The sequence below is a fragment of the Rhizorhabdus antheiae genome, assembly GCF_049889055.1.
Lineage (GTDB): Bacteria > Pseudomonadota > Alphaproteobacteria > Sphingomonadales > Sphingomonadaceae > Rhizorhabdus.
This window is the reverse complement of record NZ_JBLTWO010000002.1, coordinates 1-55,402: the sequence shown is the minus strand read 5'-3', so window position 1 is coordinate 55,402 and position 55,402 is coordinate 1. Positions and strand designations below refer to the sequence as shown.

54 protein-coding genes, 1 tRNA gene and 1 pseudogene are annotated in these 55,402 nt (G+C 64.9%); 22 read left to right on the top strand and 34 right to left on the bottom strand.

Going from position 1 to position 55,402, the window contains the following annotated elements; genetic code table 11:
* Nucleotides 1-63 precede the first annotated feature (63 nt).
* The gene (locus ACNI3R_RS04595; protein ID WP_426180350.1) at nt 64-867 is read left to right on the top strand and encodes a DUF1295 domain-containing protein; all 804 of its coding nucleotides are present in this window, start codon (nt 64-66) and stop codon (nt 865-867) included.
* Nucleotides 867-1,895 (top strand): SAM-dependent methyltransferase, encoded by a 1,029-nt coding sequence (locus tag ACNI3R_RS04590; protein WP_426180349.1) that lies wholly within the window; start codon nt 867-869, stop codon nt 1,893-1,895. The genes ACNI3R_RS04595 and ACNI3R_RS04590 overlap by 1 nt, the downstream gene beginning before the upstream one ends.
* Before the next feature lie 3 nt (nt 1,896-1,898).
* Here ACNI3R_RS04590 and ACNI3R_RS04585 read toward each other — a convergent pair whose 3' ends face one another.
* Complete coding sequence (locus ACNI3R_RS04585) at nt 1,899-2,246, bottom strand: GFA family protein (protein ID WP_426180348.1); 348 nt, start codon at nt 2,244-2,246, stop codon at nt 1,899-1,901.
* A gap of 4 nt (nt 2,247-2,250) precedes the next feature.
* Nucleotides 2,251-2,658 (bottom strand): DUF2177 family protein, encoded by a 408-nt coding sequence (locus ACNI3R_RS04580; protein WP_426180346.1) that lies wholly within the window; start codon nt 2,656-2,658, stop codon nt 2,251-2,253.
* Between the two features lie 204 nt (nt 2,659-2,862).
* Between ACNI3R_RS04580 and ACNI3R_RS04575 the strand changes: the two genes are divergently transcribed.
* Nucleotides 2,863-4,104 (top strand): TCR/Tet family MFS transporter, encoded by a 1,242-nt coding sequence (locus ACNI3R_RS04575; protein WP_426180345.1) that lies wholly within the window; start codon nt 2,863-2,865, stop codon nt 4,102-4,104.
* Between the two features lie 6 nt (nt 4,105-4,110).
* Here the strand turns inward: ACNI3R_RS04575 and ACNI3R_RS04570 are convergent, their stop codons facing one another.
* Complete coding sequence (locus ACNI3R_RS04570; protein ID WP_426180344.1) at nt 4,111-4,887, bottom strand: competence/damage-inducible protein A; 777 nt, start codon at nt 4,885-4,887, stop codon at nt 4,111-4,113.
* A 119-nt stretch (nt 4,888-5,006) separates the two neighbouring features.
* Here ACNI3R_RS04570 and map point away from each other — a divergent pair, with 119 nt between their 5' ends.
* The 4 genes from map to ACNI3R_RS04550 all read left to right on the top strand — a co-directional run bounded on the left by map (nt 5,007) and on the right by ACNI3R_RS04550 (nt 9,261).
* Complete coding sequence (gene map, locus ACNI3R_RS04565; RefSeq protein WP_426181440.1) at nt 5,007-5,846, top strand: type I methionyl aminopeptidase; 840 nt, start codon at nt 5,007-5,009, stop codon at nt 5,844-5,846.
* Nucleotides 5,847-6,049: 203 nt separating this feature from the next.
* Nucleotides 6,050-6,388 (top strand): P-II family nitrogen regulator, encoded by a 339-nt coding sequence (locus tag ACNI3R_RS04560; RefSeq protein WP_296626014.1) that lies wholly within the window; start codon nt 6,050-6,052, stop codon nt 6,386-6,388.
* 79 nt (nt 6,389-6,467) lie between these two features.
* Nucleotides 6,468-7,880, top strand: a complete 1,413-nt coding sequence (glnA, locus tag ACNI3R_RS04555; RefSeq protein WP_426180342.1) for a type I glutamate--ammonia ligase — start codon at nt 6,468-6,470, stop codon at nt 7,878-7,880.
* A 124-nt stretch (nt 7,881-8,004) separates the two neighbouring features.
* A complete protein-coding gene (locus tag ACNI3R_RS04550) occupies nt 8,005-9,261 on the top strand; it encodes a multidrug effflux MFS transporter (protein WP_426180341.1) in 1,257 nt (418 codons plus the stop codon).
* A gap of 31 nt (nt 9,262-9,292) precedes the next feature.
* Here the strand turns inward: ACNI3R_RS04550 and ACNI3R_RS04545 are convergent, their stop codons facing one another.
* The 3 genes from ACNI3R_RS04545 to ACNI3R_RS04535 all read right to left on the bottom strand — a co-directional run bounded on the left by ACNI3R_RS04545 (nt 9,293) and on the right by ACNI3R_RS04535 (nt 15,849).
* Nucleotides 9,293-10,534, bottom strand: coding sequence for a translocation/assembly module TamB domain-containing protein (locus tag ACNI3R_RS04545; RefSeq protein WP_426181437.1), 1,242 nt, complete (start codon nt 10,532-10,534; stop codon nt 9,293-9,295).
* A 2,945-nt stretch (nt 10,535-13,479) separates the two neighbouring features.
* Nucleotides 13,480-15,513: an autotransporter assembly complex protein TamA gene (locus ACNI3R_RS04540; RefSeq protein WP_426180339.1), complete on the bottom strand. Its 2,034-nt coding sequence runs from the start codon at nt 15,511-15,513 to the stop codon at nt 13,480-13,482.
* 102 nt (nt 15,514-15,615) lie between these two features.
* Complete coding sequence (locus tag ACNI3R_RS04535) at nt 15,616-15,849, bottom strand: hypothetical protein (RefSeq protein ID WP_426180337.1); 234 nt, start codon at nt 15,847-15,849, stop codon at nt 15,616-15,618.
* 179 nt (nt 15,850-16,028) lie between these two features.
* Between ACNI3R_RS04535 and ACNI3R_RS04530 the strand changes: the two genes are divergently transcribed.
* Nucleotides 16,029-16,220, top strand: a complete 192-nt coding sequence (locus ACNI3R_RS04530) for a hypothetical protein (protein WP_426180335.1) — start codon at nt 16,029-16,031, stop codon at nt 16,218-16,220.
* 24 nt (nt 16,221-16,244) lie between these two features.
* Here ACNI3R_RS04530 and ACNI3R_RS04525 read toward each other — a convergent pair whose 3' ends face one another.
* Nucleotides 16,245-16,898: a S24 family peptidase gene (locus ACNI3R_RS04525; RefSeq protein WP_426180333.1), complete on the bottom strand. Its 654-nt coding sequence runs from the start codon at nt 16,896-16,898 to the stop codon at nt 16,245-16,247.
* 284 nt (nt 16,899-17,182) lie between these two features.
* Between ACNI3R_RS04525 and ACNI3R_RS04520 the strand changes: the two genes are divergently transcribed.
* On the top strand, nt 17,183-17,509 hold the full coding sequence (locus ACNI3R_RS04520) for a hypothetical protein (protein WP_426180331.1): 327 nt from the start codon (nt 17,183-17,185) through the stop codon (nt 17,507-17,509).
* Here the strand turns inward: ACNI3R_RS04520 and ACNI3R_RS04515 are convergent.
* Together ACNI3R_RS04515 and ACNI3R_RS04510 are read right to left on the bottom strand one after the other, a co-directional pair.
* Nucleotides 17,499-19,190, bottom strand: coding sequence for a hypothetical protein (locus tag ACNI3R_RS04515; protein WP_426180329.1), 1,692 nt, complete (start codon nt 19,188-19,190; stop codon nt 17,499-17,501). The two genes, ACNI3R_RS04520 and ACNI3R_RS04515, sit on opposite strands and share 11 nt — an antisense overlap.
* An 88-nt stretch (nt 19,191-19,278) precedes the next feature.
* On the bottom strand, nt 19,279-20,490 hold the full coding sequence (locus ACNI3R_RS04510) for a TIGR04063 family PEP-CTERM/XrtA system glycosyltransferase (RefSeq protein WP_426180327.1): 1,212 nt from the start codon (nt 20,488-20,490) through the stop codon (nt 19,279-19,281).
* Between the two features lie 59 nt (nt 20,491-20,549).
* Between ACNI3R_RS04510 and ACNI3R_RS04505 the strand changes: the two genes are divergently transcribed.
* Genes ACNI3R_RS04505 through ACNI3R_RS04495 form a run of 3 tightly spaced genes read left to right on the top strand, consistent with a single transcriptional unit; the run spans nt 20,550 to nt 23,416 of the window.
* On the top strand, nt 20,550-20,747 hold the full coding sequence (locus ACNI3R_RS04505) for a hypothetical protein (RefSeq protein ID WP_426180326.1): 198 nt from the start codon (nt 20,550-20,552) through the stop codon (nt 20,745-20,747).
* Entirely contained in the window at nt 20,740-22,212 is a 1,473-nt protein-coding gene (locus ACNI3R_RS04500; protein ID WP_426180324.1) for a putative O-glycosylation ligase, exosortase A system-associated, read from the top strand. The genes ACNI3R_RS04505 and ACNI3R_RS04500 overlap by 8 nt, the downstream gene beginning before the upstream one ends.
* Before the next feature lie 19 nt (nt 22,213-22,231).
* A complete protein-coding gene (locus ACNI3R_RS04495; protein WP_426180322.1) occupies nt 22,232-23,416 on the top strand; it encodes a mechanosensitive ion channel family protein in 1,185 nt (394 codons plus the stop codon).
* Between the two features lie 17 nt (nt 23,417-23,433).
* Here the strand turns inward: ACNI3R_RS04495 and ACNI3R_RS04490 are convergent, their stop codons facing one another.
* From ACNI3R_RS04490 to ACNI3R_RS04445, 10 genes and pseudogenes are all read right to left on the bottom strand, one after another.
* Nucleotides 23,434-24,618: a dipeptidase gene (locus tag ACNI3R_RS04490; RefSeq protein WP_426181435.1), complete on the bottom strand. Its 1,185-nt coding sequence runs from the start codon at nt 24,616-24,618 to the stop codon at nt 23,434-23,436.
* Nucleotides 24,619-24,853: 235 nt separating this feature from the next.
* Nucleotides 24,854-24,964, bottom strand: a pseudogene (locus tag ACNI3R_RS04485) (extensin family protein); the annotation flags it as partial.
* A gap of 58 nt (nt 24,965-25,022) precedes the next feature.
* Nucleotides 25,023-25,289, bottom strand: a complete 267-nt coding sequence (locus ACNI3R_RS04480; protein ID WP_426180320.1) for a hypothetical protein — start codon at nt 25,287-25,289, stop codon at nt 25,023-25,025.
* A 189-nt stretch (nt 25,290-25,478) separates the two neighbouring features.
* Nucleotides 25,479-25,685: a DUF5818 domain-containing protein gene (locus tag ACNI3R_RS04475; RefSeq protein WP_296625864.1), complete on the bottom strand. Its 207-nt coding sequence runs from the start codon at nt 25,683-25,685 to the stop codon at nt 25,479-25,481.
* Between the two features lie 169 nt (nt 25,686-25,854).
* The gene (locus tag ACNI3R_RS04470; RefSeq protein ID WP_426180319.1) at nt 25,855-27,306 is read right to left on the bottom strand and encodes a class I SAM-dependent DNA methyltransferase; all 1,452 of its coding nucleotides are present in this window, start codon (nt 27,304-27,306) and stop codon (nt 25,855-25,857) included.
* Nucleotides 27,307-27,309: 3 nt separating this feature from the next.
* Nucleotides 27,310-28,350, bottom strand: a complete 1,041-nt coding sequence (gene darG, locus ACNI3R_RS04465) for a type II toxin-antitoxin system antitoxin DNA ADP-ribosyl glycohydrolase DarG (RefSeq protein WP_426180318.1) — start codon at nt 28,348-28,350, stop codon at nt 27,310-27,312.
* Between the two features lie 20 nt (nt 28,351-28,370).
* Complete coding sequence (gene darT, locus ACNI3R_RS04460; RefSeq protein WP_426180317.1) at nt 28,371-29,015, bottom strand: type II toxin-antitoxin system toxin DNA ADP-ribosyl transferase DarT; 645 nt, start codon at nt 29,013-29,015, stop codon at nt 28,371-28,373.
* Nucleotides 29,012-30,364 (bottom strand): restriction endonuclease subunit S, encoded by a 1,353-nt coding sequence (locus ACNI3R_RS04455; RefSeq protein WP_426180315.1) that lies wholly within the window; start codon nt 30,362-30,364, stop codon nt 29,012-29,014. Before ACNI3R_RS04455 ends, darT begins: the two co-directional genes overlap by 4 nt.
* Before the next feature lie 66 nt (nt 30,365-30,430).
* Nucleotides 30,431-33,151, bottom strand: a complete 2,721-nt coding sequence (locus ACNI3R_RS04450) for a type I restriction endonuclease subunit R (protein ID WP_426180313.1) — start codon at nt 33,149-33,151, stop codon at nt 30,431-30,433.
* A gap of 100 nt (nt 33,152-33,251) precedes the next feature.
* Nucleotides 33,252-33,325 (bottom strand) — tRNA-Gln (locus ACNI3R_RS04445).
* 149 nt (nt 33,326-33,474) lie between these two features.
* On the opposite strand from ACNI3R_RS04445, the gene ACNI3R_RS04440 reads away from it, so the two are divergent.
* Both ACNI3R_RS04440 and ACNI3R_RS04435 read left to right on the top strand, forming a co-directional pair.
* Complete coding sequence (locus ACNI3R_RS04440; RefSeq protein ID WP_426180311.1) at nt 33,475-34,527, top strand: Ppx/GppA phosphatase family protein; 1,053 nt, start codon at nt 33,475-33,477, stop codon at nt 34,525-34,527.
* Nucleotides 34,524-35,225, top strand: a complete 702-nt coding sequence (locus ACNI3R_RS04435) for an RlmE family RNA methyltransferase (RefSeq protein ID WP_426180309.1) — start codon at nt 34,524-34,526, stop codon at nt 35,223-35,225. The genes ACNI3R_RS04440 and ACNI3R_RS04435 overlap by 4 nt, the downstream gene beginning before the upstream one ends.
* Before the next feature lie 20 nt (nt 35,226-35,245).
* On the opposite strand, the gene ACNI3R_RS04430 is transcribed toward ACNI3R_RS04435, so the two are convergent.
* From ACNI3R_RS04430 to ACNI3R_RS04370, 13 genes are all read right to left on the bottom strand, one after another.
* Nucleotides 35,246-35,944: a ribonuclease T2 family protein gene (locus ACNI3R_RS04430; RefSeq protein WP_426180307.1), complete on the bottom strand. Its 699-nt coding sequence runs from the start codon at nt 35,942-35,944 to the stop codon at nt 35,246-35,248.
* 1 nt (nt 35,945) lies between these two features.
* A complete protein-coding gene (nadC, locus tag ACNI3R_RS04425; RefSeq protein ID WP_426180305.1) occupies nt 35,946-36,791 on the bottom strand; it encodes a carboxylating nicotinate-nucleotide diphosphorylase in 846 nt (281 codons plus the stop codon).
* A gap of 124 nt (nt 36,792-36,915) precedes the next feature.
* Nucleotides 36,916-37,905 (bottom strand): quinolinate synthase NadA, encoded by a 990-nt coding sequence (nadA, locus tag ACNI3R_RS04420; protein WP_426180304.1) that lies wholly within the window; start codon nt 37,903-37,905, stop codon nt 36,916-36,918.
* Between the two features lie 21 nt (nt 37,906-37,926).
* On the bottom strand, nt 37,927-38,796 hold the full coding sequence (locus ACNI3R_RS04415) for an MBL fold metallo-hydrolase (RefSeq protein WP_426180303.1): 870 nt from the start codon (nt 38,794-38,796) through the stop codon (nt 37,927-37,929).
* 61 nt (nt 38,797-38,857) lie between these two features.
* Nucleotides 38,858-39,397, bottom strand: a complete 540-nt coding sequence (locus ACNI3R_RS04410) for a type 1 glutamine amidotransferase domain-containing protein (RefSeq protein WP_426180302.1) — start codon at nt 39,395-39,397, stop codon at nt 38,858-38,860.
* Nucleotides 39,398-39,492: 95 nt separating this feature from the next.
* Nucleotides 39,493-40,533 (bottom strand): glycerophosphodiester phosphodiesterase, encoded by a 1,041-nt coding sequence (locus ACNI3R_RS04405; RefSeq protein ID WP_426180300.1) that lies wholly within the window; start codon nt 40,531-40,533, stop codon nt 39,493-39,495.
* Nucleotides 40,534-40,542: 9 nt separating this feature from the next.
* Nucleotides 40,543-40,872 (bottom strand): Grx4 family monothiol glutaredoxin, encoded by a 330-nt coding sequence (gene grxD / locus ACNI3R_RS04400; protein ID WP_426180298.1) that lies wholly within the window; start codon nt 40,870-40,872, stop codon nt 40,543-40,545.
* Nucleotides 40,873-40,938: 66 nt separating this feature from the next.
* Nucleotides 40,939-41,172, bottom strand: a complete 234-nt coding sequence (locus ACNI3R_RS04395) for a BolA family protein (protein ID WP_426180296.1) — start codon at nt 41,170-41,172, stop codon at nt 40,939-40,941.
* A 3-nt stretch (nt 41,173-41,175) separates the two neighbouring features.
* On the bottom strand, nt 41,176-41,499 hold the full coding sequence (locus ACNI3R_RS04390; RefSeq protein WP_426180294.1) for a DUF1476 domain-containing protein: 324 nt from the start codon (nt 41,497-41,499) through the stop codon (nt 41,176-41,178).
* 85 nt (nt 41,500-41,584) lie between these two features.
* On the bottom strand, nt 41,585-42,163 hold the full coding sequence (leuD, locus tag ACNI3R_RS04385) for a 3-isopropylmalate dehydratase small subunit (protein ID WP_426181432.1): 579 nt from the start codon (nt 42,161-42,163) through the stop codon (nt 41,585-41,587).
* Nucleotides 42,163-42,990: an N-acyl homoserine lactonase family protein gene (locus ACNI3R_RS04380; protein ID WP_426180293.1), complete on the bottom strand. Its 828-nt coding sequence runs from the start codon at nt 42,988-42,990 to the stop codon at nt 42,163-42,165. Before ACNI3R_RS04380 ends, leuD begins: the two co-directional genes overlap by 1 nt.
* Nucleotides 42,987-44,426 carry a 3-isopropylmalate dehydratase large subunit gene (gene leuC / locus ACNI3R_RS04375; protein ID WP_426180291.1) on the bottom strand — a complete coding sequence of 480 codons (1,440 nt, stop codon included), beginning with the start codon at nt 44,424-44,426 and terminating at the stop codon, nt 42,987-42,989. The genes ACNI3R_RS04380 and leuC overlap by 4 nt, the downstream gene beginning before the upstream one ends.
* 163 nt (nt 44,427-44,589) lie before the next feature.
* On the bottom strand, nt 44,590-45,900 hold the full coding sequence (locus tag ACNI3R_RS04370) for a serine hydrolase domain-containing protein (RefSeq protein WP_426180289.1): 1,311 nt from the start codon (nt 45,898-45,900) through the stop codon (nt 44,590-44,592).
* A 265-nt stretch (nt 45,901-46,165) separates the two neighbouring features.
* Between ACNI3R_RS04370 and ACNI3R_RS04365 the strand changes: the two genes are divergently transcribed.
* The 3 genes from ACNI3R_RS04365 (at nt 46,166) to ACNI3R_RS04355 (ending at nt 50,375) form a co-directional block, all read left to right on the top strand.
* Nucleotides 46,166-46,501 (top strand): antibiotic biosynthesis monooxygenase family protein, encoded by a 336-nt coding sequence (locus ACNI3R_RS04365; protein ID WP_426180287.1) that lies wholly within the window; start codon nt 46,166-46,168, stop codon nt 46,499-46,501.
* Between the two features lie 144 nt (nt 46,502-46,645).
* Nucleotides 46,646-48,046 carry a sensor domain-containing diguanylate cyclase gene (locus tag ACNI3R_RS04360; RefSeq protein ID WP_426180285.1) on the top strand — a complete coding sequence of 467 codons (1,401 nt, stop codon included), beginning with the start codon at nt 46,646-46,648 and terminating at the stop codon, nt 48,044-48,046.
* A 466-nt stretch (nt 48,047-48,512) separates the two neighbouring features.
* Nucleotides 48,513-50,375: a calcium-binding protein gene (locus ACNI3R_RS04355; RefSeq protein ID WP_426180283.1), complete on the top strand. Its 1,863-nt coding sequence runs from the start codon at nt 48,513-48,515 to the stop codon at nt 50,373-50,375.
* Between the two features lie 51 nt (nt 50,376-50,426).
* On the opposite strand, the gene ACNI3R_RS04350 is transcribed toward ACNI3R_RS04355, so the two are convergent.
* Both ACNI3R_RS04350 and thiS read right to left on the bottom strand, forming a co-directional pair.
* A complete protein-coding gene (locus ACNI3R_RS04350; RefSeq protein WP_426180281.1) occupies nt 50,427-51,074 on the bottom strand; it encodes an energy transducer TonB in 648 nt (215 codons plus the stop codon).
* A gap of 4 nt (nt 51,075-51,078) precedes the next feature.
* Nucleotides 51,079-52,086: a sulfur carrier protein ThiS gene (thiS, locus tag ACNI3R_RS04345; RefSeq protein ID WP_426180279.1), complete on the bottom strand. Its 1,008-nt coding sequence runs from the start codon at nt 52,084-52,086 to the stop codon at nt 51,079-51,081.
* Nucleotides 52,087-52,170: 84 nt separating this feature from the next.
* Here thiS and aroQ point away from each other — a divergent pair, with 84 nt between their 5' ends.
* The 5 genes from aroQ (at nt 52,171) to arsC (ending at nt 55,194) form a co-directional block, all read left to right on the top strand.
* Nucleotides 52,171-52,611, top strand: a complete 441-nt coding sequence (gene aroQ, locus ACNI3R_RS04340) for a type II 3-dehydroquinate dehydratase (RefSeq protein WP_426180277.1) — start codon at nt 52,171-52,173, stop codon at nt 52,609-52,611.
* A 72-nt stretch (nt 52,612-52,683) separates the two neighbouring features.
* Nucleotides 52,684-53,136 (top strand): acetyl-CoA carboxylase biotin carboxyl carrier protein, encoded by a 453-nt coding sequence (gene accB / locus ACNI3R_RS04335; RefSeq protein ID WP_426180275.1) that lies wholly within the window; start codon nt 52,684-52,686, stop codon nt 53,134-53,136.
* A gap of 5 nt (nt 53,137-53,141) precedes the next feature.
* On the top strand, nt 53,142-54,494 hold the full coding sequence (gene accC / locus ACNI3R_RS04330; protein ID WP_426180274.1) for an acetyl-CoA carboxylase biotin carboxylase subunit: 1,353 nt from the start codon (nt 53,142-53,144) through the stop codon (nt 54,492-54,494).
* Nucleotides 54,467-54,859, top strand: a complete 393-nt coding sequence (locus ACNI3R_RS04325; RefSeq protein ID WP_426180272.1) for an ACT domain-containing protein — start codon at nt 54,467-54,469, stop codon at nt 54,857-54,859. Before accC ends, ACNI3R_RS04325 begins: the two co-directional genes overlap by 28 nt.
* Nucleotides 54,856-55,194, top strand: a complete 339-nt coding sequence (arsC, locus tag ACNI3R_RS04320) for an arsenate reductase (glutaredoxin) (protein ID WP_426180271.1) — start codon at nt 54,856-54,858, stop codon at nt 55,192-55,194. Before ACNI3R_RS04325 ends, arsC begins: the two co-directional genes overlap by 4 nt.
* Nucleotides 55,195-55,402: the final 208 nt, after the last annotated feature.

The window sequence follows — 55,402 nt, the reverse complement described above, 5'->3', positions numbered from 1 at the left end:
TGCAACGGCTTGGCGGCTTTCCCCGTATGGGACTAGGAAAGCGCGACCTGGAGGGACAATTTCTTGAATCCGATCGTCAGCATTCTGGTCGCGTCGGCCGTATTATCCGTGATGATGGCCTCGGCCTGGGCCGTGCAGAAGGCGACCCACCAGTCGGGCTGGGCCGACGTCTTCTGGTCCTTCGCGATCGGGATCGGCGGACTGATCGTCGCGCTGATGACCAGCAGCGACGCCCCCCTGGCGCGCATCTGGCTCGTCGCCGGTCTCGTCGGCTTCTGGTCGCTCCGGCTGGGCTTCCACATCCTCGCCCGCACCGCCGAAGCGAAGAGCGAGGACCCCCGCTATGCCGAGTTCCGCCGCGAATGGGGCGACAGCTTCCAGCGGCGGCTGTTCCTGTTCCTTCAGATCCAGGCGCTGTGCGGCGTCGGCCTCGTGGTTACGGTGTTCGCGGCGGCGCATCGGCCCGGCCCCGCTCTGTCGATCACCGACTGGATCGGCCTTGGGTTGCTGCTCGTCTCGGTGGTCGGCGAAGGCATTGCCGATCGCCAGCTGCGCGCCTTCGCCAAGGACCCTGCGAACAAGGGCAAGGTCTGCGACAAGGGGCTCTGGACCTGGTCGCGCCATCCCAATTATTTCTTCGAATGGCTCGGCTGGGTCGCCTATCCGGTGATCGCCATCGACATCGGCGGAAGCTGGTGGCCCGGCTATCTGACGCTCATCGGCCCGCTTCTGATGTACTGGCTGCTCGTCCATGTCTCCGGCATCCCCCTGCTCGAGCAGCACATGCTCAAGAGCCGGGGCGATGCCTTCCGATCCTATATGGCGCGCACCAGCGCCTTCTTCCCCCTACCGCCCAGGAAAAACTGATGGACATTATCGCCACCGCCACCGCAGCCGTCGAACGGCTGCCGCTTCCCGATGCCGTGACGCTGGCGGGTGTTCGCTTCCTCGTCGGCCGCACCGCGCGCAAGCTGGCGGTCCAGGCCGACGCCGAAGCGGCCTTCGCGCGCGACATGGACAGCTTCCCGATCGCGATCCACACCGACGACGCCAATGCCCAGCATTATGAGGTGCCGGCCTCCTTCTTCGACCTGTGCCTCGGCCCGCGCCGCAAATATAGCTGCTGCTATTATGGAGATCCGAAGGACTCTATCGGCGATGCCGAAGAGCTAGCCTTGGCTCAGACGGTCGCTCATGCCGGCTTGGCGGACGGCCAGGAGATATTGGAGCTGGGCTGCGGCTGGGGCTCGCTCAGCCTCTACATGGCCGCGCGCTATCCGGGCGCGCGCATTACCGCCGTGTCCAATTCCCATTCGCAGCGCGAGCATATCGAGAAGCTGGCCCGAGCGCAGGGCTCGACCAACCTGACCGTCATCACCTGCGACATGAACGACTTTCAGGCGGATCATGCCTTCGACCGGGTCGTATCGGTCGAGATGTTCGAGCATATGTCGAACTGGCGCGCGCTGCTGACCAAGGTGAAGGGCTGGCTGAAGCCCGACGGCTATCTGTTCATCCATATCTTCACCCATGACCGGGCGAGCTACCGCTTCGACCATGCCGACAAGGCCGACTGGATCGCGCAGCATTTCTTCACCGGCGGAATCATGCCCAGCCATGGCCTGATCCGGCATTTCCCCGACCTTTTCACGGTCGAGGAGGAGTGGCGCTGGAACGGCGAACATTATGCGCGCACCGCCTTTGACTGGCTGGCGCGGTTCGACGCCAACCAGCCGGCCATCGCGGAGATTTTCCGCCAGACCTATGGTGCGGACGCCAAATTGTGGGAGCGGCGCTGGCGCCTGTTCTTCCTGGCCACCGCAGGCCTGTTCGGATTCGACGGCGGGCGGCCCTGGGCGGTTAGCCACTACCGGCTGAAACCATCGGCCCGATAGCGGCTACACACTGCGCCCGTCGAAGGGGCGGATCTCGACGGGCAGGTCCTGCCAGTCGTCGATGCAGCGCAGATTGAGGCTGATCCCATCCGGGTGCGAGCGCGGGCGATAGAAGCTCTTGATCCCGCATTGGGAACAGAAGATGTGGCGCGCCTTGCCCGACCCGAAGCGATAGGTGTTGGTGTCCTGCTTGCCGTCGAGCAGCCGGAAGCGGCTTTCGGGGATGATCAGGTGGAGGTAGCCGCTCATCGAACAGATCGAGCAGTTGCAATCGAGAATCCCGAACGGCCCTTCGCCGATCTCGGCCTCATACCGCAAGAGGCCGCAATGGCAGCCGCCCTCCACCTTCATCCCGTCACCCCTTCAAAATCGCTTTCGTGACCAGATAGCCGCCGGTCGAGCCGACCGCCGAGACGAACGAGCCCCAGATCATGTCGGCGATCGTGATCTTCGACGACCAGACGACCAGCGTCGCCTGATTGGTCAGGTCGTAGGTCGCATAGGCGAAGAAGCCGAACAACGCACCCTGGATCGCGGCGGTCTGCCACTGGCCGGCGTTCAGCGCCGGAGTCACCGCAAAATAGACGAGGCCGGCGATATAGAGAGCGTAGAAGATGATCGCAGGTGCCATGCGCGGCTCGGGCGCCAGAATCGATCCGATCACCGGGCGATACAATATGTCGACCGAGTATTTGAGCCAGACGAAATCGACGATCGCGAACACGATGAGCGTCGCGACATAGGACAGGGCGATACGGGTCATGCGGCTCTCCTTGCTGGAGGGATGATGGGCGAGAAGCGCGGTCCCGTCATCCTTGTGTTTCGGCTATGGAACGGCAATGTGGGCGCCAAGGCAATAGCCGGTGGTCGGACGTCCTTGCATTGCCGCTGTTCATGGTCCCCCGCGGTGAGATCATGATGCTCGATGAAGAGCCGGCTCGCGAGGCCGGCGGAAAATAGGAATGGCATGTCTGTAACGTCGCGCGGCAGAGGCAATGCCACGATCTTCATCATCGTTACCATCCTGATCGACGCGATCGGCTTCGGTATCGTCATTCCGGTCCTTCCGCGCCTCGTGATGGAGGTCGGCCACCTGACCCTCGACGAAGCGACGCGGATGGGCGGCTGGCTGGCAACGGTCTATGCCTTCATGCAGTTCCTCTGCGGCCCGCTCGCCGGCAATCTGGGGGATCGTTTCGGACGCCGGCCGATTCTGTTGCTCGCTCTGGCCGGGCTGTCGGTCGACTATATTCTGATGGGCTTCGCGCCCAATCTTGCCTGGCTGTTCGTGGGCCGGCTGCTGGCCGGCGTGTTCGGCGCGTCGTTCAGCCCCGCGACTGCCGCGCTGGCCGACATCACCGAGCCGGAGGACCGCGCGCGCCGCTTCGGCCTCGTCGGCGCGGCTTTCGGCCTCGGCTTCATCATCGGTCCTGCGATTGGCGGCCTGCTCGGCGAGTTCGGTCACAGCGTGCCCTTCTACGCGGCGGCCGCCTGCTCGGCTGCCAATCTGCTGTTCGGTACCTTCTTCTTCCCGGAAACGCTGGCGCGGGAGAATCGCCGCCCCTTCAGCATCGCGCGTGCCAACCCCATCGGTGCGCTGCTCGCCGCGCGCAGCCTGCCCGGCGTGTTGAGCCTCGCCGGCATATTGCTGCTCTGGAACATCGCCTCAATGGTCTATCCCGCGACCTGGGCCTATTTCGCCATCGCCCAATATGGCTGGTCTGACGGGATGGTCGGCGCTTCGCTGGCGCTGGCCGGCCTTTCGATGATAACGGTCCAGAAGGGGATATTGGGTCGCGCGGTCAAGCGTTTCGGCGAGCGACGTACCGCGATGCTCGGCGCCGTCGTCGCCGGAAGCTGCTATTTCGGCTATGCGCTGGTACCGCTGGCGTGGTTCGCGCTCGTCATGATCATCGTCTCCGCGCTCCAGGCGCTGGTGCAGCCGTCGATCACCGCCTTGATGTCGCGCCAGACCACCGCCGACCGGCAGGGCGAGATGCAAGGTTTCATCGGCAGCCTCAACGCGCTCGGTTCGATCGCCGGGCCCCTGCTGCTCAACCCCGCACTGGCCTGGTTCACCGGCCCGACCGCACCGTTCCATTTTCCCGGCGCGGCCTTCGTCATCGCGGCCAGCTTCGCCTTCGCGGCCTTCTTCGCCCTGGCCTTGTTCGAACGGTCGGATCGCAAGGCGGCGCCCGTTGCGGGCTGAGCGCGGTCAGATACCGTCGAGCATGGGGGCGTGGCCCATCTCGTTCAGTCCGCGCACCACCTCGGCCAGGCAGGCGTCGAGGATCGCCGCGTCGGTCGACCGGATCACGAAATTGGCGCCGACCCTCCCTTCGCGGAAAAAGGGATAGCTGCCGATCTGCGCGCCGGGGTGTGCTTTCTCGGCAGCGCCCAGAAAATCGGCGATCTCGCTTTCGGCGACCCAGCAGCCGACCGTTTTCGACAGCATGGGCTTGCCGCCTTCGAGCGTGTTGGACAGGGCTTCCAGCATCATGCCTGCAATGTGCGGCACGCCGGCCAGGATGAAGATGTTGCCGATCCTGATGCCGGGAGCACCCGACATGCGATTCTCGATCAGGTCGGCGCCTTCGGGCACACGGGCCATGCGCAGGCGGGCCTCGTTCAGGCCGCCGCGCGTCGAATAATAGTCGTCGAGGACGGCGCGGGCGCGCGGATGCACGACCACCGATACGCCCAGCGCCGCCGCGATGGCGTCGACCGTGATGTCATCATGGGTGGGCCCGATCCCCCCGGTCGTGAACAGATAGTCGTTCCGCGCCTTGAGCTGGGTGACCGCTTCGCCGATCAGATCCATGTCGTCAGCGACCACGCGCACCTCGGCAAGGCGGATGCCCTGCAGATTGAGCCAGAGCGCGACCTGCGCGATGTTACGGTCCTGCGTGCGGCCCGAGAGGATCTCGTCACCGATGACGAGCAGGGCGGCCGTCCAGACTCGGTCGGCGGAAGCGGAGGATATCTCGGTCATGGCGCGTCCATAGAGCGACGTGCGGCGGCGTGGAAGCTGCCTGAGGGGGCATCGCAGACTTTCTTGCCCGATCGACCGCGTGGCGGTCGAGGCTCGTAAACCGCGCAACTTTGGCCTATATGTGCCCGATGACCACCTACATTCTTGCCGACGATACGAGCACCAGCCATCCGCGCACCGGCGCGATCCGCCTGCACGGCCCAGAAGGGTTCGCCGGCATGCGCGCTGCCGGGCGCCTGGCCGCCGAGATATTGGACGCCCTGGTGCCGCACGTCGTGCCCGGCGTCAGCACGCTGGAACTCGACCGGATCGTCCACGACATGACGATCGCCGCCGGCGCCGTTCCCGCGACGATGCACTATCGCGGCTACACCCACAGCTGCTGCATCAGCATCAACCATGTCGTGTGTCACGGCATTCCCGGCGAACGCACGCTGAAGGACGGGGACATCGTCAATATCGACGTCACTCCCCTGCTCGACGGCTGGCATGGCGACAGCAGCCGGATGTTTCTGGTCGGCGACGTGGGGATCAAGGCGCGCCGGCTGGTCGAGGTGACCTATGAATGCCTTATGCTGGGCATCGAACAGGCGCGGCCGGGCAACCATCTGGGCGACATCGGCCACGCGATCCAGCGGCATGCCGAAAAGCACCGCTATGGCGTGGTACGGGACTTTTGCGGGCACGGCCTGGGCCGCGTCTTCCATGACGCCCCCGAAGTCGTCCATGTCGGCCGCCCCGGCACCGGACCCGAGCTGCGGCCGGGGATGCTGTTCACGATCGAACCGATGATCAATATCGGCCGCCCCGACGTGAAGCTGCTCGACGACGGCTGGACGGCGGTCACCCGCGACCGTTCACTGTCGGCCCAGTTCGAACATTCGATCGGCATCACCGACGATGGCTGCGAGATATTCACGGCCAGTCCCAAGGGCCTGCACCAGCCGCCCTATATCTGAGGGAATCGCGCAAGCTTGATTCGCTGATGGCACCATCGCTGAAATTTCATGCAACGCCTGCCTGAGTTTTAGGCAATATCCTCATATTTGCCCCGTTTCGCGGCAGCGCGGCAGAATATCTGAGCCTAGCGACCCTGCATCCTTGCGACTCGTGCGACCGCACGCTTATGGAGGGCACGTAAGTGCTGTCCGGGGAGGCATGGGTGAAGAAGATCGAAGCCATCATCAAGCCTTTCAAGCTCGATGAAGTTAAGGAAGCCCTCCACGAAGTGGGCGTCTCCGGTATCACTGTGACCGAAGCCAAGGGCTTCGGCCGGCAGAAGGGCCACACCGAACTCTATCGCGGTGCCGAATATGTCGTCGACTTCCTGCCCAAGGTGAAGCTGGAGGTCGTTGTCGACGACAGCCTGGCCGAGCGGGTGGTCGAAGCGATCGCATCTGCCGCGCAGACGGGTCGCATCGGCGACGGCAAGATCTTCATCCTGCCGGTCGAGGGCGCGGTCCGCATCCGGACTGGAGAGAGGGACGCCGACGCGATCTGATCGCCGCGGCGCCAATTTAGAGCAGGGGCGGCACACCGCCCGACACATTCACGGATTTTCTCACGGGGAAGGCAAGGATATGGCGAACAAGCCCGCTGACATTCTCAAGATGATCAAGGACCAGGAGATCGAGTGGGTCGATCTTCGCTTCACCGATCCGAAGGGCAAGTGGCAGCACCTCACCATGTGCGCCGGCGTCGTCGGCGAGGACGAGCTGACCGACGGCTTCATGTTCGACGGTTCGTCGATCGAAGGCTGGAAGACGATCAACGAATCCGACATGATCCTGAAGCCGGACCTCGACGCTGTCTGGACGGACCCCTTCTCCGCCACGCCGATGCTGATCCTGGTGTGCGACATCGTCGAGCCGTCGACCGGCGAGCTCTACACCCGCGACCCGCGCTCGACCGCCAAGCGCGCCGAGGCCTATGTGAAGTCGATCGGAATCGGCGACACCGTCTATGTCGGACCGGAAGCCGAGTTCTTCATGTTCGACGACGTCCAGTTCGATACGACCTACAACTCCAGCTACTACAAGCTGGATGACGTCGAGCTGCCGACCAACACCGGCAAGGCGCTCGAAGGCGGCAATCTGGGCCACCGCCCGCGCGCCAAGGGCGGCTATTTCCCGGTCGCTCCGGTCGACAGCGCCGTCGACATCCGCGCCGAGATGGTTTCGACGATGCTCGAAATGGGCCTGCCCTGCGACAAGCACCACCATGAGGTCGCCGCTGCTCAGCATGAGCTCGGTCTGACCTTCGGCACGCTCGTCCAGACCGCCGACCGCATGCAGATCTACAAATATGTCTGCTGGCAGGTCGCGCAGGCCTATGGCAAGACCGTCACCTTCATGCCGAAGCCGATCAAGGAAGATAACGGCTCGGGCATGCACACCCACATCTCGATCTGGGACAAGGGTCAGCCGCTCTTCGCGGGCAACGGCTATGCCGGTCTGTCGGACACCTGCCTCTATTTCATCGGCGGCGTGATCAAGCATGCCAAGGCGCTCAACGCCTTCACCAACCCGACGACCAACAGCTACAAGCGCCTGGTCCCGGGCTATGAAGCGCCGGTTCTGCTCGCCTATTCGGCGCGCAACCGCTCGGCCTCTTGCCGCATCCCCTATGGCACCGGTGCCAAGGCGAAGCGCGTCGAGTTCCGTTTCCCGGACGCGATGGCGAACCCCTATCTCTGCTATGCGGCGCTGCTGATGGCTGGTCTCGACGGCATCGAGAACAAGATTCATCCGGGCGAGGCGATGGACAAGAATCTGTACGATCTTCCGCCGGAAGAGCTCGCCCTGGTTCCGACCGTTTGCGGTTCGCTGCGCGAAGCGCTGAACTCGCTGCAGGCCGACCACGCCTTCCTCACCAAGGGCGGCGTGTTCACCGAGGACCAGATCGAAGCCTATATCGAACTGAAGTGGCCGGAAGTCGCCCGTTGGGAGATGACCCCGAGCCCGGTCGAGTTCGACATGTACTTCTCGAACTGATCTTCGCCTTCACCGGCACAGGAAAGGGCTCCGGGGCTTCGGCTCCGGGGCCCTTTCTCTTTTGGCATGCCCCGGCGGGTTGCCAGCGTCCGCCCGCAAGCCTAAGGCGCGACTGGATTTTTCGATGAACGCTCCCCAGACCTTTCAGGACGAAAACATGTCCCACGGCTTGCCCTTCGGCGAGTTCGTGGCGTTGATGGCGTCGCTGATGGCGGTCAACGCGCTGGGGATCGACATCATGTTGCCCGCGCTCGGCCGGATCGGATCGGAGCTCGGCGTGACGATCGAGAACCACCAGCAGCTGGTGGTGGCGGTCTATATCGGCTGCTTCGGCTTCGGTCAGCTGATCTTCGGTCCCCTCGCCGACCGCTTCGGCCGCAGGCCCGTCCTGTTCTCGACGCTCGGCATCTATGCGGTCACCAGCTTCGTCGCAGCCCATGCCGGCAGCTTCGATTTGCTGCTGATTTCTCGCGGCCTGCAGGGTTTCGTGGCGGCTTCCACCCGCATCCTGTCGATCTCGATCGTCCGGGACTGCTATGCCGGACGGCGCATGGCGCGGGTGACCTCGCTCTGCTTCATGGTGTTCCTGGCGGTACCGATCGCGGCGCCGACGCTGGGCGAACTGATCCTGCTCGTGGCGCCATGGCACTGGATTTTCTATCTGCTCGGCGGCTTCAGTCTGATGGTCTGCACCTGGGCCGCGATCCGCCTGCCGGAAACGCTGACGCCCGCCAACCGCCGCTCGATCGGTGTCGGGTCGATCGTAGAAGCGACGCGGATGACGCTCGGCGACCGCTGCTCGCTTGGCTATGCGCTGGCGTCAGCCGTGATCTATGGCGGGCTGGTCGGCTTTCTCAACAGCGTGCAGCAGATCTTCGCCCACAGCTTCAATGCGCCACAATATTTCGCGCCCGGCTTCGGCCTGATCGCGGGCATGATGGCGATCGCCGCACTGATCAACTCCCGGATCGTCGAGCGGCTCGGCACCCGGCTGGTGTCGCACAGCGCGCTGGTCGCGATGATCCTGCTGTGCCTCGTCCGCCTGGCGATCGTTGTCAGCGGTCACGAGACGATCTGGACCTTCTCCATCCTGCAGGGGATGACGATGTTCCTGTTCGGCCTGACCGGATCCAACTTCGGGTCGATGGCCATGGAGCGCATGGGCACGATCGCCGGCACGGCCGCCTCGATCCAGGGCTTCATGCAGAGTGTCGTTGGCACGCTGATCGGGCTTGCCATCGGCCAGTCTTTCCAGGGAACCACCCTGCCCCTCACCCTCGGCTTTCTGCTGGGCTCCTCGGCCGCCTTGGTGATCGTCGTGCTGGCCGAGCGGGGCAAGCTGTTCCAGGCACACAACCCGCAGCCGGTCGGATGCAGCTGACCGACGCCCTGGCGGGGACCGCCGCCCCCGCTCAATAATCCTTGGAGACCCGGACGCTCGCGCTCTGGCGACCGATGGTCGAGATGCTCGACAGCAGCGACAGCCAGCGAGTCAGCTGGAACTCGATCCGCGTCGCCGAATAGCCCTGCCCGTCGCTGATCACTTCGACGAAGGTGCGTCGGCCGATATATTTGCCGGCTGCAATCGAGGTGCCGATGCCGATCGTCGGATCGGCCGGCAGGATGCGCAGCCGATCGAGGCCCGCCGCCTTGCGCACGACATTGATCGGATTGAGCCCGCCGCGATTGCCGCGCAGCGAGCCGACGGCGGCGGCAAGCTGCAGTGCCTCGGGTGCGGACAAATTGGTGATCGAGGTGCCGAACAGCAGCCTCGACAGCAGCTCGTCCTCGGGCAGCGCCGGAATGCTGGTGAAGCTGATCTCAGGCTTCTGTCCGGTCCCGGCGACGCCGATCGTCGCGCTGACGCCATTGAGATTGGCTTTGGCGGTGATGTCGAGCAGCGGATCGGGTGGCGTCTCTCCCAGGAAGCGGATCGCGCCCCGATCAAGATCGAAGCGACGGCCGGCAAATTCATAGCCGCCCCGAACCAGATCCATCCGGCCGCGGATCGAGGGGTTCTCGATCGTGCCGCCCAGATCGAGTTGCCCGCGCCACTCGCTGTCCAGGCCGAGGCCCGACACGGTCAACTGGTTGCGCGCGACCATCTTGATGTCGAGCTTCCAGGGGGCTCGGCGGCGGACCTCATTCTCGTCGTCGGGCCGGTTGAGCTCGATCGTCGCGAATTGCGGAATCGTCGCGACCGTGGCCGCCCGGCCGAGCTGGAAGCGCCCCTTCACCAGCCGAACATCGCCCGAGATGGTCCCGCCATTGCCGTTGGAGACGAAGCGGACCGGCCCCGTCACCGTGGCGCCGATATCGTCGCGGTTGATCAGTTGGGCGTCGTTGGCGTCGATCGCGACATCCATGCCCAGTCCGGCTTCGGCGGACAGGTCGAAGCGGGCCTTGCCCGATATGGTACCGTCTCCGCGCGTACGGCCCTTCAGCGAGTCGATCAGCAGGGTCGAGCCATCGAAGCGGCCACTGGCGGCGATGCTGGTTATGACCGTACCCGAAACCGCGCTTTCGAGCCGCGCCTGGGTCGATCGCAATGTTCCGCGAATGACCGGATTGGCGCCGGTTCCGCTGATGTCCGCGCCGATCGCGATCGGGCCCGACAGGTCGATCGTCTCGACCCCGAACAGGCGCCACAGCATGTCCGCCGGGCCACCATAGCGGAGCTGAGCGAAGATCTTGCCTGCGAGCAGGCGGTCGTCGAGCGCGCCCGCAGGCGGGATGTTGGTGATGCGCGCCTGCGCCCGACCGATCACCTTGCCGCCGCTCGAGACCACGGCACGGGCGGCGGCGACATTCTCGGTCAGAACAGCGGCGAGGCCGACATCGGCCGGGCGGGACGTCAGGACCAGCCCAGATCGCGACAGTCCCTTGATCGTCAGCCTGGCACGTCCGGTCGGTATGCGGGCTCCGCGCTGCAGCCGATAGTCGACATCGCCGGTGGCGACGCCCGACAGGCCGAGCTGAGGATAGAACATGTCTAGCAGCGACAGCGGCATCGACTGGACGACAGCATGGACCTCGTTCGCCGTTCCGCCGAATCGCCCGGCCAGCGTCGCGCGGCCATTGGCGAAGCTGAGCGCCACCGGATCGAGCCGCCAGGCGTCGCCGTCGCGGCGCAGCACCGCAGTCTCGTCCAGCTTGACCGCCTTGCGGTCGATCACCCCCTCGGCCGCCAGCGACAGGCGGTCGGGGGCGAAGCCCAGCTTCGTCGTCAGCTCGAAACCACGCCCGCGCGAACCGGCGATGGTGGCGTCGATCGTGCCGCTTCCGCCCCGTGCCGCCAGCGTCGCGCGGGTGCGGCCGATCGTCACGCCCCGGATCATCGACCCGAACAAGGCCGCCGTCGCGTCGATCCGCGCGCCCGCCGGATCGAGCAGGACGGTTCCGTCAATCCGGCCGCGGTTGACCGTGAAAGGAACGGCAGCCGCTAAACTGGCCCTCCGGGCGCGCAGATGGCCTTCGATCTTCTGGAGCCCGCCTTCGACCGAGAAGGTCAGCGGTCCGGTCACCGTCCCGCCGGCGAGATCGACCCGGCCGGTGAAGCCCTGCGGGTCCGATCGGATCGATCCGCTGCCCTCGGCACCGCTCACCGACACTGCCGCCACCGCAATCGTCGCGGCTTGGCCGGCGGGCATCACTATCGCACCCCGGCTGTCCCATGGGCCTAGATAGGAACCGCCTGCCGCCCGATAAGCAAAACCCTGCGGCGTCGGGTCGAGATGGACGACGGTGTCGGTCAGGCCGAGCGCGGGCACGGGCGAGGCCAGCACCAGATCTACCTCGGGCCTGCTGATATTGCCGTCGAGCGTCAGCTGCAGCGGGCCATAGCGCGACTGGCTGCCGCTGCCCTTGAAATAGAATGTGCCGTCCCGTCGTCGGAAGCCGGTGCCGCTGATACGGATATCCGGAGCGGTCAGTTGCAGGCGGTCGAAATGCAATATGCCGTCGGCGTCGCGCCGAAGGCGAGTGTCGATAAAGGGCAGCCCGCCAGCAAGCGAGCGCAGGAAGCCATTGTCGAAGCGGCGTACCCATGCCCGACCGCGACCCGTCACAGATGTACCGCGCCCGCCCGAGCCCGGCAGCACCGTCAACTCGGAATTGACGTCGACAATGCCGATGCCGGGAATGAAATAGCGGAGCAGCTTGCCCGTCAGAGCGACGTCATAGGCGCCCGTCTTCAGGTCCAGCCGCAAGGACAGGTCGCCAGCCAGCTTGTCGGACTTCAGCTTGAGCTTGTCACCAGTGACCTTGCGTGCGGTGATCAGCAGCGTGCCATCGAGCGAGAGATTGCCGAGGATGCCCCCCGCAACGTCGCCGATGCCGGTAACCCGCCGCGCGGTCAGCCGGACCGGAAGCTTTACCGGCGCGGGCGACAAAGCCCCCTTGCCGGTCGCGCGAACGACGTCGAAGCCGGTATTGTCGAACGCGACATGATCAGCGGTCAGGGTGTAGCTGTAGGTCGCCGTGGCGAAGGGCCCGTCGAAGCGCGCGTCGAGCGCGATGTTGCGCCCGGTCATGTTGGGGAACAGCGCCGGCGGGCGGAGCAGCGATCCCTTCACACGCACGCCGTCAAAGGCATATTCGGCGAGATCGGCGACGCCGCGGACATCGAAGACCAGCGACGGCGTGCGGATCGAAGCGCGTCCATTTAGGCGCCGATCGACCATCGAGGCATCGCCCTTGATCCGGATCTGCGGGTCGCTGAGCCGCTGCAACTTGCCGCTAAGAAAGCGGCTGGGCGCGAGAAAGCCCTCAAGCGCATATCGGCCCTTTTTGGCCTGAAGCGCGAGTTCGATCAGGCGGGTCTCGCCGGCATCGAGCGTGGCACGCCCCTGCCAGGCGGACCAGGTGCCGCTGCCCGAGACGACGCCGTCGACCGGCTGCTTCCATCCCGTCAGCGATGCGATCACACCCGATGCGGGACCCTCGATCCGCGCGTCGAGGTCGAACAGATTGCGGTCGGGCTGTGAATCGAGCTGGAGGGCGATGCGATCGGCGGCGTTGGATCGCGCATTGAGCTGCAGCAACACCCGCCCGGCGTGGATGTCGGCGCCGGCGTCGAGCGTCATCAGATGAAGCCGCCCGGCAACCGGAGGTTCGAGACGGAGCTTCCTGACCTCCAGCTTGCCGACATGAATGTCGAAGCCGGGCAGCAAGGGCCCTTTGCGCGTCGACGGACGCAAGGCGGGCTTGCGGTGCAAGATCAGCAGGTCGGTGGTCGCGCGGCGGATCCACAGCTTGTTCGCGATCCATGCGGCCGGCCGCCAGTCGACCGCCAGTTCGGGCGCCTCGAGAAACAGACCGCGATCATCATAGAGGCGGAAGTCGCGGATCGTCGCACGGTTCCAGATCGAGCCGTCGATCCGGCCGACATGAATGCGCAGGCCGGAGGACGGCCGCAGCGCGCCGACCCGATCGGCGATCAGGCGATGTCCTGGTGCGCTGTCGAGCATCCAGATCGCTGCTGAGAGCAACAGCAGCAGGGCCAGCAAGACGATAGCCACCGCGCGCAGCAAGGGATGCCGCTGCCGCCAGGCCAGTACCCGCTCCTCGACATCCTCGACCAGGTCGCGATCGACGCTCATCAGAAGGCCTGTCCGAGCGACACATAGACCGCCACGCGCGAGTCCCCGGCTCGGCGGTTGATCGGCGTGCCGACATCGACTCGGATCGGGCCGAAGCTGGTGTAATAGCGCACGCCCAGACCGGCCCCGTAGCGAGGGTTGCGGAAGGTCGGCAGCTTCGCGGCGTAGAGATTGCCGCCGTCGAAGAAGGGCACCACCCCGAAATCGCCGAAGCGGATGCGGGCCTCGATCGAGAACTCGGCCAGGCTGCGGCCGCCGGCCGGGTCGCCGTTGATGTCGACCGGGCCGATCTTCTGATAGCCATAGCCGCGCACCGAGCCGCCACCGCCGGCATAGAAGCGCCGCGTCGGTGCGATCCGCTCCGCCGAGGCGCCCCAGATGGCACCGAGACGGACGCGGCCCGCCAGAACGATGCGGTCGCTGACCGGCATGTAGCTGCTGCCGTCGAGCTGGCCCTTGAAATAGCCGAAGGCGCTCCCTTGCAGCGAAGCCTCTGGCGAGACGCGCGCCGCCAGCCGGAAACCGCGCGTCGGGTTGAGGAGGTCGTCCGATCCGTCATAGGACAGGCTGGAGGGGAGCGCGCCGATCAGATATTGGCGGCGGCGGGGGGCGCCGGTCGCCTTGACCGTATCGTCTTCCTTGGACGCGACCAGTTCGACGCCATAGGACCAGGTCCATTTCTTCTGCCAGATGATGTTGGTCTGGCGCTCCAGGCCTGCGCCGAGCGTCACGCTGCGCGCCTCATAGGCATTCTGGTCGAGATGGCTGACGACGAGTTGGCCGGTGAGCACCCGGTCGCGCGTCTTGAAATTGTTGCGGCGGAGCGTTGCGCCGAGCGACTGTTCCTGCGTACCGAGCACGCCCCGGAAGGTCACCGCTCCCTCCGGCCGGATCAGATTGCGATGCTGCCAGCTCGTTTCGACCCGATAGCCTTCGCCCGTACCATAGCCGATCGCACCCGAGATCGTTCTCGGCGGCGCCTGGTCGAGCTTGACGACGATATCGACCACCTCCGGGTCAGGCGTGGCGACGGGCTTGATCGACACTGTCGATACGAGGCTGGTCTGGATCAGGGCCCGACGGAAGTCCTCCATCTTGGTCGCGTCATAGATATCGCCACGCCTGAAACGCGCGATCCGGCCTAGATGTCTGGCGCTGAACAATTGCCGTCCATCGATCCGTATCTCGCCGATCCGCTGGACGCGGCCGGGATCGACATCGACCGACAGGGCGGCCCGATTATCTTCGTGATCGATCGTCAATTTGGGTTCGCCCACCTTGGCGAACACCAGCCCGCGCTGGCCAAGACTCGTCTTGAGCGCCGCCAGGCCAACGGCAATCTTGTCCGAGTCCGCCGGGTCACCGGGACGCAGGGTAAAGGCCTCCCGCAACTCGTCCGACAGTGCGCCGGTCTCCGTCAGGCCGGGCATGTCGACCGTCGACAGCGTGTAGATCGTGCCCGCCCGCACCCGGAGAATGACCGACAGACGCTCGCCGCGCTGCCCCTCGATCCGCGTGACGACGCTGGCGTCATAATAGCCTGCGGTCCTCAGAAGCTCACCGAGCAGCGCCTCGTCCTGCCGCGCCCGTCGGTCGATCTGGGCGGTGTTACCGGTGCCCTTGCCTTCTTCGAGCGCAGACAGCGACTTGAAGCGGGCGCGGATCGACGCATCCGCTTCGGGGGAAACGCCGTCTTCGCCCGTCAGCCCGTCGATGCGGACGTCGTAGCGGCGATCGGCCTGGGCATCGGCGAGCGCCTCGTCATCGGATTCGACGGCAGTGTCCGCTGGTGATGCGCTTGCCGCATCACGGCGCGCGCCCCCCTGCTCGTCGGCGGCGGTGGCATCCGGCCAGTCGACTTCCATCTCGGGCAAGGGCGCCATATCGGCCGAGGGATCGACGTCACCCGGCTCGGCCGGTTCGACAGAAGAGATCGAAGAAGATTGCTGTTGCGCTTCGCTGGGTGCCGAAAGGACCAGCAAGGCGCCGAAGACGAGCAAGGGCGCACCGGACGGCATACTGTCGAAACGCATCGTGCGACCCTAGCGGGAGGCCAGCGGCGTCGCCAGCGCCAACTTGCCCTCACCCCGCATGCCAATGCCGACAAAAGCGGAGGCGTTGCGCGAAAGCGTCAGTCAGTGGATCGTGCCGACCGCGACATCCTGCGCGAGCACGGCGAGGAAGCGCTCGATCTGGCGCCACTCGCAGAAACGAATCGAATTGCCGAGCTCCCGATAATGGCGGCTACGCGCCGCCGCTTCATCGATCGCGAGCATGCCGAACTGGCTCAGCAATTCCTGCGCCTGCTCGATACTGCTCCGATGGGCGATGTAGAATATCTCTTCCAAGATCGCGAACCCCGTGAACACCTGCGAAACACTACACAAGGCCCATGCCAGCACTTCAGGATTGGCGGTTTTCCGGGCTTTCGATGGTCGACGAACTCTTTACCATGTCCCGTGGCAGGACGGTCTGTCCCGTGCCGGGACATCCGGGACATGACTGACGCGGTAGCGGACATGACTGGCGCCGCCGGGAGGAGCATGGCATGGGGGCCGCCATGGAACAGAATAGCCGCACAGCGTCCCGCGCGGGCGGAGCGATCATCGCCTTCTCGATCCTTGCCGGGGCGGTCATCGGCGCGCGGCAGGGTCAGCCCTCGGCCGGCACGCTCATCGGCACCGCGATCGGTGTCGCCATCACGCTCGCGCTCTACTTCTACGATCGCCGACGCGGCTGAGCGTCGAACGCCAGACGGGCGCGGCTACAGCTTTCGTCCGCACCACAGCACCCGGCCAATGATCCGCAAGGCCGCCGGGTCGAAATCGTCTATATCCGCATAGTCTGGATTGTCGCTCCGGACGATCCAGCTATCCCCATCATGAACGAGCCGTTTTACCATCAGCAGGTCGTCCAGGCTGAGCACATGAATGGCATCCGGGATGGGCGTCGTCGCGCTGAGGTCGACCAAAATGTCGTCACGGTCGCGCAGAGTCGGTTCCATCGACTCGCCCGATACGCGGATGACCGACAGCCGTGACGTGCGCCGGGCGCCGATCTCCTTGAGCAGCGCGGGATCGAAGGCGAACGGTCGCCCCCGCTCCTCGATATCCGCCACGCCCCCCGGCCCCGCCGACGCACGAACCTCGATGCGCGGCACGGCCCGCAAGCCATTGTCATGCGCCGCTGCCGACCTGGAAGGCGGCGATGCCGACCTGCCGCCGAGCCGCTCTTCGGGCACGCGCAGATAGGCTGCGATCCGCGCCCGGTCCTCCTCCGACAAGCGGCGCGGCGTACCCCGCTTGATAAACTGCTGGATATAGGCCGGATTGCGCCCGATCAGCCGCGACAGCGAGGAATAATCCTCGCCTCTCTCACGGATCAACTCGTCGAGGATGCTGCGCACGTCTTCCGTCATGTCTCTCCCTATCCCTAGGATTTTTCCTAGACAAGTAGGAAATGAGAAAGAACATACAGTGAACATATGAGTCGAAGAAAGGAAGAGCCAATGTATCTGCTGAGAGACGTCGAGCGGCACCTGCGGCAATCGGGGACCAAGCCATCGCGCTTCGGCCGCGAGGCACTGGGCGACCCGGCCTTCGTCGCAGCGCTTCGTCGGGGCCGGGAACCGCGAACAGCGACGGCCGAGAGGGTCAGAGCGCATATCGCTCGCTGGCAGGCCGAGGCGAAAGAGCAGGTCCGATGAGCGACCCTGGCAAGGCGCTGCTCGCGGCACTTCGATCACGCTGCCGGCCCTATGCCCGGCTCCATGCGACGCGATCGGACAGCCACCCCTGGCGCAGCCTGCTGTTCGACGGAGAGCGCCACCTGCTGGATGTCGCGATCGACGGGCCGGATGTCGATCAGGCGGTTCGCACGCTCCGTGAGGCGGCGATCATGGCCGACCTCGATCTGCCGGGCCATCTGCTGGTCGAACTATCGATGGAGAAGGTCGACCTGACGGCCGACCCGGCAATGTTTCGGCTGCGTGCACTGACGCTGGATGCCGGAAGCGCACTCAGCGCCTGATCATCTGCCTCAATTGTTCGAGCGTCATATGCAAAGGCTGCTCGAGCAGCGCATCATTGGCGGGCGCGTTTCCGCTCGCCTGCGCACGCGCGGCCGGGGCCGGGTTCGCCGCGACGGGCATCGGTGGCTCGGGCGCGGAGAAGACGATCGGCGCGATCAGCGGAGACGGCACCGGATCGGCCGGGAAGCGCGGGTCAGGCACAGTCCCGAACATGGGCGCGATGGGCGCCCCTGCCGGGTCAGGGACCACCGGCGCGACCGGCGCCGCAAAGGCCGGCGGTACAGGTACCGATGGCTGCGGCGTGGGTGCCGGCTGCGGAGCAGGCGCTGGCACGACCATCGGGATTGGCTGCGCGGGCGCGCGTGCAGCTGCGGCACGGCGACCTTCAAGACTGCGCTCAAGCCGCTCGAGCAAATCCTCCAGACGCGCACGATCAAGACCGGCACTGCCAGCGCGCGCAGATACGGGGCGGTTCGATGCCACCGGTGTTGCCAGCGGCGAGGCGGTCGAAGCGGGCCATTCGGGAGGAGGCGGGGCGCTTGCCGGTCTCGTCGCCTCCTGCGGTGACAGCGAAGGCGCGATCGTCGAAACCGGCCGGGGCTGCTCTACCGGCTGAGCAATTTCAGGCGCCGTAACATTCAGCTCGAACGGAGGTTCGACCTGCGGAGCGGCAGTCTCGACCGGCGGCATTTCGGGCGCGACGGGAGATGCCGGCGAGAAGGCCGCAAGGATGTCGGGCACCGCCACCGGGGCAAGACGTCCGGCCAGAGGATCGGACGCCGGCTCGGATGTCTCGGCAGTTGCAGAAACCGGCAACCCCGGCGGGCTGAGGATGCCGTCCTCGATCGCCGGATCGGCCGACGACAGACCCTCGTCGACTCTCGGGCCCGGCGCGGGCAGCCAGCTCGGCATGCCAGGCGGCACTTCCGGGGCGGCCCGGGCCGCAGGGGGCGTCGGAATCGAAGGCGCTACCGGGGCAGCCGGGGCGATCAGCGTCTCGGGCAGCACCGTCTCGTCGAGCGGAGGCCAGGAGCCCCGCCCTGCCGGCAATGGATCTGCGGCCCAGCTCGGCGCCGAAGGCGGCTGGAGGGGTGGCAGCGGCGATGCGCCCAACACGGGCGGCAGGGGCGGAGCAGAAACGCCCGCACCCGGCAGGATCTGGCCAGCAGGCGGAAAAGCGTCGCCGACACCGGGCAGGAACGGGGCACCGCCGGGGGGGGGATCGCCGATATCGGTGCGAGCCGACAGCGGACGACGCGGATCGCTCGCTATGTTGCCCGGCGCCCAGTCGTTCCGAGCCAGCGGGCTACCGCTGTGGCCGATCAGATCGAGTGGGTCGGTCGGCCGAAAGGCATCGTCGTCCTCGTCCTCGAAATCATCCTCGCGACCCGGCATGATCACGCTCAGGCCGGCTTTGCCGAACAGCAACCAGTCGAGCATCACCCACCCGACCGCCGAGACCAATATGCCGGCCAGCACCGCCAGGAGGGTGCGGTCATTGGGAGAGATGGGCGGCTCCGCCTGAACCATCAGCTTGGACAGGCGTGTCGTCGTCGTGATCGTTTCGAGCAGGCTGATCGGCATGGCCAGCACGAAAAATGCTGCCGCCACGCCCAGCAATATGGCCAGCAAGCTGCCCCAGATAAGGCTCGATCGCCGCCGCGCTTTGCTCTGTACCATCGGAACGCCCATATTAACTCTATCACCCATTAATAAGGCAAAATTGGGATTCCGTTACTTTCCTGCCGCATATTTGCGTTTTCGACGATCATGTCTTCGCTCCGCCCACCGTTGTCAGGCGCTCATAGACAGGGCGATAGCGCGCGACGTTGACCGCCCAGTTCCGCTCGCGCTCGACAAAGGCCCGGGCCACGTCACGGCGTTCTTCCCACAGCGAGCGATCCTGCAACAGGCCTGCAAGCGCGGCAGCCAGCGCCGGCGGATCGTCGGGCGGGAACAGCAGGCCGGTCACGCCTTGCTCGATAAGTTCGCGATGCCCGCCGACGTCGGATGCCGCGACGAGACGGCGTTGCGCCATGGCCTCGAGCGGCTTGAGCGGAGTCACCAGATCGGTCAGCCGCATCGACTTGCGCGGATAGGCGAGCACATCGATCAGGCTGTAATAGCGCTCGACCTCCTGGTGCGGCACACGGCCGACGAAGTGGATACGATCGGCGACCGGGGACATCTCCGCCTGTCGCCGGATCGCGGCCTCCATCGGACCGCCGCCCACCAGCAGCAGGGCGGCACGCGGGCAGCGCTCGACCAGCGCCGGCATCGCCGCGACCAGATCGTCGAGCCCTTCATAATCGTAGAAGGAACCGATGAAGCCGATCACCTCGGCCTCCCCCAACGCCAATTGCGCGGCCAGCGCGCGATCGGGCGGCGGGGGGGCGCCGAAGAGTTCCAGATCGACCCCGTTCGGCGATACCATGATCTTGCCGGGCGCAACGCCCCGCGCGACCAGATCGGCCCGCAGCCCCTCGCAGATCACCGCGACCGCATCCGCGCGCGACACCACATGGCTCTCCAGCGCGCGGACCGCCCGATATTTCAGGCTACCCTCGCGCCCCGTCCCGTTACCGACCGCCGCATCCTCCCAGAAGGCGCGGATCTCATAGAGAAACGGCAGACCCAGCCTGCGTGCGGCGAGCGAAGCCGCAAGACCGACCAGCGCTGGAGAATGGGCATGAATCAGGTCAGGCTTCCACTCCGTCGCCACCTCCAATATGCGGCGGCGCAGCGCCGCCACTTCGCGCCACTCACCGATCGGCGTCGGGCCATCCGGCGCCGAGCCGCTCCGGTGGAAGATCAGCCCCTCCTCCACCGCCGGGTCGGGAGACGGTGCATTGTAGCGCGGTCCGGTCACAGCCCTGACCTCCCAGCCCATCGCCTGCTGCGCCTTGAGAATCGCGCGTGTACGAAAAGTATAGCCGCTGTGGATCGGCAGGCTATGATCTAGGACGTGGAGTATCTTCATGTGCGGCGAAACGCGCCTCAAGACGCCGCGCATGTCAACCGGAATCGGGCGGCCCCGTCATGATCGACACCCTTTCACTGCTGCTCGCCCACTTCCTGCTCGGCATCGTCGGGTGGAAGCTGCTGGTGCACCCCTTTCTCAACGAAGAGCCCGTCCAGTCGGGTCGCCATTTCAAGCCGGTGCTTCCTAAAAAGCCGATGAAACGCCGTGCCGGCGTGGAGATGGGCCAGCAGAGGCCGGGATCAGACCGTGCGTGATCTGTTCCTGATTAGCTTTCTGGTCGCGCTGCTGCTCGCAGGACTGCGGCGTCCCTTTCTGTTCGTGCTCGCCTATATCTATGTCGACATCGTTTCGCCGCAGCGGCTTTCCTATTATCTGCTCAGTTCGATCCCCGTCTCGCTGATCGTCTTCATCGCAGCCTTTCTCGGCTGGGCGATCAACGACGACAAGACACAGGCCCGCCCTTCTCCCCGCCAGATCATCCTGATCCTGCTGCTCCTGCTCTGCGGCTTCACGACACTGACCGCGGCTTTTCCCGATGCGGCCAAAGAGAAATGGGACTGGGTGTGGAAGGCGCTGGTCTTCTCGATCTTCATGCCGATGACACTCTACACGCGCGCCCGGATCGAGGGGGTGCTGCTGTTCATGCTGCTGTGCCTGTCTTCGATCGCGGTGGTCGGCGGCGCCAAGACGCTGGCAGGCGGCGGCGGCTATGGCGTGCTCAACCTGATGGTCGCCAACAACAGTGGCATGTACGAGGGCAGCACCATCTCCGCCTTCGCGATCTGCTCGATCCCGCTGATCCTCTACATGGCGAAATATTCCTACATCGTGAAACCGATGCTGCTGACGCGGCTCTACTGGTATGCGCTGGCCTTCGCCTGCCTGCTGATCCCGATCGGCACGCAGACCCGCACCGGCCTGCTCTGCATCGCGCTCATGGCGCTGCTCGAACTGCGCGCGGCGAAGCGCCGGATGCTCTATCTCGCGGTGATGGCGGGCATCGTCATCGGCGGCATACCTTTCCTGCCGAAAAGCTATACGCAGCGAATGGACACGATCCAGGGCTACAAGGGCGATGCTTCCGCCTCGACGCGTCTGGCCGTGTGGAAATGGACGATCGACTATGCGGCAAGCCACCCGCTGGGCGGCGGCTTCAACTCCTATATCGGCAACAAGCTCGAAATCGACATGAGCTACAAGACTGCTGACGGAACGACGGTCAAGGTGATCGGCTATGATGCCGGCCGCGCCTTCCACAACGCCTATTTCGAGATGCTCGGCGAGCAGGGCTATCCAGGGCTCTTGATGTTCCTGGCGGTTCACCTGATCGGCGTTTTCCGGATGGAAGCGATCCGACGAACCTACAAGAAGGAAGAAGGCGAAAATGCCTGGGTGGCGCCGCTCGCCAGCGCGCTCCAGCACGGCCACCTGATCTTCATGCTGGGATGTTCTTTCGTCGGGATCGCCTTCCAGCCCTATATCTACTTCCTGATCGCGGTGGAGATATCGTTCGACCGCTATGTCCAGACGCATGTAAAGAAGAAGGTCTGGAACCCGTTCCGCCGGCGCCGCCGCGAGGTGGAGGCCGAAGCGCAGGCACAGGCCGAGCGGGAAGCCGCAGCCGCCGCCGCGGCACTCGCCGCCGAGCAGGCGGCTTCCGAAACGAAGCCGGAACGACGCCGGACGCAGGCGCGTTGGGGAAGTGCTCCCAGCAAATAGACATCAATCGGAAAGCCCAATGCCCGTACCGACCAAGACAGCTTCGAACGCCAGCGTCGCAGGCGGAGACCCCTCTCTCGCCAAGTCGCTGAGCGACGCCGAGATATTCTACGACCAGACAGTCGGCTGGATCGCGACCCATTATATGAGCATCGTCATCGCCTGCTCGATCGGGGCGGTGATCATCGCGGTGCTCTACGGCCTGCGGATGCTCGGCACGCGCCTGTGCAGGCGCGAACATGTCGGCCATTGGCCCAGGATCATCGGCCGGGCGATCGCGCGCACCAATTTGTTCTTCATCGTCACCCTCGCCGCGCGCCTGGTCAGCGGCTATGCGAACCCGCCCGCCGTCATATCGACGACGATCGGCTTCCTGTTCACCGTGGCAGCCGCGCTGCAGGCGGCGATCTGGGTCCGCGAACTGATCATCGGGATCGTCGAATATCGCGCGGGCGACGAGGAGTCGGGCTCCTCCATGCTCGGCTCCGCGATCGGCATCATCCGGTTGCTGGTTACCTCGGTCTGCTTCATCGTGGCGATCCTGTTGATCCTCGACAATATCGGGGTCAACATCACCGGCCTCGTCGCCAGCCTCGGCATCGGCGGCATCGCCATCGGCCTCGCCGCGCAGGGCATCTTCTCCGACCTGTTCGCCTCGCTCGCGATCATCTTCGACCGCCCCTTCCGGCGCGGCGACACGGTCCGCTGGGACCAGACCGTGGGCACGGTGGAGTCGATCGGCCTGAAGACGACGCGGGTGCGGGCCACGACCGGCGAAGAGGTGGTGATCTCGAACACCAATCTGCTCAACAAGGAGCTGCGCAACCTTGCCCACACGATGCGCCGCCGCGCGACGCTCATGCTCGGCGTGACCTATCAAACCAGCCCGGAAACCTGCCGCTGCCTTCCGGAAATGGTTGAGGCGATCGTCACGAGCCACGACAAGGCGGTGTTCCTCCACTGCTGCATGATCAGTTTCGGCGCATCGAGCCTCGACTATGAGCTGCTCTTCGACGTGATCGATGAGGATGTGGAGGTGTTCAACGCGGTCCGGCACTCGATCTGCGTCGAGATACTGGAGACATTCGCCCGCGAGGGCATCAACTTCGCCTATCCGACCCAGACAACCTTCACCGCAGCACCCGACGGCCGGATGATCATGCCCTATGCGGAGATCCCGGCCGACCTGCTCCGCAAGGGCTGAACGACCGCCAGATGAAATCAGGAGGCGGGAGGGTCGGCAACGGCCTGTGCCGCCGCCACCACGCGCAACAGGTTGCCGCTCCAGATCTTTTCGATCGCCGCGTCGTCATAGCCTGCCGCCCGCAGCGCGGTGGTGATGCGCGACAGCGAGCCGGCATCCCTCATGCCCGTCACCCCGCCCCCGCCATCGAGGTCGAGGCCGATGCCGACATGGTCTGGGCCAACGACTTTCAGCGCGTGCAGCAGATGCGCCATGAAGTCGTCGAAGCTCGCATGCTCGACCGGATAGCGCGCGACCAGCGCACGACGCTCGGCGAGCAGCGCGCGATACTCGGCCACCGACAGGCCGGGCTGGTCGATCCGGTCGGACAGGGCCCGCAGCGCCGCATCGCGCTCCTTGTTCCGCGGCAGAGCCTTCAGATAATGTTCGAAGCTGTTGATCTGGATGACCCCGCCCGCCGCCGCCAGCCGCCGCAGCCGCTCGTCGTCGACATTGCGCGGATGATCGTAGATCGCCTTGCACCCCGAATGCGACAGGATGATCGGCGCGCGCGATTGCGCCAGAAGCTGGTCGAGCACGGCATCCGACGCATGCGACGCATCGACGACCAGGCCGAGCCGGTTGGCCTCCGTCACCAGCTCGCGACCGAGCGGGCTCAAACCGTTCCAGCGCGGTCCGCCCGGATCGGTCGAACTGTCGGCGAACTGGTTGTTGGCGAAATGCACGAGTCCCAGCATCCGCAAGCCCATCGCATGAAAGCTGCGCACGAGGGTCGGGTCGTCCGCCAGCGGATAGGCATTTTCCATGCTGATGAAGACGACGCGCTTGCCGGTTTTGGCGATACGTTCGGCATCGCCGGCTGTCAGGGCCAGCTCCATCGTCTTGTGGTGCGAGGCGACCATTTCGCGGATCGACAGCAGTCGCCGGAAGGCGAAATCGCGCGCGGCGGCCTTGCCCGCAGCGTCGAGCGGCCCCTGCGGCGTATAGACCGCCCAGAAGCCGCCATCGAGACCGCCCTTGCGCATCCGCGGCAGGTCGACCTGGGTGAAATCGACGTCGACGTCGTGCGCGTCCTCGATCCGCCAGCCGGGAAGATCGAGCGAGGCCGGCGTGTCGAGATGGCTGTCGAGCGTGAGCATCGCCTGATGCCCGCGCCCTGCTGCGACCGCAGAAGAGGCCGCCAGCAGCAGGGACAGTGCCATCAACGCGTGGACGGTCCGGTCATTGCTGCTGTTGCGTCTGCGCATCCCTGTCCCCCTGTCGTCCTGGAAATTGATTCACCTTGGGAAGCTGTCCCCCGGCGAGTGACGGCGGCGGGACATGCGCAGTCGCGACCTCTTTTCGGTGCTCCGGCTCTGCTCGCTCACCTTCCGTCATCGGGCAAGCAGACCATGCGCAGGGCTCAATGTCCATGCGCGGTCCTGCGCATGGACCGGCTCAGCGGCAGAAGCTCCGGCCGCCACGCTTTGCCTGTTCGAGGTGGAGATGATCGCGGTGCAGCGCGTTATGGTCCGGCGACAGGACGGTGCCGAAACTGGCGCAGGCGCCGTCGCGGACCTCGCACTACGCCCGGCAGCCGCCAGATATCCGCAGCCTCCTACTGGAATCAGCGCCGCGCACCAACTCCGGCCACCGCGCTCCACAGCGCAACTGCGATGAGGAAGGCGAAAGCCATAGCCACAATGGCGAGGGGAAGCGACTCGGTCGCCCGCGCCGTCGCATGTCCCAACCACAGAAGCAGCAGCGCGAATATGGCCCGCCCTGTGGCGGACAGAGCCTGCCGGATTGCCGGCGCCTCAACCGGCACCGCCCGCCCGGCACAGGCCGCTCTTGTGCTTCCGACGACAGGATTCTGGATGGTGGTACGGCGCATGTCGATGACCCCTGGCATGGCACTCCCTGGTGCCTGGCAGCCCTTTAGCGGATCCCTTTTAGCGGATTAGAGTACCGATCGGTACATCACATCCGTAAATGCATCGTTGCCGAAATTGACCGTAGTGGCAGTGATGCCATGCACGAGGGGCGGGCAAAAAATCGCCGGGGAGACGGCCGACCTCGACGCTCAGACCGGGCCGATCCCCTCGACCGCGACCAGACTGGCACCGAACATCACCCCGTCGATCCGCACATGCTCGTCGAGCAGATGCTGCGGAATGCGGTCCATCTCCAGCCAATATTCCCCGCCATCCTCGCACCGCAGAGCAAAGCAATTGCTCTTGGCGATCAGGCGTCCCGTGCGTGCGAATCGACCCGGCGTCTTGTTCGGCATGTCGGCTCCCCCATCAGTTCAGGAGGCACCCTCTCCGAGTGACGAGACTATGCCGTTGCCGGCATGAGGCAAGCCCCATGAGCGCACAGACGCAACGAGCGCGCCCGCTGTGGCCTGGATGCAACGCTGTGGGAGCGGTTACGAGAGGGATGCTCTGCCTCGCACCTTTTTATCGAGTCAACTGCGCCGCAACCCTGCGAAACCGCTCCAGCGCCGCTTCGAGATTCTCGACGATCTCAGCCGCCACCTCATCCGGCGGCGGCAGACTGTCCGGGTCGATGTGGCCGTCATCCTTGAGCCAGAAGATGTCGAGGTTCAGCTTGTCCCGTCCCGCCAGTTCCTCATAGCTGAAGCGCCTGAAGCGTTCGCTTTCCTGCCGCGTGTGACGGAGGTGGTTCGGGCGATAAGCGTCGACGAAATCGTCGAGGTCGGCGCGCTTCAGCGGGCGTTCGCGCAGGGTGAAGCGCTGGTTGGTGCGGAAGTCATAGACCCACATCTCTTCCGTCGCGATGCGCTCGCCCGCCGCGACCTTCTCGAAGAACAGGACATTGGCCTTCACCCCCTGCTTGTAGAAGATGCCGGTCGGCAGGCGCAGCAGGGTGTGAAAGTTGAAGTCCTTGAGCAGCCGGCGACGGATCGCCTCCCCTGCCCCGCCCTCGAACAGCACATTGTCGGGCAGAACCACGGCGGCGGTGCCACCGGGCTTCAGGATCGTCATGATGTGCTGAAGGAAATTCAGCTGCTTGTTCGAGGTGGTGACGGTGAAGTCTTCGCGGACATAATCCTGCCGCTCGGTCTCCATGTCCCCCTTGGCATTGACCGTGCGATAGGAGGTGCGCTTGCCGAAGGGTGGGTTGGCCAGCACGATATCGAAGCGTTCGCCATCATCATTCGCCAGCGCATCGACCGGCACCACGGGCGATTTGCTGCCGCCGATGCCGTGGAGATAGAGGTTCATGGCACATAGCCGCACCACCTCCGGCACGATATCATGGCCGCGAAACATCTCCTCGCGCAGCGCCGCCGACACGCGCCTGTCGGCAGCGGCGGGCTTTCGCTTCATATGGTCATAGGCGGCTAGCAGGAATCCGCCGGTGCCGCAGGCTGGATCGCAGACGCTTTCGGTGGGTGACGGGTCGACCACCTGCACCATCGCCTGAATCAGCGGTCGCGGCGTGAAATACTGACCCGCGCCGCTCTTCACCTCACCCGCATTGCGTTCGAGCAGTCCTTCGTAGATCGCGCCTTTCACGTCGACGTTGACGCCCATCCACGTCTCACCGTCGATCAGCGTGACGAGGCGTTGCAGCCGGGCCGGATCGTTGATCTTGCTCTCGGCCTTGAGGAACAGGGTGCCGACGAAATCGGTGCGCTTCGCAAGCTCGCTCAGCGCCTTCTTGTAATGCTGGTCCAGCGCCTCTCCGGTCTTCCCCCGGATCGTCGACCATTGATACTCCGCCGGTATCAGCGAGGGCTCACCGAGATAGGCGGTCCGCTCCTCATCCATCTTGAGGAACAGCAGGAAGCTGATCTGGCCGACATAATCGCCATAGCCGATGCCTTCGTCCCGCAGGACATGGGCATAGTTCCAGACTTTCGAGACGAGACTTTGTTCGTTCATGATTCAGTTCGGCAGCCAGCCGTGCGAGCGAAGCTGGTCATAGGCGATCCCGATCTGCCGTGGCGTAAAGCTGGACTTGCGTTCGTTCCAGGTCGCGAAGACCCGTCCGACGTCGGACTGATCCTTCGCGCCTTCCTGCCACACCGCCCAATGCGTGGTCGCGAGCAGCTCAAGCCCGAGAGGAGTCTCGAAGCCCCTGACAAGCTCCTCGATCCTTGAGAAAGAGGCCGCCGTCTGTTCGTCGGATGCGATGACGGGTTGAGCCGCTTCCAGTGCGCCTGGCACGATCTCCAGCCGCTTGTCCGGCTGATCGCCGCCATAGCCATAGCCGGCAATATAATAGCCTTCCATCTCAGACAGGACATGGCGCAGATTTTCGGCATAGGGGCCATAATGCGCCTTCCTGAACCGCAGGCGCATGGCAAGGCCCGATGCCTGCAGAAAATAGACCAGCTTGTGCAGTTCCAGCAGGGTGATGTCCGGCTCCATCAGGCCGCGCACATAGCGGTCCATCAGCCCGATCAGCGCGGCGCGCATCGGCGTCAGCTTCGGGGCGTCCTTGTCCCTGTGCCGCTTCATCATGTCCGCGTCGGGGCGCGGCTCGAACAAGGTGATCAACACGTCGTCGAGGCCGGACAGGGCATCGATGATCCGCGCCTTGACCGCAGGCCATGGCAAGCCGCCCAGCCCGCTGCCCAGCGGCGGCAAGGCAATCGACCTGATCTGATGGTCGAGGATCACCCTCCGGAGATCGGCCAGCCCCGCTTCGATATCCTCCATGCGGCTATTGCCCCGCCAATGGCGCTTGGTCGGGAAATTGATGATGAAGCGCGGGTTGGTCAGATGGCCGGTGGCGTGGACATGCATCCTGCCGGGCACGACCTCCTTCGCCGCGCAGGCGGCCGCATAGTCAGCGAAATTGGCAGGATAGGCGTCCTTGAACTGCAGCGCGATGCCCCGGCCCATCACGCCCACGCAATTCACCGTGTTGACCAGAGCCTCGACGTCGGCGGCAAGAAGATTGCCCTGCGTCGTGCTGATCATCGGCGTCTCCCCTCGGGCCATCAATAATACCATGAGCGCAGGATTTCCACCCGCGGACGGTGGGCGGCTGCCTGCATAGCCTCTGCGACCTGCGCCGCAACCACCTTGTCGATCACGCCGATCCGTTCGACCAGTTCCCAGGGAAAACCGCCTTCGAGCAGAAACTCGGCCTGCTTGGCATCCTTGGTTGCGGGCGTGCTGAAATCGGTTCCCAGCACCGCCGGCCAGTTCACGTCGCCAAGCTGCGCCAGGCTGGTGCGGAACTCGGCATAGCTGGCCGAAGCATTACCCAGCGTGAACGCCCAGCGCCTGTCCTGTCCGTTCGCCCACTCGACGACGGCGCGCATGTCCGCCTCCAGATGCACGATAGGCCTCTGCCCGCCCCGATAGGCGAGGTTCGGATGATTGGCCCTGTGGATCACATAGAGCATCAGCGAGCGGGGACAGAGATAGAAGGGCACGCAGGCGCCGACGCTCAGCCCGTCATGTCCGTCGACCGGGCGCGTAAGCCTGTGCGCCTTGAGGTCGGGCATGCCGATGACCGTGCCATGGCCGTCGCGACCATGCATCTGCGTGTCCGGCAGCAGCCCGCCGCTGGCGAGGATGGATGGCAGCCGGTCCACATGCAGGATATGATAGATCTTCGGACGGCCCGGCGGAGTCATGTCACTAGCTCCCCCCGAAAGGCGGCGGCGAGGATCGATTGGCGGAGCGCCGAAGTGTCAGAAAGCGTTGAGATCGCTTCCGCAAACCGCGTCATGTGCGCGCGGTACAGCCGCACGACTTCGCGCTGTTCAACCAGTGGCGGCAAGGGGAAGCCAATCTCCGCGAAGCGTCCTGCCCCAAGGTGAGCGATGTTCGTCGTGATCTTGGCGATGCGCTGAAACCGCTTCGTGTGCATCGCATATAGGAACGTTAGCAGGGCATACTCTTCATCGACATGCGGGCCAGCACGGAACCGCACCAGTGTATTCTGGAAGCAACACCCTTCCACTTCGCCGCGGAACATTGCCGGTCGGCCAACAAGTTCTAGGCTCTGCCCTTCGTTCAGAAGAATGTCGCCGGGTTTCAACTCAAACGTCTCAAACTCAGAGGGCGTGAAGTTCATCTGCTTCACATCCCGAAGGTCGATCCTCTCTTCATAGACGTTCGCCACTCGGAGATAGGGGCGCATGTGCGGCCCATCATGATCCTTCGGGGTGCGCTGCCTCCCCAGTTGGATTGCCCCAGCCTGCTCGTTCCTGCACCAAATCCAGCTATCGGGCAGTATCGGAAGATCGTCCTCTGCCACCAGGTCGCCAGCTTGGCTCTTCTTGATGACATGGCCACGAGCGCGGCGGTCGCCGAGAATGCTTGCGAGGAGTTGCTCGCCGGTTTCCTGCGAAGGATTGGCCGCGCGCCAGTCGGCGGTAAGCTCGCCCGTCACCGCTGCCTTGAGCAGGGCCTTGCGATAGGTCTCCACCCCGGCCCGCGCCTCGGCCAGCGCCGCTTCGCCTTCGTCGATCTCGGCGAACAGGGCGTCGATGCAGGCGACAACCTGTTGCTGTGTGCCTTCGTCCGGGACGGGCACCGGGAATGCGCCGACAACGTCGAAATCGATGCGCGGACGGTCGCCGGTTACGATATGCGATGCATAATGAACGTACCGCTGGCTGTGCAGGTTGAGTGCGACATAGCGGGCATCCATTCCTGCCTTCGGTCGGAGGACGAGTAACTCTCCCGAGCAAGCGCCTGCCCGATCAGCAACCCATACTTTGTTCAGGTATGGCCGAAGCCGACCGTAAAGCACGTCACCCGGCACGAAGGCCGAGCCTGCGCTGCGCATATCTGCGAAGCTGCCGATACTTTCGATACGCATTTCGTGCGGCGGGATGTGCTCTAGCCCGACAAACGGGAGGCGGCTATCTTCGTCGGGCTGGTACTTGGCGCTGGACTTCTCGACCAGATTTCCCAGCCGCTCCCAGCGCCAGCCATCCGGCAGGGCCCAAGGTCCTTCGACCGGCCCGGCATCCACCGCCGCTGCTTTCCGCCCCCGTGCCACAGCCTCAAACCCCGTTCCATCCTGAAGCGCAGGGCAGCATCACGCCACCAGCGCGTCCGGCAATTCCTCTATGATCTTGTCCAGCCGATCGCCGAACGCCCGGCGTGCAGCGATCACGCCGCCGCGCTCGACGAAGACCGGCTGCTCCTGAAGGTCGCGCAGGCTCAGGTCAATATTGGCGGCGAGGTGATCGCGGATCGCCTCCAGCCAGCCAAGCTGCTCAGGCCCGTACTCGCGGCCCGCCGTCTTCTCGCGCCCCAGCCACAGGTTGAAGCGCCCGGCCATGTCCGCCGACAGCGGGGCGAGCGTGTCGCGCTGGCCCAGCGCATAGCGCACCAGCGCGACGATGTCGGTCAGCACGCGCGCCGGGTCTGCCGTGACCTTGCCTGCGGACAGCCGCTTGTAGGCCGCCCAGATCGACACGGGTTCCAGCAGCCAGGGTGGCCTGGCAAGGGCGTGGCGCAGTTGCTCGATGCTGTCATAGGTCAGCCGCGCCAGGCGGGCCGGCTTGCCATAGAGGATGGTCAGCGCGGTCAGTTCGTCCTGATGCTGGTCGAGGAAATCGGAAAATTTCGCCACCGTCTCCCGCGCCGCCTTCTCATCGAAGCCGGTTGCAATCACCGCATCACGGGAGAATTCGTCGATATAGAGTTCGGACTGTTTCTTCAGGTCCACAAGCAGGCGGCGCAGCTTCGGACGATCGGCCAGGACGCGCAGGGCCTCTTCGCGCATATGCTGGCCGGTCCGCTCCATCGCCTCATCGGTGACGGGAGGCGGGGTTTCGGCCTCGACCTTGTCATTGTCGATGCTGTCGAGCAGGCGCGAGGCGATGTCGTGCAGGGTGAGACCACCCGAGGCCACCCCGATCTCGGCATGATCTTCGGGTGCGAGCTTCTTCGCCAGCGCGGCGATGCGACCCGCAAGGGTGGAGACGAGATCCGGGTCGGATCGTCCGCTGGCGACATGCTCAAGCAGCTTCTCGAAACCGATATCGCGCTTGCGCTCCAGCGGCTTGGCGACCTGCTTGACGCTTTCGGTAACGCCGACCGCGTCGATCAGGATGAAGCGGTCCTTGGTCTGCGCGTCCGGCGTGACCATCTTCAGGTCGGCGTCATTGATCGTGCGGACGCCGCGCCCCTTCATCTGTTCGAAATAGAGCGAGGAGCGCACGTCGCGCAGGAAGATCAGCGCTTCGACCGCCTTGATGTCGGTCCCGGTGGCGATCATGTCCACGGTGACGGCGATGCGCGGGTGATAGCTGTTGCGGAACTCGGCGATCAGCTTTTCCGGATCGTCAGCCGCATAGGTGATCTTCCTGGCGAAGGCGTTGTCCTTGCCGAATATCTCGCGCGCAATGTGGACGATCTCTTCGGCATGGTGATCGTCCTTGGCGAAGATCAGCGTCTTGGGCACCTCGGTTCGACCGGGGAAGAGTTCCGTCGGCAGGGTGTCGCGGTAGGTCTGGAGGATCAGGCGGATCTGGTTGGGCGCTATCACCGAACGATCAAGCTCGGTGGGCGCGTAGATTACGTCCTCGGACAGTTCCTCGTACCGCTGGCGGCGGGTGTGCCGGTCGCGGCGGGCTACGGTATATCCCGCGTCGATCCTGCCGCCCCGCTCGCCGATCTCGGTGCGGATGCGGAACACCTCGAACGGCACATTCACCCCGTCGACCACCGAGCGTTCATAGGGATATTTGGCGACGAGATTCTTCTGGAAATAGCCCAGCGTGTGGATCGACGGCGTGGCCGTGAGCCCGATGGTGAAGGCGTCGAAATACTCAAGCACCTGCCGCCAATTGCCATAGATCGAGCGGTGGCATTCGTCGACGATGACGAAATCGAAGGTCTCCGGCGGCAGGGCAGCGTTGTACACGACCTGCTTTGCCGGCGCGTTCTCGCCCTCATAGCCGCTCGCCTCCTCGTCCTCTTCCGACAGTTCCTCTTCCGCAAGCTGGGCATAGACCCGCTGGATCGTCGAGATCACCACCGAAGCATTGGGATCGAGGCCGGCCGGACCGAGGCGCTGGACATTGTAGAGTTCGGTGAACAGCCGGCCCGTCCCCGTCGGGCGATAAGCCTGAAACTCCTTGAGCGTCTGGCGCCCGAGGTTGTTGCGGTCCACGAGGAACAGGATGCGCTTCGCCCCGCCATGGGCCAGCAGGCGATAGGCTTGCGTGGCGGCGGTGAAGGTCTTGCCGGCACCCATCGTCATCTGCACCAGCGCGCGCGGCCTGCCCTCCGCCAGCGAGGCTTCGAGGGCAGTGATCGCTTCGACCTGACAAGCGCGCAGCCCTTCCGTCACCAGCGGGGGCATGGTGGTCAGTCGCAATCGCAGGGACGATCCGGACTCCAGCCACTCATGCAGGGTTTCGGGACGGTGGAAGCCGAACAGATATCGGGAACGCTGCGCGACATCGACGCGGTCGCTGAACAGGATTTCCGACGCGCTCGCCTCATAATCGAATCGAAGCGGGTCGCTCCACGCCGCAAGGTGGGACGGAAGGCGCTGCTGATAGCGGACGGCCTGATCCGCGACGCCGGACAGGGTGGTCCCCTCGGGCTTCGCCTCGATCACCCCGCATGCCTTGCGATCGACGAACAACAGATAGTCGCAGGGACCGGTCGCCAGCGGATATTCGCGCACCGCCACCCCAAGCCCCGCACCGAGGCTCATATCTTCCCGATCCTGAACGACCCAGCCCGCCGCGCTCAATTGCGCGTCGATCAGCTCGCGGGCTTTTCGTTCCGGGGACGCCATAGCGTCTGTATGGCAGACAGCTGCGCAATCGCAAAGACTTGGCTACCCCCAGCGCAACCCTGAAGAGGAGCCCGCCAACTATCTCGCGATTTCAGGAGAGTGGATGCCCCGTGAGGATTCGAACCTCAATTGACGGAGTCAGAGTCCGTAGTCTTACCTTTAGACGACGGGGCATCAAGGACAGAGCGGCGCACATAAGGAGGCTGTCGGCTGCTGTCAACTGATGTCGGGCGCGGTCTTGCCGTGGGCGTCATCTCCCATTACCGTCTGCGCCAAGTGCCATACATCAGAATGTTGCATGGTGATGAAAGAGATCGAACACTATGGCGTCTGGCCCCAATCCAGACGTGTCGCGACCGCATGGACATGGCGGGCGCAGGACACGTACTCCGTCGCTGAACGGGCCTCCCCGCAACAGCTATGCCGCGCTCGACCTGGGCACCAACAATTGCCGCCTGCTGATCGCGCGACCGGCCGACGACGGTTTCGTCGTCGTCGATGCCTTTTCGCGGATCGTGCGCTTGGGTGAAGGACTGGCCGCAACGGGCATGTTGTCCGAGGCGGCGATGGACCGCGCGGTCAGCGCATTGTCGGTCTGCGCGGACAAGCTGCGGCGGCGGCGCGTATCGCTGGTCCGCTCGGTCGCCACCGAAGCCTGCCGCCGCGCGGGCAATGGTCGCGAGTTCGTCCAGCGCGTCTATCGCGAGACGGGAATTGCGCTGGAGATCATCTCCCCCGAACAAGAAGCGCGGCTGGCCGTTCTCGGTTGCCATGCACTGCTCGAACCCGGCGAGGGCACCGCACTGGTCTTCGACATAGGCGGCGGCTCGACCGAACTGATCCTGATCGATGCCGATCATGAGCCCCCCCGCATCCTCGACTGGTTCTCGGCCCCCTGGGGCGTCGTTTCGCTGTCGGAAACGGTGCCCCACGCCGGCGACGACCGGGATTCGCTGCTCGACAGCTATGCAAGGATGCGCGCCCGCGTGAATGAGAGTTTCGCCGCCTTCGCCCCGAAGCTTGAAAGCGCTGGAAAGCCCGGTCGCCTGCTCGGCACCAGCGGGACGGTGACGACACTCGCCAGCGTCCATCTCGACCTGCCGAGCTACGACCGGCGGCTGATCGACGGACTGGTCGTGCCGGTGCCCGCGATGCGCGACATCAGCGCGCGGCTGGCGGGCATGACGGTCGAGCAGCGCGCCGAACTGCCCTGCATCGGGCATGAGCGCGCCGATCTCGTCGTTGCCGGTTGCGCGATTCTCGACGCCATATTGGACATCTGGCCGGCCGAGCGGCTGGGAGTCGCCGATCGCGGCATTCGCGAAGGCATATTGCGCTCGCTGATGGCGCGCGACCGCGCGAGGCTCGCCTCGTGAGCCGGGGCGGAAGCGGCGGCAAGCAGCGTGTCAAGACGGCCAAGGGCCGGACGGCGGCCTCGACGCGCTGGCTCGAACGGCAGCTCAATGATCCCTATGTCCGCAAGGCCAAGGCCGAGGGCTATCGCTCGCGCGCGGCCTATAAGCTGACCGAGCTCGACGAGCGCTTTCATTTCCTGCGCGGCGCCAAGCGGGTGATCGACCTCGGCATCGCGCCGGGCGGCTGGACGCAGGTCGTGCGCAAGATCTGCCCGCAGGCCGCCGTGGTGGGGATCGATCTGCTGCCGACCGATCCGATCGACGGTGCGATCATCCTGCAGATGGACTTCATGGCCGAGGAAGCCCCTGCCCTGCTCGCCGAGGCGCTGGGCGGGCCGGCCGACATCGTCCTGTCGGACATGGCGGCGAATACGGTAGGGCACCAGCAGACCGACCATCTGCGCACGATGGCGCTGGTCGAGGCCGGCTGCCAGTTCGCGAGCGAAGTGCTGCGGCCGGGCGGAACCTATGTCGCCAAGGTGCTGGCGGGCGGCGCCGACCACAGCCTGGTGGCCGAGCTCAAGCGGCTGTTCACCACGGTCAAACATGCCAAGCCCCCGGCAAGCCGCAAGGACTCGTCCGAATGGTATGTGATCGCACAGGGATTCAAGGGCGTCGTCGGATCGAACGCCATCCCGGACGAGACGCCGGAAGGCTGATTCCAGAAGGATGATAGGGGTCAGCGTATCCGGATGATCTGACCGGGCCTTGCGCCACCCTGATGGGCGGGGCAGCTCGCCCGCCGGAACTGCTTGTCGAGGCAGAGCCAGACTTCCTCGAACCAGCCGGCCTTGTCGACGTTCAGGCGCATCTGATCGGCCTTCATGCCGGGATTGGCCTTGGCGAAGGCCTGCTGGAAGGCGGCGGCGGTCATCGACTTGCCGCGCAGTTCGTCCATCTCGGGGAAGCGCAGTTCGGAATAGAGCGCGGCGCTCTTGGCGAAATAGGCCTCGGGCGTCTTGCTCATGCAGGTACCGTGCTTCTCCCATTCATGCTGGATCAGCTGCGGCGACGGCGTGGTGCAGACATGGTCGCGGATGACCTTCTCGGGCACCAGCCGGGTCGGACGGCAATATTGCGGCCACTGGGCGCCTTCGCCGTCGGGCCAGAGCCCGTGCAAGGTGAAACCGAAGCTCCGCTCGCCGCCGCACTGGAAATGGTCGCGCGGGCTGGTCGTGCGGTCGGCGCAATATTCGGGGGACCAGCTGATTGCCAGCGTGTAGCTGCCGATCGGCAGAAGGCGGCGGGGTTGCTCGCTGGTCGGCCCTTCGAGCATCGGGCGGGGCAGTTCGGCCGGCACCTCGCAGCTGGGCGCCTTGCGGCTGCACGCAGGCGCGGCGACCAGCGTTGCGAGCAGAAGCACCAGCGTCGCGCGCATTTCAGACCGCCCGGAAGTCGAGGCCGATGTCGGCGGCCGGTGCCGACTGGGTAAGACGGCCAACCGAGACGTAGGTAACGCCCGTCTGGGCGATCGCCTTGATCGTATCCAGCCGCACCCCGCCCGAGGCTTCGGTCGGCACGCGCCCGCCGACCAGGGTAACCGCGCCCCGGAGCGTCGGCGGGTCCATATTGTCGAGCAGCAAATGGGTGGCGCCCGCGCCCAGCGCCGGCTCGATCTGGTCGATCCGATCGACCTCGACGATCACCTGCGCGATCCCGGCGGCAACCGCGCGGCGGACCGCTTCGCCGATGCTGCCGGCGACCGCGACATGGTTGTCCTTGATCATGGCGGCATCGTCGAGCCGCATCCGATGGTTGGTCCCGCCACCCATCCGCACCGCATATTTCTCCAGCACGCGCAGGCCGGGGATGGTCTTGCGCGTATCGAGCAGGGTTGCGCCGGTTCCGGCGATGGCGTCGACATAGCTGCGCGTCAGCGTCGCCACGCCGGACAGATGCTGGACGGTGTTGAGTGCGGAACGTTCGGCGGTCAGCAGCGCACGCGCTTTGCCGCGCAGCCGCATGAGGACGCCGCCACGCGCGACGCGGTCGCCATCGGCGGCCAGCGTCTCGATCTCCACATCGGGGTCGAGCGCACGGAAGAAGGCCTCCGCCAGCGGCAGCCCCGCCACGCTGATCGCGTCACGGCTGGCCATCTCGCCCTCGAACAGCGCATCGGCCGGAATCGTCGCGGCCGAGGTGATATCCCCGCCGCTGCCCATATCCTCGGCCAGGGTCGCGCGAACGAAGGCATCGAGATCGAAGTTCGGAAGGGTGAAGGTCATCCGCTATCCCTGCGCTGCTAGCCGTCACTTCCGCGAAGGCGGGAATCCATATTCGGTGAAGGGCGAACCTCTTGCGATTCGCAGGCCATGGATTCCCCCCGTTCGCGGGGACGACGATCGGTCCTTAAAGCTTCGGCCGCCCGACGTCGGGGCCCGACAGGCCACCGGTCATCTCCAGCATCCGGTCGAGCGACCGCTTCGCCTTGACGCGGGTGTCTTCCTCCACATGTATCTGCGGGCTCAGGTCGCGCAGCGCGAGATAGAGCTTCTCCATCGTGTTCAGCGCCATGTACGGGCACATGTTGCAGTTGCAGTTCCCGTCCGCGCCCGGCGCGCCGATAAAGCGCTTGTGCGGCGCGGCCTTTTCCATCTGGTGAATGATGTGCGGCTCGGTCGCCACGATGAAAGTCTCGGCGTCCGAACAAAGCACATAGTCGAGGATGCCGCGGGTCGACCCGACATAATCGGCGTGGTCGAGGATGTGCACCGGACATTCGGGGTGTGCGGCGACAGGCGCCTCTGGATGCTGCTCCTTGAGCTTGAGCAGCTCGGTTTCCGAGAAGGCCTCGTGGACGATGCAGCTGCCTTCCCAGAGCAGCATGTCGCGGCCGGTCTTGCGCGCGAAATAGCCGCCCAGATGGCGATCGGGCGCGAAGATGATCTTCTGGTCGGCGGGCAGTTGCGACAGGATCGTCTCGGCCGAGGAAGAGGTGACGATGATGTCGCTATGCGCCTTCACCGCCGCCGAGCAGTTGATGTAGGTCAGCGCCAGATGATCGGGATGCGCGGCGCGGAAGCGGGCAAACTCCTCGGGCGGACAGCTGTCCTCCAGGCTGCAGCCGGCGTCCATGTCGGGCAGGATCACGGTCTTTTCGGGCGACAGGATCTTCGCGACCTCGGCCATGAAGCGCACGCCGCAAAAGGCGATCACGTCGGCATCGGTCGCCGCCGCCTTGCGCGAGAGATCGAGGCTGTCGCCGACGAAATCGGCCAGGTCCTGAATCTCGGGGCTCTGATAATAATGGGCGAGGATGACGGCGTTACGCTCCTTGCGGAGCCGCTCTATCTCGGCGCGCAGGTCGAGGCCCGTCAGATTCTCGGTAACGGCGTTCATCGATTCACTCTCCAGGGCGGCTCAGGCCGCGAGGCTCCATAGCGCGTCGTCGTGGCTGACGATACCGCGCCGCTCAAGATCGATCAGATGTGCGAGCACCGACAACCCTGCCGCCCGATGCAGCTTGGGATCGATGCCGGCATACATTTGCAGGACCATGTCGGGGATCGCGCCGACGTCGCGGCCCAGCAGGCGCAATATCTGCCCCTCGCGCTGCTTGCGATGCCCGATCAGCCCGCGCACGAAGCGCTGCGGCCGCTCGATCGGATCGCCGTGCGCTGCAAAGTAAATCTCGTCCTGATCGCGGTGCATCAGCCGCTCGAGACTGTCGAGATACTGCGCCATGTCACCATCGGGCGGCACGACGACGCTGGTCGACCAGCCCATGACATGGTCGCCGGTGAACAGCGAGCGCGCTTCCGGCAAGGCAAGGCAGATATGATTCGAGGTGTGCCCGGGCGTGGCGACCGCCTGAAGCGTCCAACCTTCGCCCTGCAGGACAGCACCATCCGCGAGGATGTCGTCGGGCGTATAATTCCGGTCGAACGACGCATCGGCGCGCGGGCCGCTATCGTCGAGCACCAGCGGCGCGCAACCGATGATCGGCGCGCCGGTGCGCGCCTTCAGCAGCGCTGCTGCCGGGCTGTGATCACGATGGGTGTGGGTGCAGACGATCGCGGACAGGCGCGCATCGCCGACCGCTGCGACGATCGCATCGACATGCGCCTCGATATCGGGACCCGGATCGATCACCGCAACGTCGCTCGTGCCGACGAGATAGGTCTGGGTACCGGTATAGGTGAAGGGCGTCGGGTTGCCGGCCAGCAACCGGCGCACCAGCGGGTGCTGCATCTGGGCTGTGCCGACGACCTGCTCTTCCATGCTGGCCATGTGGCACCGCCCGCCCCCGATGTGAAGGCCCGCCGCCCATTAAAGACGGCGGGCCCGGACTTCAGGCCGCTTCGATCACTTCGATCAGCGCCTTGTTGAAGGCGGGGATGTCGTCGGGCTTGCGGCTGGTGACGAGGTTGCCATCGATCACCACCTGCTCGTCGACGACATTCGCGCCGGCGTTGAGCAGGTCGGTGCGGATCGACGGCCAGCTTGTCAGCTTGCGGCCGGCGATGACGTCCGCCTCGGCCAGCAGCCAGGGGCCATGGCAGATGGCAGCCACAGGCTTGGCCGCGTCGAAGACGGCGCGGACGATGTTCAGCGCATCCTCCTCCATCCGCATCGTATCGGGATTGGCGACGCCGCCGGGGATCAGCAGCGCGTCATAATCGGCGGGGTCGACATCGTGGATCGAGGCGTCGGGGCGGATCGTGTCGCCCTTCACGTCATGCTTCATGCCCTGGATCGGTTCGCTCTTGTTCGAGGCCAACACGACCTGCGCGCCCGCATCGAGCAGGGCCTGGCGCGGATCGAACAGTTCGGACTGCTCGAAACCATCGGTGGCAATGATCAGCACTTTGGCTCTGGTAATATCGGTCATGTCTCGTGTCCTCGGCGTTGGGAAGCCGGGGAACGAGACAGGACCCGCTCCGTTCCGGTCGTTGCGCCAGGATGCCCGGCACGCCGGGCGATATGCTATTTCCCGGAGGCTTCGCGCGCAGCGACGGCGTCGCCCGGATAGTCGCTGAACAATCCGTCGACGCCATAGTCGAGGAAGCGCCGATATTCGGCCGCCGGATCGCCCCGCGCGGCATCCCCCACCCCGCGCCGGTCGCCGGCGGGCAGGAAGGCGTTTTCGCTGCGGAAGGTCCAGGGATGGACCTGCAGGCCTGCGGCGTGCGCATCGGCAATCAGGCTGGTCGGCGCGAGCGCCCTGCCCTCCGCGTCGCGCGGTTCGATCATCAGCTTGTAGGGGCCGATCGCATCGGCATAGGTCGCGATCGTCCGTAACCCGTCCGGCGTCACCATGCGGGCCGGGGTCAGCCCCGTGTGCGCCATTTGCTGGTCGAACGGCGCCTCTTCGGGATCGATCAGCTGAACCAGCCGGATCGCCGTCTGCGCGCGCAGCGCCTTCAGGTTCGACACTTCGAACGACTGGATGAAGACCGGATCCTCGCGCCGGGTGAAGCCTGCTCTGGCGAGCGCCGCGAGCAGCGGCTTTTCGAGCGGCTTGCCGATCGAGGCGAAATAGCTCGGATGCTTGGTCTCGGGATAGACCCCCACCGGGCGCGGCGCGCCCTTCGCGATCGCCAGCACCTCGTCGAAGGTCTGGATGCGCTCGTCGGCATAGCGGAGATTGCCCGGGCGCATCGCCGGCAGCCGCTCGCGGGCGCGCAAGGTCTTGAGTTCGGCGAGGGTGAAATCCTCGGTGAACCAGCCGGTGATCGCCCGGCCATCGATCGTCTTGGTCGTCTTGCGATCGGCGAACTCGGGATGGTCGGCGATGTCGGTCGTACCCGAAATCTCATTTTCGTGGCGGACGACGAGGACATCGTCCTTCGTCATCACCAGATCGGGCTCTATAAAGTCGGCGCCCTGTTCGATCGCCAGCTTGTAAGCCGCCGCCGTATGTTCCGGGCGCAGGCCGGATGCACCGCGATGCGCGATGATCACCGTTCGCGCGTCGAGAGTGGACGCCATCAGCGCCGCCACGATCAGAGGAAAGAGGCGGCGCATCGGGTCATGTCAGGCGTGCGGCACGCCCTTCTCTTCGAGCAGATCGGCCAGTTCGCCGGCCTCGTACATTTCCATCATGATGTCCGAACCGCCGATGAACTCACCCTTCACATAAAGCTGCGGGATGGTCGGCCAGTCGGAGAACTCCTTGATGCCCTGGCGGATGCCGGGATCCTGGAGCACGTCGATCGTCGCATATTCGACCCCGAGATGCTCGAGGATCGCGATGGCGCGGCTGGAAAAGCCGCACTGCGGGAACAGCGGAGTGCCCTTCATGAACAGAAGAACGTCGGCCGAACTGACCGCCGTCGCGATACGGGCCTGAACGTCGTCACTCATTGCGAAACTCCCTAGAACATTTGCGCGACAATCGGATGACCAACTGCCGCGAAGCTCTTCAAAAAATCAATCGGGTATGCCGGTGCTCAGCTGCAGCGCGTGAAGCACGCCGCCCATCCGCCCGCCCAGCGCATCATAGACCAGACGCTGCTGACTGATCCGGGAGAGGCCGCGAAAGCTCTCGCTCACGACCCGCGCCGAATAATGATCGCCGTCGCCGGCAAGATCCGTGATCTCGACCTGGGCGTCGGGCAGCGCGGCCTTGATCATCGCCTCGATGTCGGACGCGGCCATCGGCATGACTTACTTGCCTTCCATCAGCTGGCGGCGCGCCTCGACGGCCTTTGCCTCCAACGCCGTGCGGATCGCGGCTTCGTCGATCTCGACACCGGCCGAGGTGAGGTCGCCGAGAATCTTGCGAATCACATCCTCGTCACCGGCTTCCTCGAAATCGGCCTGGACGACCGACTTGGCATAGCTGTCGGTCTCTTCGGCCGTCAGCTTCATCATGTCGGCGGCCCATTGCCCCACGAGGCGGTTGCGCCGCGCGGTGATGCGGAAGGCCATCTCCTGATCATGGGCGAACTTGTTTTCGAAGGCCTGTTCGCGATCGTCGAAAGTGGTCATCTGAATCCCTGTTCGCCTGTGGTCTCCCGCTCAGATAGGCATCCGGCCCGCCCCGCGCAACTGCGCAGCGACCGGCCCGCAGCCGTCAGAGCCAGGGGCGCTCGGCCGCCATCTTCTGCTCATAGCCCGATATGGCGACATCGCGTGCCATCGTCATGCCGACCTCGTCGAGGCCGTTGAGCAGGCAATATTTGCGGAACGGATCGATCTCGAAGGTGAAGCGGTCCTGGAAGGGCGTCGTCACCGACTGCTGGTCGAGGTCGATCGCGATCGGGTGGGTCTTCGCCACTTCGAGCAACCGGTCGACCGCTTCCTGCGGCAGGACCACCGTCAGGATGCCGTTCTTGAACGCATTGCCCGAGAAGATATCCGAGAAGCTCGGTGCGATGACCGCTTCGACACCCATGTCGGCCAGCGCCCAGGCGGCATGTTCGCGGCTGGACCCGCAGCCGAAATTGTCACCGGCGATCACGATGTTCGCGCCGGCATATTCGGGATTGTCGAACACATTGCCCGGCTGCGCGCGGATCGATTCGAATGCGCCCTTGCCGAGCCCCTTGCGGGTGATCGTCTTCAGATAGGGCGCCGGGATGATCACGTCGGTGTCGACATTCTTCAGGCCGAGCGGATAGGCCCGCCCCTCGATCTCGCGGATCGGATTCATCATTCGGCTCCTTCGGGAAAGGCGGGCAGCTTCGCGACGTCGCGGGGATCATGCTGGATGATCGACACCGCCTTCAGCGAAGCGCCGAGCTTGCGGAAACGGTCCATCGCCGCCAGCGAATCGGCGCGGTCGACGTTGAAGGTCGGAACGCCATCGCTGTCGAGATTTTCGTGGAAATGCGCGACGTCGCCCGACAGCAGAACGATCCGCCCGCTCGGCAGGCGCACGAGCAATCCATGATGCCCCGGCGTATGCCCGCCGAGGGCGATCATCACGACGCTGCCGTCGCCGAACAGGTCCTTGTCGCCCTCGACGCCCTCGACCTTGGCGCCGTCCGCCAGCCAGGGCGCGATCGGCCTGCCGACCGCCGGGTCGGCGCGCGCGACCTTGAGGTCCCCTGCCCCGATGACCAGCTTGGCCTTAGGAAAGTCAGCGGCCTGGCCGGTGTGGTCGAAATGATAATGACTGATGCCAACCAGGCCGATCTGCTCGGGCTTGACCCCGATCTGCGCCAGCTGCTCGACGATCGTCCGGTCGAGCCGCGCGTTCATCGGCTGGCTGGGATCGGCCTTCGCACCGCGCGCGGACGCCGGAAGCCCGGTGTCCCACAGCATATAGGCATTGCCATCCTTGATCAGGTAGCAGCTGCCGACCAGCTCGCGCGTCTGCCCGGTGTAGGACTGCGTGTCCGAGAAGATGTTGAGCTGGTTGACGCTCACCTTCCCGCAATCGAGCCGCCACAGCTTCTCGACGGTGCCGGGCGTGGCTGCAGCCGCGCCACCGGCCCACAGGCCGATAGCCGCTGCGACCGCGAGCGTGCGGATCATCCGAGCGGTTCCAGCGTGCGAACGTCCGCCAGCCGGCCGGTCACCGCCGCCGCCGCCGCCATCGCCGGCGAGACGAGATGGGTGCGCGCACCCGGACCCTGGCGGCCGACGAAATTGCGGTTTGAGGTCGAGGCGCAGCGTTCGCCGGCGGGAACCTTGTCGGGGTTCATTGCCAGACACATCGAGCAGCCCGGCTCGCGCCATTCGAAGCCCGCATCGATGAAGATGCGATCGAGGCCCTCTTCCTCGGCCTGGCGCTTGACCAGGCCCGAGCCCGGCACGATCAGCGCCTGGCGGATGTTCGCCGCGACCTTGCGGCCCCGCGCGATGTCGGCGGCAGCGCGAAGATCCTCGATCCGGCTGTTGGTACAGCTGCCGATGAAGACATGCTGGACCTCGACCTGCTCGATCGGGGTTCCGGGGGTCAGGCCCATATAGTCGAGCGACTTCTGCGCGGCGATCTGCTTGGACGCGTCGGCGAAGCTCGACGGATCGGGCACGACGCCCGTCACCGGAATGACGTCTTCCGGGCTGGTGCCCCAGGTGAGGCTCGGCGCGATGTCGGCCGCGTCGATCACGACGACCTTGTCATAGCTCGCCCCCGCGTCGGTCGGCAGCGTCTTCCACCAGGCGAGCGCCTTGTCCCACTCGGCCCCCTTCGGCGCCATCGGCCGGCCCTGGATATAGGCAAAGGTCGTCTCGTCAGGCGCGATCAGGCCCGCGCGCGCGCCGCCCTCGATCGACATGTTGCAGACGGTCAGACGGCCTTCGATCGACATCTCGCGGAAGACGTTGCCGGTATATTCGATGACATAGCCCGTGCCACCGGCGGCGCCGATCACGCCGATGATGTGCAGGACGACATCCTTGGGCGACACACCCAGGCCCAGCTTGCCCTCGACGCGCACTTCCATCGACTTGGACTGGGCGAGGAGCAGCGTCTGGGTCGCCATGACATGTTCGATCTCAGACGTGCCGATGCCGAAGGCGAGCGCGCCGAGACCACCATGCGAAGCGGTATGGCTGTCGCCGCAGACGATCGTGGTGCCGGGGAGCGAGAATCCCTGCTCGGGGCCGACGACATGGACGATGCCCTGCTCGGCATCGGTCGCGTCGATGTAGCGAACGCCGAACTCCGGCGCGTTCTTCTCCAGCGCGGAGAGCTGCGCAGCCGATTCGGGATCGGCGATCGGCACGCGGCGCCCCTCGGCATCGAGCCGCGGCGTGGTCGGAAGATTATGGTCCGGCACCGCCAGCGTCAGGTCGGGCCGGCGCAGCTTGCGTCCCGCGACGCGCAGCGCCTCGAACGCCTGGGGACTGGTGACCTCGTGAACGAGGTGGCGATCGATATAGATAAGGCAGGTCCCGTCGTCGCGGCGCTCGACGACATGGGCGTCCCAAATCTTCTCGTAGAGGGTGCGTGGCTTGCTGGACATGCGCGCCGATCTAGCCAACGGCGCGATAATGTCAAAGCAGACTGATCATCATCTCCGAAAGTTGCGCTTTTCGCATGTGCCGCAAACTTTCCGTGCAGCGGTGACGCGCGAACGCCAGCCGTCGACCGACGAGGCTTCGCCTACGCACAAAAGCTAAAAAGTTCTATTTGTCGAGCTCCATCCAGTCCTTGAACGGCTGGTTGTAGAGCATGTCGAGCACCTCCAGCTGCATGCCGGTCGGCTCGACCGCCGTGGAGTTCCACAACATCGCGACGCCCGACTTCAGCAGGGGGTCGAAGATGATCAGTGAACGATAGCCGTCGACGGCGCCGCGATGACCGATCACCTCGCGCCCCTGATAGTGCCAGATGCGCCAGCCGAGACCGTAAGACGCATCCTTGAGCGACTGGTCCAACTCGCGCTGGCGATGGATCGAATAGGTGCGGATGCGCGGGCTGTGGATCTCGCGCAGCACCTTGCGCGACAGCACGCGCGGCGCGCCGCCCATCTGCGCCCGCATCCATATGCCGAGATCGATGATCGACGAATTGATCCCGCCCGCAGCCGGCGTGCGATAATAGGCGTCCGCCACCTTCAATTCACGGCGACCCTGGTGCGGAGGCGCCCAATTATCGGAGGCTTCCAGCTCGGCGCGGCTGAGCGTCGCCGAGGTCATGCCCAGCGGGCGGAACAGCATGCGCTGGACCAGATCGGCATAGGTCGCGCGCCCCGCCCGCTCGGCCGCCTCACTCGCGGCGTCATAGGCGATATTCTGGTAGCTGTAGCATTTGCCCGGCGGGCACAGCAGCGGGATCTGGTTCAGGCGGCTCCGTATCTCCTTCGGGTCGCGGCCATCCTCCAGGTCCTGATCATAGGCGTTCTTCCAGATGCCCAGGCTCTGCGAGAGAAGATTGTCGAGCGTCGCCACATCCTGCGCATTCTCCGGCAGCTTGAGCGATGGCGCCCAGCGCGACACCGGATCGCGCAGCGACAGCATCTTGCGCTCGGCCATCTTGGCGATCAACGTCGATGCCACACCCTTCGACACCGACGCCCAGCGGAAGACGGTGTGCGCGTCGACCGGATGCCCGTTCGGCCCGTCGCTGGTCACGCCATAGCCCTTGGCGAAGCTGATCTCGCCATTCTCGACCGTCACGATCGCTACGCCGACGACGGCTTTCTTCTCGGCCAGCCGCCGCATCCGGCTATCGAGGCGCGCATAGTCGATGCGGCGGGGGCCCGCCTTGCTGATGCCGATGCGGCTGAGGTCGACCGACAGCCGCTCGGCGCCGGACTTGGGCGCATCGCTGACGCGGCGAAGATATATGCCACCGGCAGCGATGAACGCGATCAGTACCGCCAGGAAGACGACACCCGCGACCACCAGTCCCCGCTCGATCTGGATGACGGTGGCCACCGGCTTCTCGCTCGGCGGCATGTCGGGGCGGGCGGGCTTGACCTTGTCGGATGTCACGGTGCGAAGGGAACCTGCGGAATGATCGAACAACGGCCTTGATCGGGGGCAGAGGACACCCTGCCGCTCGACAGCCAACAATCCCCCCATGCACCATCGCATCCATCGCCGGAAGGCCCGGCTTCATCGCATGGCCGTTTCGACGCCCCCGTCCACCGCAGCCGGCCTCGCCGATGCGAGTCCGCCCGGAAAAGCACCGATTGCGGATGTAATCCGTTGACCTCTCACGCCCTTTTGGACATGCATCCGGCAACGGGAGGATGGGATGATCAAGGAACTGGCTGAAATCGACATCAAGCCGGGACAGGAGCGGGATTTCGAAGCCGCCGCCGCCGTCGCCAAGGATCTCTTTCTCGCCTCGAAGGGTTGCCTCGCTTTCCGCCTGCACCGGTCGATGGAACAACCCAGCCGCTATCGCATGTTCGTCGAGTGGGAGACAATCGAAGACCATATGGTCGAATTCCGCAACTCCGATGCCTTCCTGCAGTGGCGCCGGCTGTGCGGCCCCTTCTTCCAGAACCCTCCGCGGGTCGAGCATCTGACGGTCATCGTCGAAGGCAAGACCCACGACGAGTCGGCCGACGCTTTGGCTGCGGAGTAGGCCCGCGCCACTCCAGAGCGGCCGGTCCGAGCGACGTTAACCAGTAAAGTTCGACTAATTGACGCCCCGCGTCTGCGAAGGAATTTTTCATCTCTGCACGTCATGCTGTAAAGGCGCCGACCTGTACGAGTGGAGTTTGCTTCGATGCCGGATGTCCGGCTTGATCCCAGCTGGTCGCACGAACTGCTCGCCTTGCAATCGATGGCGAGCACGATCGAAAGCGATCTCCGAGAGCTGATGCAGCTCGTGGTCGAGCGCGCGCTGCGCATGGTGCTAACCGCCAGCGGCGCGATGATCGACCTGTGCGATCTCGACGAGCGCGAATGCCGGGCCGCGAGCGGGGCCGCCGCAGCCTATTTCGGTCAGCGCCAACCCGTCACCGGCGAACTTTTCCGTCAGTGCATCGATGGAAAGCGCGGCCAGCTGTGCCGCGACACTCAAGCCGATGATCGTGTGGATGCGGACTTCTGCCGCAAGGCGGGGATCGGATCGATCATCCTCGCACCGATCCTTTACGAGGGCAGCGCCGTCGGTACGTTGAAGCTGTTCGGTCACGAGGCCGATTGCTTCGGTGACGAGGAATTTCTCGTCGCTCAGTTGCTGGCAGGCACGATCGTGACCGGACTGGCGGCGCTGGAACGCGACGATGCCTATCGTGCGCTCGAACATATGGGCAAACGCTTCCGCGCGACCTTCGAGCAGGCCGCCGTGGGCATGGCGCATGTCGGGATGGACGGCAGCTTCCTGCTGGTGAACGACAAATTCTGCGAGGTCATCGGGCGATCGCGCGCCATGTTGCTGAACAGCAGCTATCAGCAGATCACCCATGAGGCCGATCTGGAAGCGGATGTCCGCCATGTCGAGGCCCTGCTGTCGGGCCGTTCGACGTCCTATATGCTCGAAAAGCGCTATATCCGGTCGGACGGCAGCGCGGTGTGGACCAATCTGACCGTGTCGCTGGTCCGCGACGAGCACGGCAAGCCAGAGTTTTTCGTCGCCGTCGTGGAGGATATCGGACAGAGAAAGGCGGCAGAGCAAAGGGCTCTGCACGATCCGCTGACCGGCTTGCCGAACCGCCGCTGGCTGATCGAACATTTCAAGAGCGAGTTCGGCCGCAAGCCCGGTCGCCCGACGGTCATCGCCTATCTCGATCTCGACGGCTTCAAGGCGGTCAACGACCGCTACGGCCATGCAGAGGGGGACCGATGCCTGTCGGACGTCGCCGCCTGCCTGGAGCGATCGATGCGTTCGCAGGACTCGATCTGCCGGATCGCCGGTGACGAGTTCGTCCTGCTGATGCCCGACATCGACCGCGAGCGAGCTCTTGAGATCATTGCGCATTTCCAGGCAGAGATTGCCGACCTATGCCGCCTGCGCCCCTGGTCGATCGGCGTCAGCGCGGGCGCCGTGATGATCGACGGCAAGGCCTATCCACACTGGGATGACATATTGGAGGCCGCCGACAAGCTGATGTACGAAGCCAAGCGGTCGGGGGAAGGCAACACCATCTTCCGCTATGCCGGCGAGACCCTCGCCGCCGCCTGATCCGGCTCAGATCGTGGCGTGGCGACAATAGCGGACACATTCGCAATCCGCGCATCCCCGTCCCTCGGACGCCTGAGAGCAACGCTCGAATCGATCGAGCGCGATCTGCCATCGCTGCAGGCCCGAGCCCGTCGCGGCTGACGCGATGGCGCTATCCAGAGCCTGCCGCGCCAGCTTCCGCAGAAACACATGCTGTTCGACATCCGTCGCCATGATCGATCGTCCCCACAACGCCCCAGCTGGCGTGTAGAGGAGCTTTGTTGCTGCCTCTCTACGTAAACATACGAGGCTTCGCCGTAAGCCGTTTTCGTCGAGCCTGATACGGGCGAAAGCTCGCGTTGCGACCGGGCAATGCAACCGGGGTCGGGCAAAGGTCCGATCGCTCCATAATGGCGCGAACTTCGGTGGCGAGGTGCCGCCAGCGGACCTACGCAATGCTGGCGCGGCAACTGAGAGGGATCGAGAAATGGCGAGCATCAACGGAACGTCCGGCGACGACGTTCTGATCGGCGATGACCTCGATTTCTTCGGTAATGGCGGCGCTGACACGATCCGGGGCGCCGGCGGCAACGATCTCATCGACGGGCGCGGCGGAACGAACCTGCTATTCGGCGACGAAGGCGATGACATCTTCCGGGTTTCGCCGATTGCGGTCCCTACCCTGGCGCCGGAGTCAATGATCGATGGAGGAGGCGGAACGGACACGCTGGATCTCGGTAATTCCCCTCTGTTGCTGACCATCTCGGCGAACAGCGATCAGAGCCTGATAGTCACGACATCCGGACATCCGGCTGGCCATCTTGTTGGATCGGCTGTGGATATCGAACGGCTTATCCTGAGCCAAAGCAGCGTTGTGCAGTTGGGCAGTACGACCCGATCGCTCACCATCCTTTCCAGCGAACAGTTTTCGAACGGCGGGGCCGCGATCACAGCTGGCAGCGGCGACGACACGATTATCGGCGGATCGGGTGATGAGTCGATCCGTTACGTTGGCGGTAACGATCAGATCGCAGGAAATGGCGGCTTGGATCAGCTTTCTCTGATCAACGCTCTGTCACCCGTTCCTGCCACGGTAACTTTTGATGGCGGAAGCGGCCGGGACGATCTGATCATCTCATCAGCAGCCCTTGGGGGTAACGGCGCGCTGATCGACATGACACAGGGCCTCGCCACGATCGGCGCGCTGACCGTGAATTTCGAAGGCGTGGAGCGGGTGTTCGTCGGTGGTACCGGCACATCCGAACTCTCAACTGTGGTAGGAAGTGCCGGCAACGACCATCTCGCCGTGCAGGTTCTGGGTGCCCTGCCGGGAAGCGTCGAGTTTTTCGGGCGCGCCGGCAATGACTATCTGATCGGCGGTACCAATGGGGACAAGCTCTTTGGCGAAGCCGGCGACGATCAGTTGTTCGGCGAGGGCGGCAATGATCAACTAGTGGGCGATATCGGCGACGACACGATTGGCGGTGGCGGCGGGAACAACAGCATCGATGGCGGGGCCGGTAACGACTATCTCTATGGTGGGGGTAGCCCGACCTCGCGCAACACGTTTGGCAGCGACACGATTATAGGCGGGTCGGGGGCCGATCATATCTATGGCAACGATATTTTCGTCGATGTTGCCGGCAGCATCGGCAACCCCAACCCTCTCGATCAGGGCGATTACATCGACGCGGGGGACGACAAGGACTTTGTCGACGGCAACGGCGGCGATGATACGATCCTCGGCGGCGGTGGGGCCGACCGGCTGCGGGGCAGCAACGGCAATGACAGCATCGACGGCGGCGATGCCCCCGACCAGATCAACGGCAATGAAGGCAATGATACGATCCTGGGCGGCGCCGGCAATGACATATTGCGTGGCGGCAAGGACGATGATCTGCTGATCGGCGGCCTCGGCAACGACATCATGACCGGCGACCTCGGCAATGACACGCTCAGGGCCGGCGCCGGGGTCGACATACTCACCGGCGCAGACGGCGCGGACCTGTTCGATTTTTCGGCCGGCGACGCAGCCATCATCGACCCTTCGGGCTATGTCTCGGCCGTCCTCGATTTCACCGGCGGCACCGATCGTCTGAAGCTGGGTTTTTCGGTGGCTTCCGACGCGGTCCTGCAAGGCGGAAGCACAGCGACGGTCGCCGCAGCGCAGACCATAGCGCAGACGCTGCTGGCCGGGCACGCCGGGACGACGGATCTCGCGGTCGTGCAGGTCGGTTCGGACAGCTACCTGTTCTACAACGCAGCGGGGACCGCAGATACGGTCACCGCCGTCATCCAATTGGCCGGGATTCAGGGGACGAGCATCGCAAGCGACAGCTTCGTCGCGTGATCTCCCGACGAAGGAGAAGCGACCTTCCGTCGGAACGTAAAGCGGCGGGCCCTATTTCTTAGTCAGAGTGAAGCCGACTCTCGCGGTCTGGATCGATGGGACCGCTTGCCCGCCCGCGTCTATCGCTGCTGTGGGCTGATAATGCTGCCTGAGATAGCCGCAGGCGGACTCGCTCATCAGTTCGAACGCCCGCTTGACGCGCTTTGCGTCAACCAAACCTTCCGGGACGAACGGCGTGCAATCTCCTATCGCGCCAGCCGTATCGACCGTTATGGCGAGGTAGACAGCGGCAGGCTCCGGCATGCCCGCTGGCAACTCCTTCCGCATCACCAAGACATCTATCATGGAAGGTTTCGGGAGCGGCGCCGGCGGCCCATCGGGTATCCAGAAGCTAATGACGTTGCGATAGACAGAATGGACCGGCGTACCCTCGGGATCGAAGGTGGGTTTGAACCGCGCCCTATTCATGAGCATCCGACAGGTTCGCTCGTCCAGATCGTCCCACCCACTCGTGTATTCGATCTCGCATCGCAGGGGCCTACCGGACGGCAAGACCGTCAGCCGAAAGCCGGTATGGCCGGACCTCTCTTTGCGTAGCGCCCTCAATGGAGAGTGTTCTGGCGGCACCCAGTTTGTCGGGCCGATCGGCTGAGGCGCCGCTACTACAGCGAGTGCAAGCAGCGGCCCCAGTATCGCCATATCTTCAGATCAACCCGGCGAGCGGGCTCGACGGGTCGGCGTACATGCGGCGCCCCATCCGGCCAGCGCGATAGGCCAGGCGGCCGCTCTCGACCGCAAGCTTCATTGCCGACGCCATCATCACCGGGTTCTTGGCCTCCGCGATGGCGGTGTTCATCAGCACCCCCGCGCAGCCCAGTTCCATCGCCGCCGAGGCCTCCGACGCGGTGCCCACGCCCGCATCCACCAGCACGGGCAGCTTGGTGCCCTCGACGATCAGGCGGATCGTGACCTTGTTCTGGATGCCGAGGCCCGAGCCGATCGGTGCGCCGAGCGGCATGATCGCCACCGCGCCTGCATCCTCCAGCCGCCTGGCCGCGATCGGATCGTCGACGCAATAGACCATCGGCTTGAAGCCCTCCCTGGCGAGGATCTCGGTCGCGCGCAGCGTCTCGACCATGTCGGGGTAGAGCGTCTTGGCTTCGCCCAGAACCTCGAGCTTGACCAGCTCCCAGCCACCCGCTTCCCGCGCGAGGCGGAGCGTGCGGATCGCCTCCTCGCCAGTGTAGCAACCAGCCGTGTTCGGCAGATAGGTGATCTTCTTCGGGTCGATGAAGTCGGTCAGCATCGGCGCCTTGGGATCGGATATGTTGACCCGGCGAACCGCGACGGTGACGATCTCCGCGCCCGACGCCTCGACCGCCGCCGCATTCTGGGCGAAGTCCTTATATTTGCCCGTGCCGACGATCAGGCGAGACCGGAAAGTCTGCCCCGCCACCGTCCAGCTGTCGTCGTCCACCGTCACGCCATGATCTCCGCCACCCACGAAATGGACGATCTCGAGTTCGTCCCCGTCTTCGAGCCGCACCTGCCCCAGCGTCGAGCGGGGGACAACCTCCAGATTGCGTTCGACCGCCACTTTCACCGGGTCTAGCCCCAGATCGAGGGCGAGCTCCGCGATGGTGAGGCCAGCGGGCACCCGGCGATGTTCGCCGTTGATGCGGAGCTGGATCGTGCCGTCGGGATTGGTCATGCGGTCTCCAATGCGCTTTGCGCTTTGCGTCGGGGCACCATATAGGGAGGCGGCTCGCACCCTCGCAATGGAAAGGCAAGCCGCGTGGCGGATCGTCCGGTCATCTATGTCCTAAACGGACCGAACCTCAACATGCTTGGCACGCGCGAGCCCGAAATCTACGGCAGCACCACGCTCGACGACATCGCGGCGATGCTCGAGGACCGCGCCCTCGAACTGGGGGTGGAGATCGACATGCGCCAATCCAACCATGAAGGCCATCTGGTCGACTGGATCCAGGAAGCGCATGCGCGCGGGGCCAAGGCCGTGCTGATCAATCCCGGCGCCTATACCCATACGTCGATCGCGCTGCACGACGCGATCAAGGGCGTATCGGTGCCGGTGATCGAGGTCCATCTGTCCAACCCGCATGCCCGCGAAAGCTTCCGCCATGTCAGCTATGTCGGGCGCGCGGCGAAGGGCTCGATCATGGGTTTCGGGGCGCATTCCTATATGCTGGCGCTGGACGCAGCCGCGCGCATCTGACAATGGCGTCCGCCACGAGACGAATTTTCTGGAAGAATTAACGCTATGGCCGATCAATCGCAGGGGAAAACAATGCAGGTCGACCCGGAACTGGTGCGCCAGCTCGCCGTACTTCTCGATGATACCAACCTGACCGAGATCGAGGTTCAGGACGGCGAACGCCGGATCAAGGTCGCCCGCAACGTGACCGTCGGCGCCGCCCCCGCTTATGCCCTTCCCGCCGCCGCGCCTGCGCCCGTCGCAGCCCCGGCCCCGGCGGCCGCGGCTCCGGTCGAGGCGACCGGCGATCATCCCGGCGCGGTCAAGTCGCCGATGGTCGGCACCGCCTATCTGACGCCGGAGCCCGGCGCGAAGAACTTCGTCAGCGTGGGCGACAAGGTGTCCGCCGGCCAGACGCTGCTGATCGTCGAGGCGATGAAGGTGATGAACGCCATCCCCGCGCCGCGCGCGGGCACGATCAAGGCGGTGCTGGTCGAGAACGGCCAGCCTGTGGAATATGACCAGCCGCTCGTGATCGTCGAGTAACGACGGTGGCGATAACCAAGGTCCTGATCGCCAATCGTGGTGAGATCGCGCTCCGCATCCACCGCGCCTGCCACGAGATGGGCATCCAGACGGTCGCGGTCCATTCGACTGCCGACGCCGATGCGATGCATGTGCGCCTTGCCGACCAGTCGGTCTGCATCGGCCCGCCGGCGGCGTCGGAGAGTTATCTCAACATCCCGAACATCATCGCGGCAGCGGAGATATCGGGCGCGGATGCGGTGCACCCCGGCTACGGCTTCCTGTCGGAAAATGCGCTGTTCGCCGAGATCGTCGAATCGCACAACCTCATCTGGATCGGCCCGAAGCCCGAGCATATCCGGACGATGGGCGACAAGATCGAGGCGAAGACGACGGCCGCCAAGCTCGGCCTGCCGCTCGTTCCCGGTTCGCCGGGCCCGCTGACCTCGCTGGAGGAGGCGAAGGAGATCGCCGCGCAGATCGGTTATCCGGTCCTGATCAAGGCGGCCTCCGGCGGCGGCGGACGCGGCATGAAAGTCGTGCCCGACGAAAGCCAGCTCGAGACGCTGATGGCGCAGGCCGGCTCCGAGGCGAAAGCCGCGTTCGGCGACGCGACGGTGTATATGGAGAAGTATCTCGCCGACCCGCGCCACATCGAGTTCCAGGTGTTCGGCGACGGCAATGGCAATGCGATCCATGTCGGCGAGCGCGACTGTTCGCTGCAGCGCCGCCACCAGAAGGTCCTCGAAGAGGCCCCCTCGCCCGTCCTGACCCATGCGCAGCGGACCGAGATGGGTGACATCGTCGCCCGCGCGATGGCCGATATGGGCTATCGCGGCGCCGGCACGATCGAATTCCTCTACGAAAATGGCGAGTTCTACTTCATCGAAATGAACACCCGCCTGCAAGTCGAGCATCCGGTGACCGAGGCGATCACCGGTCTCGATCTGGTCCGCGAGCAGATCCGGATCGCCGAAGGCAAGCCGCTGTCGGTGACCCAGGCCGATCTCGAATTCCGCGGCCACGCGATCGAGTGCCGCATCAACGCCGAGGACTGGCGCACCTTTGCCCCCAGCCCCGGCCTGGTGAAGACCTTCCACGCGCCGGGCGGCATGCATGTGCGCGTCGATAGCGGTCTTTATGCCGGCTATCGCATTCCGCCTTACTACGACTCGATGATCGCCAAGCTGATCGTCTATGGCCGCGACCGCGAGGGTTGTCTGAAGCGCCTGCGGCGTGCGCTGGAAGAGTTCGTGATCGAGGGCGTCAAGACGACGATCCCGCTCCACCAGGCCTTGCTCGACGACCCCGACTTCCAGAAGGGCGCGTATACGATCAAGTGGCTGGAGAAGTGGCTGGCCGAACAGGACGACGCCTGACCGGCGAGCGCGACCTTTCGAGGCTGATCGCCTCGATGGCGCCGGTGCTGCACGACAGCCGCCACGCGATCCGCGCGATGGACGTCGGGGAGTCCCCCTCCATCGACGTCTTCGCCCTGATCCGTGAGGAGGAGGGCTGGACGATCGTCCTGCCCGACCCGGCCGGCGACTGGGCGCGGATCAGTCTGACGGTCCATTCCGATCTGGCGGCCGTAGGCCTGACCGCCGCAATCTCCGGCGCGCTCGCCGCAGCCGGGATTGCCGCCAATGTCGTCGCAGGTTTCCGCCACGATCATATCCTGGCTCCCTGGGCGCGCCGGCAGGAGGCGCTCGACATTCTCTATTCGCTCGGAGACGACGCATGAAAGCCACCATCTGGCACAATCCCCGCTGCTCCAAATCGCGTGAGGCGCTGGCGATCCTCGAAACGACGCCCGGCATCGAGGTCGAGGTGGTCGAATATCTGAAGACGCCCCCGTCGCGCGCGGCGATTGCGGCGATCTATGCCAAGGCCGGCATGTCGCCCGCCGAAGGGCTGCGCAAGGCCGAAGACGGCGCCAAGGCGCTCAAGGGCGCCAGCGACGATGCGATCCTCGACGCGATGGCGGCCGATCCGATCCTGATCGAACGGCCGCTGGTGGAAACCGACAAAGGCGCCCGGCTCGGCCGCCCGCCCGAGAAGATCCGCGAGATTCTTTGAAAGACGCTATCATACAGACCACTCAGCGAAAAAGCGCCACTTTGGATCATTGCTGCAAAGCCTTGTTGTGTCAGATGATCGCGATCGTCTAACCCTCTCATCGGATCGGGGCGACGGGGACTGAATGATCATTGGTATTGACCTTGGCACGACTAACAGTGCCGCTGCAGCTTGGGTGGATGGTCAGGCCGTTCTGATCCCCAATCGC

What these genes read in the sequence shown, in the direction of transcription:
- ACNI3R_RS04590 (WP_426180349.1), top strand. Translation starts at nt 867, where the DNA reads ATGGACATTATCGCCACCGCCACCGCAGCCGTCGAACGGCTGCCGCTT.
- ACNI3R_RS04585 (WP_426180348.1), bottom strand. Translation starts at nt 2,246, where the DNA reads ATGAAGGTGGAGGGCGGCTGCCATTGCGGCCTCTTGCGGTATGAGGCC.
- ACNI3R_RS04580 (WP_426180346.1), bottom strand. Translation starts at nt 2,658, where the DNA reads ATGACCCGTATCGCCCTGTCCTATGTCGCGACGCTCATCGTGTTCGCG.
- ACNI3R_RS04575 (WP_426180345.1), top strand. Translation starts at nt 2,863, where the DNA reads ATGTCTGTAACGTCGCGCGGCAGAGGCAATGCCACGATCTTCATCATC.
- ACNI3R_RS04570 (WP_426180344.1), bottom strand. Translation starts at nt 4,887, where the DNA reads ATGACCGAGATATCCTCCGCTTCCGCCGACCGAGTCTGGACGGCCGCC.
- map (WP_426181440.1), top strand. Translation starts at nt 5,007, where the DNA reads ATGTGCCCGATGACCACCTACATTCTTGCCGACGATACGAGCACCAGC.
- glnA (WP_426180342.1), top strand. Translation starts at nt 6,468, where the DNA reads ATGGCGAACAAGCCCGCTGACATTCTCAAGATGATCAAGGACCAGGAG.
- ACNI3R_RS04550 (WP_426180341.1), top strand. Translation starts at nt 8,005, where the DNA reads ATGAACGCTCCCCAGACCTTTCAGGACGAAAACATGTCCCACGGCTTG.
- ACNI3R_RS04545 (WP_426181437.1), bottom strand. Translation starts at nt 10,534, where the DNA reads ATGCTGTGGCGCCTGTTCGGGGTCGAGACGATCGACCTGTCGGGCCCG.
- ACNI3R_RS04540 (WP_426180339.1), bottom strand. Translation starts at nt 15,513, where the DNA reads ATGCGTTTCGACAGTATGCCGTCCGGTGCGCCCTTGCTCGTCTTCGGC.
- ACNI3R_RS04530 (WP_426180335.1), top strand. Translation starts at nt 16,029, where the DNA reads ATGGGGGCCGCCATGGAACAGAATAGCCGCACAGCGTCCCGCGCGGGC.
- ACNI3R_RS04525 (WP_426180333.1), bottom strand. Translation starts at nt 16,898, where the DNA reads ATGACGGAAGACGTGCGCAGCATCCTCGACGAGTTGATCCGTGAGAGA.
- ACNI3R_RS04520 (WP_426180331.1), top strand. Translation starts at nt 17,183, where the DNA reads ATGAGCGACCCTGGCAAGGCGCTGCTCGCGGCACTTCGATCACGCTGC.
- ACNI3R_RS04515 (WP_426180329.1), bottom strand. Translation starts at nt 19,190, where the DNA reads ATGGTACAGAGCAAAGCGCGGCGGCGATCGAGCCTTATCTGGGGCAGC.
- ACNI3R_RS04510 (WP_426180327.1), bottom strand. Translation starts at nt 20,490, where the DNA reads ATGAAGATACTCCACGTCCTAGATCATAGCCTGCCGATCCACAGCGGC.
- ACNI3R_RS04505 (WP_426180326.1), top strand. Translation starts at nt 20,550, where the DNA reads ATGATCGACACCCTTTCACTGCTGCTCGCCCACTTCCTGCTCGGCATC.
- ACNI3R_RS04495 (WP_426180322.1), top strand. Translation starts at nt 22,232, where the DNA reads ATGCCCGTACCGACCAAGACAGCTTCGAACGCCAGCGTCGCAGGCGGA.
- ACNI3R_RS04490 (WP_426181435.1), bottom strand. Translation starts at nt 24,618, where the DNA reads ATGGCACTGTCCCTGCTGCTGGCGGCCTCTTCTGCGGTCGCAGCAGGG.
- ACNI3R_RS04480 (WP_426180320.1), bottom strand. Translation starts at nt 25,289, where the DNA reads ATGCGCCGTACCACCATCCAGAATCCTGTCGTCGGAAGCACAAGAGCG.
- ACNI3R_RS04475 (WP_296625864.1), bottom strand. Translation starts at nt 25,685, where the DNA reads ATGCCGAACAAGACGCCGGGTCGATTCGCACGCACGGGACGCCTGATC.
- ACNI3R_RS04470 (WP_426180319.1), bottom strand. Translation starts at nt 27,306, where the DNA reads ATGAACGAACAAAGTCTCGTCTCGAAAGTCTGGAACTATGCCCATGTC.
- darG (WP_426180318.1), bottom strand. Translation starts at nt 28,350, where the DNA reads ATGATCAGCACGACGCAGGGCAATCTTCTTGCCGCCGACGTCGAGGCT.
- darT (WP_426180317.1), bottom strand. Translation starts at nt 29,015, where the DNA reads ATGACTCCGCCGGGCCGTCCGAAGATCTATCATATCCTGCATGTGGAC.
- ACNI3R_RS04450 (WP_426180313.1), bottom strand. Translation starts at nt 33,151, where the DNA reads ATGGCGTCCCCGGAACGAAAAGCCCGCGAGCTGATCGACGCGCAATTG.
- ACNI3R_RS04440 (WP_426180311.1), top strand. Translation starts at nt 33,475, where the DNA reads ATGGCGTCTGGCCCCAATCCAGACGTGTCGCGACCGCATGGACATGGC.
- ACNI3R_RS04430 (WP_426180307.1), bottom strand. Translation starts at nt 35,944, where the DNA reads ATGCGCGCGACGCTGGTGCTTCTGCTCGCAACGCTGGTCGCCGCGCCT.
- nadC (WP_426180305.1), bottom strand. Translation starts at nt 36,791, where the DNA reads ATGACCTTCACCCTTCCGAACTTCGATCTCGATGCCTTCGTTCGCGCG.
- nadA (WP_426180304.1), bottom strand. Translation starts at nt 37,905, where the DNA reads ATGAACGCCGTTACCGAGAATCTGACGGGCCTCGACCTGCGCGCCGAG.
- ACNI3R_RS04415 (WP_426180303.1), bottom strand. Translation starts at nt 38,796, where the DNA reads ATGGCCAGCATGGAAGAGCAGGTCGTCGGCACAGCCCAGATGCAGCAC.
- ACNI3R_RS04410 (WP_426180302.1), bottom strand. Translation starts at nt 39,397, where the DNA reads ATGACCGATATTACCAGAGCCAAAGTGCTGATCATTGCCACCGATGGT.
- ACNI3R_RS04405 (WP_426180300.1), bottom strand. Translation starts at nt 40,533, where the DNA reads ATGCGCCGCCTCTTTCCTCTGATCGTGGCGGCGCTGATGGCGTCCACT.
- grxD (WP_426180298.1), bottom strand. Translation starts at nt 40,872, where the DNA reads ATGAGTGACGACGTTCAGGCCCGTATCGCGACGGCGGTCAGTTCGGCC.
- ACNI3R_RS04395 (WP_426180296.1), bottom strand. Translation starts at nt 41,172, where the DNA reads ATGCCGATGGCCGCGTCCGACATCGAGGCGATGATCAAGGCCGCGCTG.
- ACNI3R_RS04390 (WP_426180294.1), bottom strand. Translation starts at nt 41,499, where the DNA reads ATGACCACTTTCGACGATCGCGAACAGGCCTTCGAAAACAAGTTCGCC.
- leuD (WP_426181432.1), bottom strand. Translation starts at nt 42,163, where the DNA reads ATGAATCCGATCCGCGAGATCGAGGGGCGGGCCTATCCGCTCGGCCTG.
- ACNI3R_RS04380 (WP_426180293.1), bottom strand. Translation starts at nt 42,990, where the DNA reads ATGATCCGCACGCTCGCGGTCGCAGCGGCTATCGGCCTGTGGGCCGGT.
- leuC (WP_426180291.1), bottom strand. Translation starts at nt 44,426, where the DNA reads ATGTCCAGCAAGCCACGCACCCTCTACGAGAAGATTTGGGACGCCCAT.
- ACNI3R_RS04365 (WP_426180287.1), top strand. Translation starts at nt 46,166, where the DNA reads ATGATCAAGGAACTGGCTGAAATCGACATCAAGCCGGGACAGGAGCGG.
- ACNI3R_RS04360 (WP_426180285.1), top strand. Translation starts at nt 46,646, where the DNA reads ATGCCGGATGTCCGGCTTGATCCCAGCTGGTCGCACGAACTGCTCGCC.
- ACNI3R_RS04355 (WP_426180283.1), top strand. Translation starts at nt 48,513, where the DNA reads ATGGCGAGCATCAACGGAACGTCCGGCGACGACGTTCTGATCGGCGAT.
- ACNI3R_RS04350 (WP_426180281.1), bottom strand. Translation starts at nt 51,074, where the DNA reads ATGGCGATACTGGGGCCGCTGCTTGCACTCGCTGTAGTAGCGGCGCCT.
- thiS (WP_426180279.1), bottom strand. Translation starts at nt 52,086, where the DNA reads ATGACCAATCCCGACGGCACGATCCAGCTCCGCATCAACGGCGAACAT.
- accB (WP_426180275.1), top strand. Translation starts at nt 52,684, where the DNA reads ATGCAGGTCGACCCGGAACTGGTGCGCCAGCTCGCCGTACTTCTCGAT.
- arsC (WP_426180271.1), top strand. Translation starts at nt 54,856, where the DNA reads ATGAAAGCCACCATCTGGCACAATCCCCGCTGCTCCAAATCGCGTGAG.